At 61.0% G+C, this 55,735-nt stretch carries 56 protein-coding genes and 1 pseudogene (1 of these 57 cut by a window edge); 28 read left to right on the plus strand and 29 right to left on the minus strand.

The features are described 5' to 3' along the window. A pseudogene (locus ACR0K1_RS20160) lies at positions 1-456 on the plus strand (bifunctional methylenetetrahydrofolate dehydrogenase/methenyltetrahydrofolate cyclohydrolase); the annotation flags it as partial. A gap of 206 nt (positions 457-662) precedes the next feature. Further along, positions 663-1,400: a LytTR family DNA-binding domain-containing protein gene (locus ACR0K1_RS20165; protein ID WP_480851743.1), complete on the plus strand. Its 738-nt coding sequence runs from the start codon at positions 663-665 to the stop codon at positions 1,398-1,400. A gap of 2 nt (positions 1,401-1,402) precedes the next feature. Here the strand turns inward: ACR0K1_RS20165 and pdeM are convergent, their stop codons facing one another. From pdeM to ACR0K1_RS20245, 16 genes are all read right to left on the minus strand, one after another. Further along, positions 1,403-2,065 (minus strand): ligase-associated DNA damage response endonuclease PdeM, encoded by a 663-nt coding sequence (gene pdeM, locus ACR0K1_RS20170; RefSeq protein ID WP_480851744.1) that lies wholly within the window; start codon positions 2,063-2,065, stop codon positions 1,403-1,405. A 41-nt stretch (positions 2,066-2,106) separates the two neighbouring features. Next, on the minus strand, positions 2,107-4,518 hold the full coding sequence (locus ACR0K1_RS20175; protein ID WP_480616325.1) for a ligase-associated DNA damage response DEXH box helicase: 2,412 nt from the start codon (positions 4,516-4,518) through the stop codon (positions 2,107-2,109). A 40-nt stretch (positions 4,519-4,558) separates the two neighbouring features. After that, positions 4,559-5,866, minus strand: coding sequence for an ATPase (locus ACR0K1_RS20180; RefSeq protein WP_480616323.1), 1,308 nt, complete (start codon positions 5,864-5,866; stop codon positions 4,559-4,561). Positions 5,867-5,981: 115 nt separating this feature from the next. Beyond that, a complete protein-coding gene (locus tag ACR0K1_RS20185; RefSeq protein WP_480616321.1) occupies positions 5,982-6,527 on the minus strand; it encodes a prepilin peptidase in 546 nt (181 codons plus the stop codon). 3 nt (positions 6,528-6,530) lie between these two features. Next, complete coding sequence (locus tag ACR0K1_RS20190) at positions 6,531-7,382, minus strand: tetratricopeptide repeat protein (protein ID WP_480616319.1); 852 nt, start codon at positions 7,380-7,382, stop codon at positions 6,531-6,533. Between the two features lie 29 nt (positions 7,383-7,411). Continuing rightward, on the minus strand, positions 7,412-7,936 hold the full coding sequence (locus ACR0K1_RS20195) for a tetratricopeptide repeat protein (RefSeq protein WP_480851771.1): 525 nt from the start codon (positions 7,934-7,936) through the stop codon (positions 7,412-7,414). A 69-nt stretch (positions 7,937-8,005) separates the two neighbouring features. Beyond that, the gene (locus ACR0K1_RS20200) at positions 8,006-8,980 is read right to left on the minus strand and encodes a type II secretion system F family protein (RefSeq protein WP_480616317.1); all 975 of its coding nucleotides are present in this window, start codon (positions 8,978-8,980) and stop codon (positions 8,006-8,008) included. A gap of 10 nt (positions 8,981-8,990) precedes the next feature. After that, entirely contained in the window at positions 8,991-9,959 is a 969-nt protein-coding gene (locus ACR0K1_RS20205; protein ID WP_480616315.1) for a type II secretion system F family protein, read from the minus strand. An 11-nt stretch (positions 9,960-9,970) separates the two neighbouring features. Beyond that, positions 9,971-11,410, minus strand: coding sequence for a TadA family conjugal transfer-associated ATPase (locus ACR0K1_RS20210; RefSeq protein ID WP_480851745.1), 1,440 nt, complete (start codon positions 11,408-11,410; stop codon positions 9,971-9,973). A 24-nt stretch (positions 11,411-11,434) separates the two neighbouring features. Next, the gene (locus ACR0K1_RS20215) at positions 11,435-12,670 is read right to left on the minus strand and encodes a CpaE/TadZ family protein (protein ID WP_480851746.1); all 1,236 of its coding nucleotides are present in this window, start codon (positions 12,668-12,670) and stop codon (positions 11,435-11,437) included. A 200-nt stretch (positions 12,671-12,870) separates the two neighbouring features. After that, positions 12,871-13,503: an OmpA family protein gene (locus ACR0K1_RS20220; RefSeq protein ID WP_480616309.1), complete on the minus strand. Its 633-nt coding sequence runs from the start codon at positions 13,501-13,503 to the stop codon at positions 12,871-12,873. A 17-nt stretch (positions 13,504-13,520) separates the two neighbouring features. Beyond that, positions 13,521-14,927, minus strand: coding sequence for a type II and III secretion system protein family protein (locus tag ACR0K1_RS20225; protein ID WP_480616307.1), 1,407 nt, complete (start codon positions 14,925-14,927; stop codon positions 13,521-13,523). 194 nt (positions 14,928-15,121) lie between these two features. Further along, a complete protein-coding gene (gene cpaB, locus ACR0K1_RS20230; protein ID WP_480616306.1) occupies positions 15,122-16,018 on the minus strand; it encodes a Flp pilus assembly protein CpaB in 897 nt (298 codons plus the stop codon). Between the two features lie 249 nt (positions 16,019-16,267). Beyond that, positions 16,268-16,501, minus strand: coding sequence for a hypothetical protein (locus ACR0K1_RS20235; protein ID WP_480616304.1), 234 nt, complete (start codon positions 16,499-16,501; stop codon positions 16,268-16,270). Between the two features lie 345 nt (positions 16,502-16,846). Next, complete coding sequence (locus ACR0K1_RS20240) at positions 16,847-17,080, minus strand: Flp family type IVb pilin (RefSeq protein ID WP_480616302.1); 234 nt, start codon at positions 17,078-17,080, stop codon at positions 16,847-16,849. Between the two features lie 31 nt (positions 17,081-17,111). Beyond that, positions 17,112-17,495: a hypothetical protein gene (locus tag ACR0K1_RS20245; protein WP_480616337.1), complete on the minus strand. Its 384-nt coding sequence runs from the start codon at positions 17,493-17,495 to the stop codon at positions 17,112-17,114. Here ACR0K1_RS20245 and ACR0K1_RS20250 point away from each other — a divergent pair. Continuing rightward, complete coding sequence (locus ACR0K1_RS20250) at positions 17,437-18,303, plus strand: lytic transglycosylase domain-containing protein (RefSeq protein WP_480616300.1); 867 nt, start codon at positions 17,437-17,439, stop codon at positions 18,301-18,303. The two genes, ACR0K1_RS20245 and ACR0K1_RS20250, sit on opposite strands and share 59 nt — an antisense overlap. A gap of 34 nt (positions 18,304-18,337) precedes the next feature. On the opposite strand, the gene ACR0K1_RS20255 is transcribed toward ACR0K1_RS20250, so the two are convergent. The 5 genes from ACR0K1_RS20255 to tldD form a co-directional block, all read right to left on the minus strand. Further along, complete coding sequence (locus ACR0K1_RS20255) at positions 18,338-18,964, minus strand: CoA transferase subunit B (protein WP_480616298.1); 627 nt, start codon at positions 18,962-18,964, stop codon at positions 18,338-18,340. Continuing rightward, positions 18,964-19,668 (minus strand): CoA transferase subunit A, encoded by a 705-nt coding sequence (locus tag ACR0K1_RS20260; protein WP_480851747.1) that lies wholly within the window; start codon positions 19,666-19,668, stop codon positions 18,964-18,966. Before ACR0K1_RS20260 ends, ACR0K1_RS20255 begins: the two co-directional genes overlap by 1 nt. Before the next feature lie 99 nt (positions 19,669-19,767). After that, a complete protein-coding gene (gene topA, locus ACR0K1_RS20265) occupies positions 19,768-22,398 on the minus strand; it encodes a type I DNA topoisomerase (RefSeq protein WP_480851748.1) in 2,631 nt (876 codons plus the stop codon). Between the two features lie 126 nt (positions 22,399-22,524). Continuing rightward, on the minus strand, positions 22,525-23,661 hold the full coding sequence (dprA, locus tag ACR0K1_RS20270) for a DNA-processing protein DprA (protein WP_480851749.1): 1,137 nt from the start codon (positions 23,659-23,661) through the stop codon (positions 22,525-22,527). A gap of 224 nt (positions 23,662-23,885) precedes the next feature. Beyond that, entirely contained in the window at positions 23,886-25,307 is a 1,422-nt protein-coding gene (tldD, locus tag ACR0K1_RS20275) for a metalloprotease TldD (protein ID WP_480851750.1), read from the minus strand. A gap of 176 nt (positions 25,308-25,483) precedes the next feature. On the opposite strand from tldD, the gene coxB reads away from it, so the two are divergent. From coxB to ACR0K1_RS20330, 11 genes are all read left to right on the plus strand, one after another. Beyond that, positions 25,484-26,395: a cytochrome c oxidase subunit II gene (coxB, locus tag ACR0K1_RS20280; RefSeq protein WP_480616288.1), complete on the plus strand. Its 912-nt coding sequence runs from the start codon at positions 25,484-25,486 to the stop codon at positions 26,393-26,395. A gap of 71 nt (positions 26,396-26,466) precedes the next feature. Next, positions 26,467-27,423, plus strand: a complete 957-nt coding sequence (cyoE, locus tag ACR0K1_RS20285; protein WP_480616286.1) for a heme o synthase — start codon at positions 26,467-26,469, stop codon at positions 27,421-27,423. After that, positions 27,420-27,581: a hypothetical protein gene (locus ACR0K1_RS20290; protein ID WP_480616284.1), complete on the plus strand. Its 162-nt coding sequence runs from the start codon at positions 27,420-27,422 to the stop codon at positions 27,579-27,581. The genes cyoE and ACR0K1_RS20290 overlap by 4 nt, the downstream gene beginning before the upstream one ends. Continuing rightward, complete coding sequence (locus ACR0K1_RS20295) at positions 27,581-28,156, plus strand: cytochrome c oxidase assembly protein (RefSeq protein WP_480851751.1); 576 nt, start codon at positions 27,581-27,583, stop codon at positions 28,154-28,156. The genes ACR0K1_RS20290 and ACR0K1_RS20295 overlap by 1 nt, the downstream gene beginning before the upstream one ends. Positions 28,157-28,178: 22 nt before the next feature. Then, positions 28,179-28,994 carry a cytochrome c oxidase subunit 3 gene (locus ACR0K1_RS20300; protein WP_480616281.1) on the plus strand — a complete coding sequence of 272 codons (816 nt, stop codon included), beginning with the start codon at positions 28,179-28,181 and terminating at the stop codon, positions 28,992-28,994. Positions 28,995-29,150: 156 nt separating this feature from the next. Next, positions 29,151-29,828 (plus strand): SURF1 family protein, encoded by a 678-nt coding sequence (locus ACR0K1_RS20305; RefSeq protein WP_480616279.1) that lies wholly within the window; start codon positions 29,151-29,153, stop codon positions 29,826-29,828. Further along, on the plus strand, positions 29,825-31,213 hold the full coding sequence (gene thrC / locus ACR0K1_RS20310; protein ID WP_480616277.1) for a threonine synthase: 1,389 nt from the start codon (positions 29,825-29,827) through the stop codon (positions 31,211-31,213). The genes ACR0K1_RS20305 and thrC overlap by 4 nt, the downstream gene beginning before the upstream one ends. Continuing rightward, complete coding sequence (locus tag ACR0K1_RS20315; protein WP_480616275.1) at positions 31,210-32,472, plus strand: M16 family metallopeptidase; 1,263 nt, start codon at positions 31,210-31,212, stop codon at positions 32,470-32,472. The genes thrC and ACR0K1_RS20315 overlap by 4 nt, the downstream gene beginning before the upstream one ends. Then, the gene (locus tag ACR0K1_RS20320; RefSeq protein ID WP_480616273.1) at positions 32,472-33,056 is read left to right on the plus strand and encodes a GNAT family N-acetyltransferase; all 585 of its coding nucleotides are present in this window, start codon (positions 32,472-32,474) and stop codon (positions 33,054-33,056) included. The genes ACR0K1_RS20315 and ACR0K1_RS20320 overlap by 1 nt, the downstream gene beginning before the upstream one ends. A gap of 102 nt (positions 33,057-33,158) precedes the next feature. Then, complete coding sequence (locus ACR0K1_RS20325; RefSeq protein WP_480851772.1) at positions 33,159-33,977, plus strand: MBL fold metallo-hydrolase; 819 nt, start codon at positions 33,159-33,161, stop codon at positions 33,975-33,977. A gap of 38 nt (positions 33,978-34,015) precedes the next feature. Further along, a complete protein-coding gene (locus tag ACR0K1_RS20330; protein ID WP_480851752.1) occupies positions 34,016-35,431 on the plus strand; it encodes an FAD-binding oxidoreductase in 1,416 nt (471 codons plus the stop codon). A 34-nt stretch (positions 35,432-35,465) separates the two neighbouring features. On the opposite strand, the gene ACR0K1_RS20335 is transcribed toward ACR0K1_RS20330, so the two are convergent. Together ACR0K1_RS20335 and ACR0K1_RS20340 are read right to left on the minus strand one after the other, a co-directional pair. Beyond that, positions 35,466-35,948 carry a fasciclin domain-containing protein gene (locus ACR0K1_RS20335; RefSeq protein WP_480616269.1) on the minus strand — a complete coding sequence of 161 codons (483 nt, stop codon included), beginning with the start codon at positions 35,946-35,948 and terminating at the stop codon, positions 35,466-35,468. Between the two features lie 170 nt (positions 35,949-36,118). Then, positions 36,119-36,658, minus strand: coding sequence for an adenine phosphoribosyltransferase (locus ACR0K1_RS20340; protein WP_480616267.1), 540 nt, complete (start codon positions 36,656-36,658; stop codon positions 36,119-36,121). 239 nt (positions 36,659-36,897) lie between these two features. Between ACR0K1_RS20340 and ACR0K1_RS20345 the strand changes: the two genes are divergently transcribed. After that, a complete protein-coding gene (locus ACR0K1_RS20345; protein WP_480616265.1) occupies positions 36,898-37,152 on the plus strand; it encodes a single stranded DNA-binding domain-containing protein in 255 nt (84 codons plus the stop codon). A gap of 1 nt (position 37,153) precedes the next feature. On the opposite strand, the gene ACR0K1_RS20350 is transcribed toward ACR0K1_RS20345, so the two are convergent. Continuing rightward, positions 37,154-37,783, minus strand: a complete 630-nt coding sequence (locus ACR0K1_RS20350; RefSeq protein ID WP_480616263.1) for a LysE family translocator — start codon at positions 37,781-37,783, stop codon at positions 37,154-37,156. 169 nt (positions 37,784-37,952) lie between these two features. On the opposite strand from ACR0K1_RS20350, the gene ACR0K1_RS20355 reads away from it, so the two are divergent. Continuing rightward, on the plus strand, positions 37,953-38,819 hold the full coding sequence (locus ACR0K1_RS20355) for an alpha/beta hydrolase (protein ID WP_480851753.1): 867 nt from the start codon (positions 37,953-37,955) through the stop codon (positions 38,817-38,819). Positions 38,820-38,825: 6 nt separating this feature from the next. Here the strand turns inward: ACR0K1_RS20355 and ACR0K1_RS20360 are convergent, their stop codons facing one another. Together ACR0K1_RS20360 and ACR0K1_RS20365 are read right to left on the minus strand one after the other, a co-directional pair. Beyond that, the gene (locus tag ACR0K1_RS20360; RefSeq protein ID WP_480851754.1) at positions 38,826-39,698 is read right to left on the minus strand and encodes an S-methyl-5'-thioadenosine phosphorylase; all 873 of its coding nucleotides are present in this window, start codon (positions 39,696-39,698) and stop codon (positions 38,826-38,828) included. Positions 39,699-39,765: 67 nt separating this feature from the next. Beyond that, complete coding sequence (locus tag ACR0K1_RS20365) at positions 39,766-40,326, minus strand: invasion associated locus B family protein (protein WP_480851755.1); 561 nt, start codon at positions 40,324-40,326, stop codon at positions 39,766-39,768. 164 nt (positions 40,327-40,490) lie between these two features. On the opposite strand from ACR0K1_RS20365, the gene ACR0K1_RS20370 reads away from it, so the two are divergent. Next, complete coding sequence (locus tag ACR0K1_RS20370; protein ID WP_480616255.1) at positions 40,491-42,155, plus strand: SulP family inorganic anion transporter; 1,665 nt, start codon at positions 40,491-40,493, stop codon at positions 42,153-42,155. Between the two features lie 142 nt (positions 42,156-42,297). On the opposite strand, the gene ACR0K1_RS20375 is transcribed toward ACR0K1_RS20370, so the two are convergent. Then, entirely contained in the window at positions 42,298-42,903 is a 606-nt protein-coding gene (locus ACR0K1_RS20375; protein WP_480616253.1) for a flavin reductase family protein, read from the minus strand. 72 nt (positions 42,904-42,975) lie between these two features. Between ACR0K1_RS20375 and ACR0K1_RS20380 the strand changes: the two genes are divergently transcribed. The 5 genes from ACR0K1_RS20380 to ACR0K1_RS20400 all read left to right on the plus strand — a co-directional run bounded on the left by ACR0K1_RS20380 (position 42,976) and on the right by ACR0K1_RS20400 (position 46,039). Beyond that, positions 42,976-43,470, plus strand: coding sequence for a GNAT family N-acetyltransferase (locus ACR0K1_RS20380; protein WP_480616251.1), 495 nt, complete (start codon positions 42,976-42,978; stop codon positions 43,468-43,470). Positions 43,471-43,523: 53 nt separating this feature from the next. After that, a complete protein-coding gene (locus tag ACR0K1_RS20385) occupies positions 43,524-44,267 on the plus strand; it encodes an EcsC family protein (RefSeq protein WP_480616249.1) in 744 nt (247 codons plus the stop codon). A 140-nt stretch (positions 44,268-44,407) separates the two neighbouring features. Next, the gene (locus ACR0K1_RS20390) at positions 44,408-44,869 is read left to right on the plus strand and encodes an NUDIX hydrolase (RefSeq protein ID WP_480616247.1); all 462 of its coding nucleotides are present in this window, start codon (positions 44,408-44,410) and stop codon (positions 44,867-44,869) included. 72 nt (positions 44,870-44,941) lie between these two features. Then, positions 44,942-45,397, plus strand: a complete 456-nt coding sequence (locus ACR0K1_RS20395; RefSeq protein ID WP_480616245.1) for a DUF1178 family protein — start codon at positions 44,942-44,944, stop codon at positions 45,395-45,397. A 3-nt stretch (positions 45,398-45,400) separates the two neighbouring features. Next, positions 45,401-46,039, plus strand: coding sequence for an SDR family NAD(P)-dependent oxidoreductase (locus ACR0K1_RS20400; RefSeq protein ID WP_480851756.1), 639 nt, complete (start codon positions 45,401-45,403; stop codon positions 46,037-46,039). On the opposite strand, the gene ACR0K1_RS20405 is transcribed toward ACR0K1_RS20400, so the two are convergent. After that, the gene (locus ACR0K1_RS20405; protein WP_480616242.1) at positions 46,033-46,389 is read right to left on the minus strand and encodes a hypothetical protein; all 357 of its coding nucleotides are present in this window, start codon (positions 46,387-46,389) and stop codon (positions 46,033-46,035) included. The genes ACR0K1_RS20400 and ACR0K1_RS20405 overlap by 7 nt on opposite strands. A gap of 163 nt (positions 46,390-46,552) precedes the next feature. On the opposite strand from ACR0K1_RS20405, the gene ACR0K1_RS20410 reads away from it, so the two are divergent. From ACR0K1_RS20410 to ACR0K1_RS20435, 6 genes are all read left to right on the plus strand, one after another. Beyond that, on the plus strand, positions 46,553-47,791 hold the full coding sequence (locus ACR0K1_RS20410; RefSeq protein ID WP_480616240.1) for an aspartate kinase: 1,239 nt from the start codon (positions 46,553-46,555) through the stop codon (positions 47,789-47,791). A 47-nt stretch (positions 47,792-47,838) separates the two neighbouring features. Then, on the plus strand, positions 47,839-50,082 hold the full coding sequence (gene ptsP, locus ACR0K1_RS20415; protein ID WP_480616238.1) for a phosphoenolpyruvate--protein phosphotransferase: 2,244 nt from the start codon (positions 47,839-47,841) through the stop codon (positions 50,080-50,082). A gap of 224 nt (positions 50,083-50,306) precedes the next feature. Next, entirely contained in the window at positions 50,307-51,752 is a 1,446-nt protein-coding gene (zwf, locus tag ACR0K1_RS20420) for a glucose-6-phosphate dehydrogenase (protein WP_480851757.1), read from the plus strand. 2 nt (positions 51,753-51,754) lie between these two features. Beyond that, entirely contained in the window at positions 51,755-53,560 is a 1,806-nt protein-coding gene (edd, locus tag ACR0K1_RS20425; RefSeq protein ID WP_480851758.1) for a phosphogluconate dehydratase, read from the plus strand. 4 nt (positions 53,561-53,564) lie between these two features. Then, the gene (locus ACR0K1_RS20430; RefSeq protein WP_480616232.1) at positions 53,565-54,197 is read left to right on the plus strand and encodes a bifunctional 4-hydroxy-2-oxoglutarate aldolase/2-dehydro-3-deoxy-phosphogluconate aldolase; all 633 of its coding nucleotides are present in this window, start codon (positions 53,565-53,567) and stop codon (positions 54,195-54,197) included. Positions 54,198-54,248: 51 nt separating this feature from the next. Next, a complete protein-coding gene (locus tag ACR0K1_RS20435) occupies positions 54,249-55,460 on the plus strand; it encodes a pyridoxal-phosphate-dependent aminotransferase family protein (RefSeq protein ID WP_480616230.1) in 1,212 nt (403 codons plus the stop codon). Positions 55,461-55,519: 59 nt separating this feature from the next. Here the strand turns inward: ACR0K1_RS20435 and ACR0K1_RS20440 are convergent, their stop codons facing one another. Then, a protein-coding gene (locus tag ACR0K1_RS20440; protein ID WP_480616228.1) for a pyridoxal phosphate-dependent aminotransferase crosses the window boundary here: on the minus strand, positions 55,520-55,735 show its 3' end. Its footprint extends 894 nt past the window's final position; only the last 216 of its 1,110 coding nucleotides appear in the window; its start codon lies beyond the right edge, outside the window — the gene reads right to left on this strand; it ends in the stop codon at positions 55,520-55,522.

The following is a 55,735-nucleotide window of genomic DNA, read 5'->3' on the forward strand; positions in this document are numbered from 1 at the left end:
TGCCTGATGATGCTGCGCGACCACCATGGCTCGCTTTCGGGCATGGATGCGGTGGTGATTGGCCGGTCGAACATCGTGGGCAAGCCGATGGCGCAATTGCTGCTGGGCGATAGTTGCACCGTGACCATCGCCCATTCGCGCACCAGGGACCTGCCGGATGTGGTGCGGCGCGCCGATATTGTCGTGGCCGCTGTCGGACGGCCCGAGATGGTGCCGGGTGACTGGATCAAGGAAGGCGCGACCGTCATCGACGTAGGCATCAACCGGATTGAGCGCGACGGCAAGAACAAGCTGGTTGGCGATGTCGATTATGCCAGCGCCGCCGAACGCGCGGGCGCGATCACCCCGGTTCCGGGCGGCGTGGGTCCGATGACCATCGCTTGCCTTCTGGCTAACACCCTGACAGCCTGCTGCCGCGCCAATGACCTGCCCGAGCCCGAAGGGCTGACGGCCTGATCTCGAACGGTCGGACCGTTTGCTGCGGTCCGACCGGTATTTCCTGCGGCGGTCAAACTGACGCGCGCGCCGAAAAATTCCCAGTGAATTAACTTTGAATGCACCCAAAATCGTGATATTCCTGCTTTCCCAGACAGTTACGGGCTAGCGGCGAATGCCGGCCCCGCGCTGGCGTATCGGGATTGGAAGTGGATCGTTTAATAAGTATGACGTCGAAGTTGGTTCTGGTTCGCAACCTGTGCACGCCTCAGCGGGTGGTTGCCGCGGCAATATTCCTTCCAGTGTTGGCCTATGCTTTCCCGCCATTCCTGGTGGCCGATCTGCCGTTCATTTTGCGCCTGCTGTTCTGGACCGGGGTGATGGGGCTGGCCCTGTCAGCGACCTGGGTGGCGCGGAAACTGGTGCAGGACAAGCTGGCAAAGGCAAATCTTCATCTGCGTGATCTGGCATATGCAGCATTGGTGCTAGCCTTGTTGACCCCGTCGCTGTGGCTTTTGGCCTGGGTTCTGTTCACCTTTGGCGGCCACATGACCCCCGCGCTGACGACAGTCGCAAATTACGGGATTCTGTTTTCCGCCGGATTGTTTCTGGTGCGCCGGAATGAACGGGAAGGGGATGAGCCTCAGCCCGTCGCGCCGCGCCTGATGCGGCGGCTTCCCCCCTCGTTCAAGGGCCAGATTTTTCATCTCACCGTGCGCGACCATTATGTCGACGTTGTCACCTCTGAGGGCACATATACCATCCGGTCCCGCCTGACCGATGCCATCGCCGAGATGGAGCCCGTGCCCGGGCATTGCGCGCACCGGTCCCATTGGGTCGCGGACGACGCAATAAACGGCATCGAGAAGGCGGACGGAAAAATCTGGCTGCGGCTGGTCAATGACGATCTGGTTCCGGTCAGCCGGAAGTACCGACCGGGGCTGGAGCAGGATGGTCTGATCTGAACCTATCGCGGCATCGGGATCATCTGTGGGTTGGGCCCGGTCAGGATCGCCCGCGCATTCGCGCCCATAAGGCCCGACAATGCCTGATCCGAGCTGCGCAACCCGCCGGTATAGGCCCCGTAGGCGGGCAGGATCAGGCGATTGCTGTCCAGCAAAAAGGCCGGGCGGGTGATTGCCCGCCCCCGCGCCCGCAACGTTGCCTTGGGGTGATAGTGCCCGGATACCTCACCCTGCGCGCCGGGTTCGGCAATATGGCGAAAGAGCAGCGATTGGCAGGCCCAGTCGGCCCGGTGTGTGCCGCCCAACTCGATGGGGCCGGGGTCATGGTTGCCTTCGATCCAGATCCAGTCCCGGCCCGCCTGCATCGCGGCAATCCGAAGCGTCTCGGACGCGGCCAGCGACGTCGAGGCGAGCAGATCGTCGAAACTGTCGCCAAGGCACAGGACCGTTTCGGCCCCGGTCCTGTCCAGATCCGCGGCCAGCCGATCCAGCGTGTCGCGGCTGTCATAAGGCGGCAACGCGGGGCCGCCGATCCGGGCCAGCCGCTCGGACTTGCCCAGATGCAGATCGGAGACGCACAGCAAGCGCTGGTCCGGCCACCACAGAGCGCCTGAGGCAAGGGCAGTCAGGCGCTGACCGGCAAATGAAAACTCTTTTCCGTTCATGATACGTTCTTTGCCGGTTTCACCCCGCAACGCAAGGTGAATCACGAGGGCTCCAACCCGGCCTTCTGCAACAATCGCGCGCTTTCCTCGGCCAACAGCCGTTCCTCGGCAGTGCCTTTGACCGGAACCTTGCCGACCTCCAGAAACAGCGGCGCGGCCAGGGGTGACACGCGGTCCAGCCGCAACAGATCGATCCGGTCGCCGATGCGGGCGACCATGGCTTCGATCCGCCCGAAATCGACCAGGCCGCGCATGGCCTCTTCACGGGTGATCTGCATCAGCAGGTGATCGGGATCGTATTTCAGCAGCGTGTCATACAGGATGTCCGAGGAAAACGTCGCCTGCCGCCCGCTTTTGCGCAGACCGCCGGTGTTGCGTTCGATCAGCCCGGCAATGGTGGCCGAGGCGCGAAAGGTGCGCTTCATCACCGCGTTTCCGGCCAGCCATGTGTCCAGCCCCTCTCGCAGTGCATCCAGTTGGAACAGGGGGCGCGGGTCGGTTACGGCGTCCAGCCCCCAGATCAGAGTTGCATAATCCGTTGCGACAAACCCCAGCGGCGCCAGCCCGGTTTCCTCCATCCTCTTGGTCAGCAGCAACCCCAGCGTTTGCTGCGCATTGCGTCCGGCGAAGCCGTAAACGCACAGGTTTTCCCGCCCGTCATTGGGAAAGCTCTCGATCAGCAGGCGGTCGCGTTGGGGCAGGCGGGATATGTCGCGCTGCAAGGCTAGCCAGTCGGCGGTGTGGGTCGGCAGTTGCGGCCAGTTGTCCTGCGAAAACATGCGCAGGATGCGGTCGCTCAGCTGTGTTGAGGTCGCGAATTTGGTGCCCGAGAACACGGCGACCTTGGGCTTTTTGTCGGCGCGGCGGCTGACCTCGACCACCATTTCGCGCAGGCCTTCGTAGCGCACGATCTGACCGCCGATCAGGAAGGTGTCACCGGAGGTGAGCGAGGCTGCGAAGCCTTCCTCGACCTCACCCAGGGGTTTGCCGCCCCGGTTCCGCCTCAGCCGCACTTTCAACGTGTCTGTGTCCTGAATTGTCCCCAGATTCATACGGATACGCTGCGCCGCGCGGGGGTCGCGCAGCTGCCACAGGCCGTCGGGGCGCTGCTGCAGCCGTTGCCAGCGATCATAGGCACGCAGGGCGTAGCCCCCGGTCGCGCAGAAATCGAGACAGGCATTGAATTCGGCCCGCGTCAGCCGCGCATATGGCCCGGCCGAGGTCATTTCGTGATACAACGCACCCGCCTCAAAAGCCCCGGCAGCGGCGGCGATCAGGATGTGCTGGCACAACACGTCGCGCGGGCCGGGGCCGCGTGGCTCGCCATCAAGCTCATGCGCCTTGGCGGCTTCGAGCGCGGCGACGCATTCCACCACTTCGAACCGGTTTGCGGGCACCAGCAGGGCTTTGGACGGCGCGTTGTAGCGATGGTTCGCACGCCCGATCCGCTGGACCAGACGTTTGACATTCTTGGGCGCCCCGATCTGGATCACCAGATCCACATCCCCCCAGTCGATGCCCAGATCCAGAGAGCCGGTGCAGACGATGGCGCGCAGATCCCCGCGCACCATTGCGGCCTCGACCCGTTCGCGTTGTTGCCGATCGAGGCTACCGTGGTGGATGCCGATGGGCAAGCCTTCGTCATTAGCAAGCCACAGATTGTGAAAGAAAATCTCGGCCTGCGCGCGGGTGTTGTGGAAGATCAGCGTGGTTTTGTGCTGCCGGATCTGGTCCAGCACGGCCGGGATGGAATAGGCCGCGCCGCCGCCGGACCAGGGGGGCATTTCCCGGGTTTCCAGCATCCGGATATCCGGGTCGGGGCCGGGGTCGGCTTGTATGATCCGGCAGGGGTCCGGGTGGCGGGCCAGAAAGCGGGCGATGGCATCAGGGTCTTCCACCGTGGCCGACAGGCCGACGCGGCGCATGTCGGGGCAAAGGCGCTGCAGACGGGCCAGCGCCAGCATCAACTGGTCCCCACGCTTGCTTTCGGCCAGAGCGTGGATTTCATCCACAACAACGCGTTGCACCCCCTGGAACATATGCGGCGCGTCCTCATAAGAGGTCAGCAAAGCCAGACTTTCCGGTGTGGTCAGCAGGATATGCGGCGGGTCCACCCGCTGGCGTTTCTTCTGCGTGGCCGAGGTGTCGCCGGTGCGGTCCTCGATGCGAATTGGCAGGCCGATCTCATCCACGGGTGCGCGCAGGTTGCGCTTGATATCCGCCGCCAGCGCCTTGAGCGGTGAGACATAGATTGTGTGCAACCCCGCATGCGCGCCGTCGGAAAGCTCGGCAAGCGACGGCAGAAACCCCGCCATCGTCTTGCCGCCGCCGGTCGGGGCAATCAGCAGGTTGGCCGGTTCCTTGGCCCGGTCAAACATCTGTTGCTGATGGGGATGGATGGACCAGCCCTTGGCTGTGAACCAGGCCTCAATCCGTGCGGGAATCTGCGTCATGGACGCAGACTACCCGCCTCGGAGTGGTAATGGCACGGCGTTATTTGACGATTGTTTCGTCTTTCACAAACATGTTCGCCCAGGCGCGATCGATCAAGTCGGGGCTCATCTGATAGGGGATGCCCTCGAACTCGCAGATCGAGATCATCTGGTCGATCAGGAAGATCGGCTGGTAGTTCGCATAGATATTGTTGATGGTCGGGTATTTGACCTTCAGCAGATGCACCAGCGCGGCCTCATCCAGCGGCATGCCGCGTTTGCGGGCGACCATGGCGAAGATTTTCAGGAAGTTTTCCTGATTTGGGCCGTCGATCTTGATCTTGAAGAAGATCCGGCGCAGGGCGGCCTGGTCGAAGATTTCGTTCGGGTGGAAGTTGGTCGAGAAGATGACCAGCGTGTCAAACGGCACCTCGAACTTCTCACCCGATTGTAGGCCAAGGATATCCTTGCTTTCCTCCAGCGGAACGATCCAGCGGTTGATCAGGGCCTGAGGGGGTTCGGCCTGACGTCCAAGGTCGTCCACGATGAAGATGCCGCCGGTGGATTTCAATTGCAGCGGCGCCTGATAAGTGCGCGCGGTGGGATTATAGACCAGATCCAGCATGCTCAGCGACAGTTCACCCCCCGTCACAACGGTCGGGCGTTCGCATTGCACATAGCGCGTGTCGAACCGCTTGCGGCGGCGCAGGCTGTTGGGGTCGTCTTCTTCCTGTTCAATCGCGGTGTGCACGATCGGGTCGTAAACGGTGATCACCTGACCAGCATATTCGATGGCGCGCGGAACATAGACATTGTCGCCCAGCGCATCCCTGATCCCGTTCGAGATCGAGGATTTACCGTTACCCGGAGGGCCATACATCAGAACCGAACGACCGGCGCTGACCGCCGGGCCAAGCTGGTCCAGCAGCATGTCGGGCAGAACCAGATGGCCCATGGCGCCCGTCAATTGTTCGCGCGTGACCTGAATGTTGCGGATCGATTGCCGTTTGACCTGCTCGCGGTACACATCCAGCGGCACCGGCATCGCGCCGAAATATTCCGACTGGCTCAGCGCGTCCAACGCGCGGGCCTTGCCGGCGTCGGTCAACTGGTATCCCATCTCGTTTCCGCTGTTGGCGTTCAGCGTCCCGGTCGCCTCGAGCAGTTTCTGCTCGCGCGCGATGTCGATCAGTTCCTGCGTGACCGATCCGGGCAGGCAGATGGCGGCGGCCACTTCTGATACCGTGTCGACGTTTTTGCGGAAAACGGTTTTCAGCATGATGTCCCGCATCATCACCAGCGGAAGCTGCATTTCACCCAACCCCTTGGGGGCAGGGGGGGCCATAACGGATGTGGTCTGCATATTCATGAGCGTTGCCCGTTTATCCAAATGTCACGCAAAAGCCCTTAACGGGCGACTTTGGTGAAATCTGGCCCAGCTTTGTGGCGGGACCAAGGCAGCGAAAAGGCGCGCTGATGATAGTTCACGATCCGAGAACAGTGCCCAATATCAAATACATGGCAAGCCCGCCCGCAAGCGCCAGACCCATCGGGAATTTCTTGCCGGTGTCCCAGCTGTCCCAATGCGGCGCGATGGTGCGCAACCGGCTGTGTTTCGCAATGCGATGGGTTGTAACCGCCGCAAGCAGGCACGCGATCATGACGGGCAGAAAGATGAGGATGTCTCCGGTCCAAACGAACGGTGAGGCCGCGGCCAGGAATTTTGCGTCCCCCGCGCCCATAGTGCCGGCAGCATTCAGGACAATACCGATAATGAGGACAATGACGATGTGCAGAAGCTGCCAGAAATAGATTGGCAGCGTAAGGGAAAGCGGCCCGATATCGCCACTGACTGCCCCGGTGGACCAGGGCGGAAGGGCAATCAATCCGACGACCACATACACCACGGCCAGAGTCACAACCGCGTGGTTCTTGATCCGCATCTCACGCATATCGGTGAAGGCGACGTAAAAGCAGATCGGCAGCACGAAAGGCAGGAACCAGAGCGCAGCAACCGCCGGGATTTGCATGACTCAGCTTGCCTCCAGCGCGCGAAGCGAGCGGACCGCTTCGTCAAAATGCTGCGGGTGGGTGGCAATCGCTTCGCGGAACAGGTTTTTGGCCGTGTTCACATCCCCTTGTTTTACCGCCGAAATTCCCATTGTGTTCAGCAATCTGGCGCGTTCGACCTGAGACATGGGAACAACCGGCATGCTGTAGTTGCCCTGCGCTGCACGCGCCAGAACCAGGTTGTTCTTGGCGGTGAACAGCGAATTGTCCTGACGTATTGCATCGGTAAACAGGCGCTCGGCTTCGTCATACTGGCCTCGGGTCAGTTTGGAATAGCCCCAGTTGTTCATGACACTGCCGGGGCGGGTCGTCAGCCCGACGGCGGTTTCATAGAAATGATCCGCGCGCTTCCAGTCTTTCTGGGAATCCGCCACCAGCGCCTCAAGTCGGTACCGCTTGAACGTTTCATATGTGGGCGGGATCGAATCCAGAACGGTTTCGGCTTTGTCCCAGTCTCCGTTGCGCACCAGCGCATCGGCATATTCAACCTTGTCGGCACTGTTTGTGCCTTTCATGGTCGTCACCCGTTTCCATGCGGCAGCGGCTTCGGTGGTGCGCTTGGCCCGGGCCAGCGATATGGCCAGTCCGCGCTGTAGATCGATCCGGTCGGGATTCTTGCTGGCAGCGCCGTGGAAATAGGTCACGGCCTCGTTCGGGTCCGCTGCGCTGAGAAGAACGTCGTTCAGGTTGGTTTCGTCGATGACGTTCACTTCCTGAAACGTGCGTTCGACCTTTTCCTCTTCGGTTTCTTTCGCGCAGCCAGCCAGAACCAGCCCGCCAAGAATGATGGATGGAATCAAGAATTGTTGGCGCATTTTTGCGTCCTTTACTGCTCTGGCCTCGGTTACTGGATTTTGCGCAGCGAAAATTGCCCGTCGCCAAGCTGTTCCAGCGTATATTCTTGTTCTTGTAGAGTATTATTAACAGGATTTTCCATTTTTGCGAGTGCTAAGCGCAGATTGTCGCGGATTGCGTCACTTTCGCCATTGTCCAACGCATAGGCGCGGCGAAAGACCTGTGCGGCCTCGGGATATTCCTCAATCTCCATGAGCAGAACGCCCAGATTGTTCCACGCTACTGGCCAATCTGTGTCGTCTTCGACCGCGCGGCGCAGCAGGGTTTCGGCCTGTCCCAACCGGCGAAGGCCTAGGTTCGCGGTGCCCATCGATGTCAGTATCTGGGGTGTCAGCCCTTCTTCCAAGGCGGCGCGCGTAAATGTTTCAAGCGCCAGTTCATATTCCCCTGCTGCCATCAGGCGGTTTCCGACGGTGATGCTGTCCGCAGCCTGCCCCGTGGGGTCCACCCCCGGCGCATCCAGATCGCTGGACTGCCCGCTTTCAGTGCAAGAGGCCATCACGGTAAACACCATGATGGCCTTGAGCACTTGGCGAAACCCTGAAAGGTCACACCGGCGGAGTGGTCTCATTTGGTAGCAACCTCAGCGTCCGAAGGTCGAGATGACGTTGAAAGATGGTCCGACCAGAATAACGAGAAGCGGCGGAACGGTCAGGCCCATTGTTACCAGTGTCATCTTTGTGGGCAACTTGTTTGCGGCCTCTTCCGCGCGCATAACCCGCTTGTCCCGCATCTCCGAGGCGTAAACCCGCAGAGCTTCGGCAATAGATGTACCGAATGTTGCCGACTGGATCATGACGGTCACAAAAGCGTTGACGTCCTGAACGCCGCATCTGGTGCCAAAGTCCCGCAGAACGGTGTCTTTGTCTTTACCGGCCTTCATCTCATACGCGACGACTTCGAATTCCTGCGCGATTTCGGGGTACGAGCTTTTCATCTCGGACGCCACGCGGACGATGGCCTGATCCAGCGATTGTCCGGCTTCAACGCAGACAAGCATCAGGTCCAGCGTGTCTGGGAAAGCGGCGATGATCGCCTCTTTGCGTTCTTCCACGCGGCGGGTGATCCAGTATCTGGGAAGCATATAGCCGATACCGCCGGGCACCAGAACGCGGATCAGGATTTGCTGGCCGGTATATTCCTCATCCCCGGCAAAGACCGTGACCAGCAGAACGCCGATGACGATGCCGATGATCCCCAGAGCAAACTGGGCGAAATGGTAAAAGCGGACCGAGTCCTTGGACTGATATCCGGCCTGCCGCATCTTGAGCTGAATGGCCGACAGCTCTTCTTCGTTCTTCGGCTCAAGAAAGGTCGCGAACTTTTCAAGCTGCTCGTTGCGGCTGGAGTTGCGAAGCTGTTCTTTCTTGTTTTTCTTGCTCTTTTTTGGCTGCGAGTTTGAGCGTTGCAGTTTCTTCAGGGGGTCTTCGGGCTGATTCATCATCAGCGAGACGGCCACAAGGACCATGACCATCCCCAGAACGCCGACAACGATCAGGGGGCCGAACTCTCCCAGGTGCTGGGTCAACAGGTCGTTGATGCTGGTCAGGAATTCCATCGTACTGCCCTCAGACCTTGATGTTGGTGATGATCTTCATGACGATCAGGTTCAGCGTCAGCATGATGCCGACAAAGAAGCACATCGGAATGAAGTAGGCGTGGTCCAGAACCTCGTCATAATAGCCGGGGTCCTTCACCAGAATGAACGCAAGACAGGCCAGCGGGAAGGCAGACAGGAACTTGCCGGACCACTGCGCTTCGGCGGTAATCGCTTTCACGCGGCGGAACAGGCGGAAGCGGGCACGGATGACCTGCGCCAGACCGGCCAGAATCTCGGCCAGGTTACCACCGGACTGCTGCTGGATACCCACGGCCACGGCCAGAAAGCGCATATCCTGCATATCGAGCCGTTCCGCCATGTCTTTCAGCGCCTCGCCCACGTCGCGGCCATAGGCGCATTCGTCGGCGATGACGCCAAATTCGGTTGCCAGCGGGTCCTGAACCTCATTCGCGACAATCTGGACCGAAGACACGAACGGGTTGCCCACACGCAGCGACCGGACCATCAGTTCAACCGCATCAGGCAGTTGTTCCTCAATCATCGACATGCGCTTTTTGGCTTTGTGATTGACCCAAGCATAGACAGCGCCCACGCCAATCGCGACCGAAATCGCAATCCGCAGCGGCAGGTCGGTCGGGGTGCCGATGCTGAGCCCCATAAAGGCCACTGCGGACACAAGACCCATGATCATGATCAACTGGCGCGGCGTAAACGCAATCGCCGCCTTCTGCGCCTTGTCAGCCAACAATGAATACAGAGGGATGCTCTGCGTTTTCATATGCTGCTGCATTTCCTTGCGCAGCTGCTCCAGCACCTGTTCGCGACCAACGCCCTTGTCGAGCATGTCCAGACGGCGGTTGACCCGGCTGTTCAGGCTGATGGATTTGCCGAATGCGACCAGATAGATACCTTCGACCAGGGCCAGGACCCCCACGAAGATGGCGACATAGATAAGTGCCTCCATAGGCAGTTGCATGTCCTGATCTCCTACATTGTGGTTGGGTCGTAGATCGACGCGGGCAGGTCAAAGCCCCACAGGCGGAAGCGTTCCGAATAGTGGCTGCGCACGCCCGTTGCGGTGAAGTGACCGATGATCTTGTTGTCGGGGGTCAGACCAACACGTTGAAAACGAAAGATTTCCTGCATCGAGATCACATCGCCTTCCATCCCCGTGATCTCGGTGATCGAGGTCATCCGGCGCGAGCCGTCCTGCAAGCGGCTGGCCTGAACCAGCAGGTTCACAGCAGATGAAATCTGGCTGCGGACCGCCTTGATCGGCATCTCGATCCCGGCCATCGCGATCATGTTTTCCAGACGCGAGATACCATCGCGGGCCGAGTTGGCATGGATCGTGGTCATCGATCCATCGTGGCCGGTGTTCATGGCCTGCAACATGTCGATCACCTCGGCGCCACGCGTTTCCCCCACGATGATGCGGTCGGGGCGCATACGCAGGGCGTTTTTCAGACAGTCGCGCGGGCTGACCTCACCTTTTCCTTCCACGTTGGGGGGGCGGCTTTCCATCCGGCCCACATGGGTCTGCTGCAGCTGAAGTTCCGCCGTGTCCTCAATGGTCAGGATGCGCTCGGCGTCGTCGATGAAGCCGGACAGGGCGTTCAGCGTGGTCGTTTTACCGGAACCGGTACCGCCCGAGACGATGATGTTCAGTCGGGTCGACACAGCGGCCTGCAGATAAGCGGCCATTTCTTCGGTAAAGGCCCCGAAATTGACCAAATCGTCGATGCCCAGCTTGTCTTTCTTGAACTTACGAATCGAAACCAGCGATCCGTCCACCGCAATCGGCGGTACCATGGCGTTGAAACGCGAACCATCGGCCAGACGGGCGTCAACGTAAGGGTTTGATTCATCGACACGACGGCCCACGGCGGACACGATCTTGTCGATGATCCGCATCAGGTGCTTTTCGTCCTTGAACGTGATGTCGCTGAGTTCCAGCTTACCGGCGCGTTCCACGAAAATCTGCTGCGGGCCGTTTACCAGAATATCGTTGACTGATTCGTCCTGCAGAAGGGTTTCCAGTGGGCCAAGGCCAGTGACTTCGTCATAAAGTTCCTTGTTGAGCTGTGACCGGTCGTCCCGGTTCAGAACGATATTCTTGGCCTCAAGCACCTCGCTGGCGATGGCACTGATCTCCGAGCGCAACTCTGCCTCGCCTGCGTTTTCCAACGCGGCAAGGTTCAGGTTTTCAAGCAGTTCCCGGTGCAGTTCGATCTTGATCTCGCCCAACCGCTCTTTGCGCTTGCGCTCTCGGTCGGATCCGACGACTTCGGCCGTTTTTTTCTGGATGGGCTTGCGCACAATCGCGGTTGCGGCAGAGGTCGCCGCCGGGGCTGATGCGGCCTCGGGGGCTTTGTCGGGTGTCTGTACCGGCTGCGCAGCAGGTTGTTTCTTGTATCTTGAAAACACGGCGGATCCCCCCTTGGGATGATGTTACGCGGCTTCTGCGTCGTTGCTGCCCAGGCTGTGCAGCGATTTCGCCAGCTTCGCGATTTCCCGGCGCAGCGGGTTTTTCGCGGCCGAATTGGCAAGCGGCAGGCCATGATCGCCACTTTGCATGACGGGTTTGCCGCCATCTGGCAGTTGCAGGTCAATCGAAATGCCAAGGCTTTCACCCATGCGTTTCACGCGGCTTTTACCGTTCAGGTCCGTGAACTTGGGCGCACGGTTCAGGGCAAAGCGCAGCTTGTTGAAGGGCAGTTCTTCGGCTTGCAGCGCGCGTTTCAGGCGCAACGCGTTCTGCGCCGACCGCATATCCAGTTCGATCACGGCGAAATACACATGCGCGGCCTGCAGAATCGTTTCCGACCACAGAACCAGCGTTTTGGGCATGTCCACGATCACATAGTCGAAATGCTTCCGCGCCAGATCGATCACCCGCTGGATGTCTTCCGGCGTGATCAGGTCCAGTGGCACCATGTCTGACGGCGCGGTCAGAACCTGCAGCTTTTCTTCATAGGTTTGAAGGGCTTGCGAGAAAACCTCATCATCCATCGAATCGGTGTCCGACAGCATTTCGAACACCGTCTCGCGCCGCGGCAGGTCGAGGTAAGTCGAAACCGTGCCATATTGCAGGTCCAGATCGATCAGACAGACCGAGGGGGCCTCTTTGTCCGACACGCTGGCAAGCTCCCACGCAAGGTTGACGGCCAGCGTGGTCGATCCAACGCCTCCGGCAAGCCCGTGGGTCACGAACAGCGCGCCTTCCTTGGACGCGCCGTCGGTCAGGGTGGCTGCTGCTGTGGGGGCAACGGCAACCGGGTCAGGCTGGTTCATCCGCTCGATGGCTTCCGCCAATTCCCCTTCGGGAAGAGGGTAGGGGACAAATTCGTCGGCGCCCTTGCGCAGCAACTGATGCAACGAGGCGGGGGTCACGTCCTCGGCAATCAGCACAACTTTGATTTTCTTGTCTTTGGCCTGAGCGATGATTTCACCCATCAGCGTCAGGTTATCTTCGTCTTCGCCATCGATGGCCAACGCGACGAATTGCAGCGAATCGGCTTCGGGCTGGGTGAAGAACGCGAGGGCCTCGGCAAAACCAAGATCTCCCCAACGCTCGCCCAGAGCCGCCTCCATATCTTCGATCAGCAGGTCGAAATTCTGCACGTCCCTGCTGATCGTGCAGGCCAGAATGGCGGTACTTTCATCTTGCGGCGTAGCGCTGGTCATAAACACAATCCTCGTCGTGAGGGCCCAGCATCTCGTGCGAACGTCGGTCGTTCAGGTTGATTTGCTGTCGCCCCGATGCGGTCAATTCAAGCCGCAGGTCACCCTATTGTTCACAATGTCGCTTTGAAGTTGGGCGAGAATTTGGCGCAAAAGAACCAATTGTAGGGAAATGGGCGACGATGTCGCCCATTCCAAGCGTATTATCCACCGCCGTCGCCGCCATCGGTGGCTTCGACTTCTTGAATCGCGCTTTCGGTCGTCGCGCTTTCGATATACTCGCGATAGATGACCTGGGCATACTTGCCGTCCAGCGTCTGCGACCGGCTGTCAACAAAGCCTGCGACCTCGGTCACGGTGCGGCGGTTCCGGCGGTCCCGATTCGGGGTCGCCACCAGCGGCTGTGTTTTGCCAAACGAGACCACCGCCTCGAGCCGCGAGCGCGAGATGCCCTGCTGCGAGAAGAAATTCACGACAGCTTGTGCGCGTCTCAGGCCCAGGCTTTGGTTGTAACCGTCCGAGCCGACCGCATCCGTATGCCCGTAAACGCGGAACCTTGCTTCGGGGAACTGTTTGATCCAGTCCGCCTGCTGCAAAAGTATCCGCTGGGCGGAGGCGTCCAGCTGAGAGCTGTTGAAGGCGAAGTTCACCTGGCTCGGCACCTCAGAAGCAAACCGCCGTCCCAGAATTTGCGCATAGGTCAGTTCTCCGGTCATGACCTGCGTGTTGTTCAGGGCGGCATTTCCGAATGTGCCCTGGTCGATCTCGTATCCTGCCTCGCGCGTACATGCGGCGACAGCGACCGTCAGACCCAGTGTAATGATCCACTTCTGCATTGGTCCGATCCTCCTGATCAATCTAGGACGTAGCCGTAAGAGTTGCCGAAGTCCTGTCTGGCGACTTCCGATGCACCACCCGCGCCGGAACGCACCGTGCGAGAGACCCGGCCATTCACGAACAGATCAAATTCGCTGGGCGGTTTGACGCGATCGGTCGGCAGGGCCAGAGTTTCGCCGCGGACAGGGGATACTAGGTGCGCCGTGACGATGATGATCAGTTCGCTTTGTTCGCGCTGATATTCCGCGCTACGGAAGAGCGAGCCCAGAACCGGCACATCGCCCAGCCAGGGCACTTGGCTGCTCAGGTCCGCGAAATCGTCCTGAAGCAATCCGGCGATGGCAAAGCTTTCCCCGTCACGAAGTTCGACAGTTGTCTTGGCGCGGCGGGTGATGAAGCTGGGAACCGTGTCACCGTTGATGGTGAAGTCCGAGCTGGAGTCGATCGCCGACACCGCCGTCCCCATTTCAAGGTTGATCAGGTCGCCGTCTACCACACGCGGAACAAAGAGCATCTCGACACCGAAGGCCTTGTATTCGATGGCCACAACGCCGTCATCCTGCGGAACCGGGATCGGAACTTCGCCACCTGCAAGGAAGCTTGCTTCCTGCCCGGACAGGGCCGACAGGTTAGGCTCGGCCAGGTTGCGCGCCAGCCCCTTTGTTTCAAGGGCTTCCAGCAACAGACGAATCTGGGTTGAACCTGCGCCGAACCCGAACAGGATGGCGCCGTTGTTTTCCTGAACAAACGGAATGCCGCCGTTCAGCGCGTTGGTCAGAGCGCCCTGGTTGTTCAGGGTGTTGAAACCTGCGGTCAGGTCGTTGCCCGCAAAGCCCAGGGACGCGGATAGGCTTTTGGCCACGGACCGGTTCATCTCGGCAAAGCGGACTTTCAGCATCACCTGCTGAACGCCGCCAACCGACATCAGGTTCGATACACGCTCGGGCGCGTAGCGTTCCGCCAGTTCAAGCGCACGGGCCAGCTTGGCCGCGCTTGAAATTGTGCCCGACAGAACGATGCCGTCATTTGCCGTGCGAACCTCGACCGGTTCGTTGGGCAGGATCTGACGCAGACGCTCTTTGAATTCGGTCACATCCGGTGCAACGCGCACGCGCACGTTGGCGATCAGGTTGCCGACGCCATCAAACAGGGTCAGTGTGGTCAGGCCGGGGGCCTTACCCAGAATGTAGATGGTGCGATCAGACAGCGATGAAATGTCGGCGATGCCGGCATTTGCGATGCTGAGTTCCGCGAACGGTTCTTCGCTTTCCACGACGATCGCGCGATTCATGGGCACGTCCAGTGTTTCCACCGTGCCCTTCTTTACCACGCGAAGGGTTTCAGCCCAGGCGGCATCGCCGACCGGGCCCATAACAAGCGACAACCCCAGCAGGGTTGCGCTGATCCAGGAACGTAATGTCATGTGACCTGCCTCTCCGATCACGCCTCGTTTTTTGGGTCTTTTGCCCTATGGTGAGAAAGACTGCGCGAAAACCAAATTTATTGCAATAATCAATGGTTTCCGGAATTTTCCTTATGTGGACAATGGGCAACAATCCCATCAAAAAGGGCCGCGCTGTTCGCGCGGCCCTGTGCGTGTAACGGTTTGAATTCCCGTCAGTTTGTGCACGGAATCGGGGCTTCGATGATATCGGCTCCCCGTCTGATCCGAGTGGTGCAGATTTGCTTGGGCGCGGCCTGCGGCGCAGGTGCGACCTCTTCGATGCCCAGCAGGGTTCGCTGGTCCACCTCGATAACCTCGATTGCTGTCGCAATTTCCTCGTCTTGCTGGATGCCGACCAATGCAAGCGACAGCCGACCGGTGTTTTGCGCCTGCGCCAAAGCGGCAACCTGTTCCGGGGTTGCAGCAACGGTCACGGTCCGGGCGATAGTCGCGCCGGTCACGTCGGAACCGGTGGTCTGATCGACGGCAATCAGTTCGATGCTTGTCTGAATCAAGCGCGTGATACCGCCATTTGCGCCTTCGGCAATGCCGCTGGTGCCTGTCCAGTAGATATCGACATTGTCACCCGGCCGCAGAAAGCCCGAAACGCCCGAAGCGACATCGACGCTGATTGCAAAGGCCCGCATCCCCTTTTCCAGGCGCGAGGTCAGGCCGGCCTTCCCGCCCGGTTCGGTGACCTTCACGACCATCAGCGCCTCGTCTTTTTCCATCGCCCGCAGAACGAAACGGTCCGGGTTGCCGGTTTCGGGGAACAGAACGGCCATCTCGGTAAAGGTCCCCTCGGGGATCGCTGTCTCGGGCCATTCGACGATGCGAACATCTTCCGCGACAAGCTTTTCACCGTATTTCAGCGTCCGGTTCGATACGATCACGCCCACGGTGGGCACAACCTCGACCTGTTTGTTGGCATTTGCCAAGGCTTCCGCCGCCGCCTGTTTTTGGCGGGCAAGCTCTTGCTGGTAAGCCGAGATGTAGTTGCGCGCCATATAGACAGCACCCCCGGCCAGAGCCACCCCGACAATCAGGACAAGTCCGAATACCGCTCGCATGCATGCACCTCTTATTTGGTTTGATCGATGGCTTCGCAGCCAACCGACCACTCTGAAACAGCCTATTTTCTAAATCGGAATTGTGTCGAAATGTGGGACAAATGGATTTTTTGTAAAGATTTGTTGGGGTCTATTGCGCCTGTGCACAGACATTACCGGGGTCCGGAAACGCAAACTCGCCGCGACCCGAAGGCGGCGGCGAGTGCAATCTCGTTGTGTATCCGATAGTCCGGTCGTCCGAGGCAGCAGTCAGTTCACTTGTCCGGCGCTTACGATACCGCCAGGCGAGCCGGTTGTTGTCCCGGTACTTACGGTTGAAGTGCTGAGCGTCGTATTGACATTGCCGCCAACGGTGTCGGTTGCCGATTGAATGGCCGCCACCAGAGCCGCGCCCAAGGCAAGGATCAAAGCGACCAGGACAACCCAGTCGACGGTGATCGCCCCGTCTTCCCTTTGTTTTAAGTCCCTAAAGAACCTGATCATTCGTCACCCCTTCGAACACAATTTTTGGCGGGTCGATTTTGTTTGCCGAGTTTCCGCGCCTAATATCCGTTGCAATAAACTTGACCTGATTGCGTGGCGGAATTTGGGCCAAACATGGGTTTTCGCGTCAAATTCGCTAATTTCTGGCCGTTTATTAAGGTTCTACATCCCCGCGGCGCTTCAGATCCTTGATGGGAAAGCGCGACCAGGCAGGCAATCGAGCCGGCAACGGGTCCTGGGAAAAGACCGGCCCAGTTCAATGGGCGATCTGGTTGCATCATCCCGCGACAGCAAAAAAAGCCGCGCCAAGATGGCGCGGCTTTAATTCTGGCTTGGCGAGAAGGCTTAGTTGGTGCCTGCGCCAGTGATACCACCTGCAACCGAACCGTCGCTGGTGCCGGTGCTCAGAGTTGCCGAGGACAGAGCGGTGTTCACGTCTGCCGCCAGGCCCGATGCGCCGTCTGCGATCTGCTGGTATGCTACGGTGCCCAGACCGATGACTGCTGCGGTCAGAACAACCCAGTCAACTGTTACGGCGCCGTCTTCGTCTTTGCGGAAGTTCTTGATGAACTTGATCATGTTACGTCCCTCCTAAAGGATCTAATAAAGTCTAATAAACCTTGGCGTCTTCCAGAGCTTTCTCTCTCAGTCCGCTCCCGACCGTCTCGGTATGACCTAATGTTTGACGGTTACGCGTGGCAGGAATTGGGCCAAACGCAGATTTTTTTCCGGATCGCTTAACTTTTTGGTGACGTTTTCCGTAACCCATGGAAAATAAACAAAAAGAAAATCCATCAATGTGTTTGCTTTGATCCGGGGCGATGTAAAATTGCGGCAAATGAGGCGAAATTGCCCCATTTCGCTTTGTTTTTCTGGCTTTGCGGGAAGGTTTGGGGTTCAAATCACCTAAAACGAAAGCATGAGGCAGGCAAAAAATGAATCTCCGGGACGCACTTAAATGCGCCGGTGTGTTGGCATTTCTGACGTCAGGCATCGCGCCCGCCGTCGCCACCGAGGTAGAGCCAGGCGGCGTTTCCAAAAGAATCAAAGCCCCCAAGCCGGGTGAACGCCCGCGTGTCACCATTCGGATCACGCCCGAAGAACACGCGGCGCGCCGCTCAGCGCCCAGTACCGGTACGAAGATTGTTGTGCCGGAAATCATCGCCCGCACCAAAGTTGCCCCGCCGGACGCGCCTGATGCCGGTGCCAAGCATAAGCCCAAAGGGGCCTACAAAGCCTTTTGGGAAAAGGTATCGCCCGAGCTTGCGCAAGCCGGGGCGTGGCGGTTGGATGATGCGATCAAAGCACTGGCGGCAACCAGCGTAAGGTCGCCGCGACTGCAAACGCTGCAGAATATCGCACAGGAACAGGGGGTCGAGATTTTGCGCTCGACGGTCGGCACCAATGTGTCGCCTGCGCTGGTTCTGGCGGTGATTTCCGTGGAGTCGGCCGGCCGCGCAGATGCGGTCAGTTCTGCTGGGGCGCAGGGATTGATGCAGTTGATGCCCGCCACGGCCGCCCGGTTCGGGGTTCAGGACAGTTTCAAACCGTCGCAGAACATTGCGGGCGGTGTGAAATACCTGGACTGGCTGATGGAAGAGTTTGGTAACGACCCGATTCTGGTTCTGGCCGGATACAATGCGGGCGAGGGGTCCGTGCGCAAACATAGCGGCGTACCGCCCTATGCCGAGACCCGCGACTATGTTCCCAAAGTGCTGGCGGCCTTTCAGGTGGCGCGTGCGCTTTGCACCACGCCACCCGATCGTGTGTCGGATGGCTGTGTCTTCCACGCCCTGAACTGAAAAAGCCCGCCGGTCTGGCGGGCTTTTCGTTGGATCAGTTGACGATTTTGGCCTCGGTCGCGCTGCGGATTTCATCCTCGGTCACGCCTTCGGCCAGTTCGATGATCTTCAGACCGCCCTCGACCACGTCCAGTACGCCCAGATTGGTGATGATGCGGTTCACCACCTTCTTGCCGGTCAGCGGCAGGGTGCATTTCTTCAGCAGCTTGGACTTGCCATGCTTGTTGGTGTGATCCATCACCACGATCACGCGGCCAACACCGGCCACCAGATCCATCGCGCCGCCCATGCCTTTGACCAGCACGCCGGGGATCATCCAGTTGGCCAGATCGCCCTCTTCATCCACTTCCATCGCGCCCAGCACGGCGGCGGCGATCTTGCCGCCCCGGATCATGGCGAACGAGGTCGCACTGTCGAAGTAAGACGTGCGCGACAACTCGGTGATTGTCTGCTTGCCGGCGTTGATCAGGTCGGGATCTTCTTCGCCCTCAAAAGGGAAGGGTCCCATGCCCAGCATGCCGTTCTCGGATTGCAGGGTGATGTCCTTGTCGCCCACATAGTTCGCCACCAGCGTCGGAATGCCGATGCCCAGGTTCACATACATGCCGTCTTCAAGCTCCTGCGCCGCGCGGGCGGCCATCTGATTGCGGTCCCAGGGCATTATGCGGTCTCCTTCTGGCGGGTGGTGCGCTGTTCGATACGCTTTTCGTGGTCGCCCTGAATGATGCGATGCACATAAATGCCGGGCAGGTGGATGGCGTCCGGGTCCAGCGAGCCGCGTGGGACGATCTCTTCGACCTCGGCGATGCAGATCTTGCCGCACGTGGCCGCAGGCACGTTGAAGTTGCGCGCGGTCTTGCGGAAAATCAGGTTGCCGGTGTCATCGGCCTTCCAGGCTTTGACGATCGAGAGATCGGCAAAGATGCCTTCCTCCATGATGTATGTCTCGCCGTTGAAGTCCTTATGCTCTTTGCCTTCTGCGATCACAGTTCCCACGCCGGTTTTGGTATAAAAGCCGGGGATGCCCGCGCCACCGGCGCGCATCCGCTCGGCCAGAGTTCCTTGTGGGTTGAATTCCAGTTCCAACTCGCCGCTCAGATACTGGCGCATGAATTCGGCGTTTTCGCCGACATACGAGCTGATCATCTTTTTGACCTGCTTGGTCTGCAACAGGATACCGATGCCGAAATCATCAACGCCCGCGTTGTTCGAGGCGAATGTAAGGTCCTGCGCGCCAGCCTCTCTGATCGCTTCCAGCAGCAGTTCGGGAATGCCGCACAGGCCGAACCCGCCGGCAGCAATCAGCATGCCATCCGTCAGCACTCCATCAAGTGCTTCGGTGGCATTGGCATAGATTTTCTTCATGGAAAACTCTCCCAATGACGTGGTGACAGGCAGGTTGTGCCGCCACGTCATTGGGAAGTCAATGAAACCGGGGGTCAGGTAGTATTTCTACCTAGCGCTTCATGAAGTCGCCGCCTTGTTGGCGGTTTTCTTGGGGGCTGACTTTTTTTTCGGCGCGGCCTTCTTTTTGGTGCCTTTCTTGGCGGCTTTCTCGTTGGCCAGTTCGACCGCCATGTCCAGCGTCACATCCTCGGGCTTGATATCCTTGGGCAGGGTCGCGTTGACCTTTTCCCACTTCACATAGGGCCCATAACGCCCGTCCAGAATCTGGATCGCGCCGCCATCGGGGTGTTCACCCAGTTCTTTCAGCGGCTTGGCCGCCGCCCGACGCCCGCGCCCCGGGTTGGCGCGCTTTTCGGCCAGCAGTTCGACCGCGCGGTTCATACCGATCTCAAAGACATCGTTGGGGTCCTTGAGGTTGGCATAGACCGGCTTGGCCTCATCAGCCAGCTGATGCATCAGATAGGGACCAAAGCGCCCGAAATTCGAGGTGATCATGCCACCTTCGGGATGCTCACCGATCTTGCGGGGCAGGGACAGCAGGGTCAGGGCCTTGTCCAGATCCATGTCATCCTTGCTCCACCCGCGGGGCAGGGATGCGCGCGGGGGCTTCTTGTTCTCGGGCGTCGGCTCGCCGCGCTGAACATAAGGACCAAAGCGGCCGGATTTCAGCCAGATCTGATCACCTGCGTCTTCGCCCAGCAGACGTTCATCCCCTTCGGCCCCTTCACCGGCGATGGGGCGCGTATAGGTGCATTCGGGATAGTTGCCGCAGCCCACGAACCCGCCGGTGCGTGAGGTTTTCAGATGCAACTGACCCGTCCCGCATTTCGGACAGATACGCGGGTCGGATCCGTCTTCGCGCGGCGGATAAAGCTGTGGGGCTAGCGCTTCGTCCAGCTTGTCCAGCACTTCCGAGATGCGCAGTTCCGAGGTCTCGCCAATCGCCGCCGAGAAATCGCGCCAGAACTTGCCCAGCAGGTCCTTATAGTCGCGGTCGCCGGCGCTGACGTCGTCCAGTTCTTCCTCCAGATTGGCAGTGAACTCATAACCCACATATTGCCGGAAGAAATTCAGCAGGAAGATCGTGACGATCCGGCCCTTTTCCTCGGGGATCAGCCGGTTCTTGTCCTTGCGCACATATTCGCGGTCCTGAATCGTAGTCACGATCGAGGCATAGGTGGATGGCCGCCCGATCCCCAGCTCTTCCATCCGCTTGACCAGCGTGGCCTCGGTATAGCGCGGGGGCGGCTGGGTGTGGTGCTGCAGGGCCAATACGGCTTGGTTGTCGGACAGGATCGCGGCCTTGTCCGAGTCGCTTGTCGCCTTGGAGAACTGATCACGCAGCGAGGTCTTGGCAAACCGCGCCGGGTCCCCCTGCATGATCTGAGGCAGGCGCTTTTCGTCATCATCGGCCACGTCATCGCGGCCTTCTTCATAGACCCGCATGAACCCGTCGAACAGAACCACCTGACCGGTGGCGCGCAGGCCGACCTGACCGTCATCGCTGGTGATTTCGACCGTTGTACGCTCCAGCCGGGCGGCGGCCATCTGGCAGGCGATGGTGCGTTTCCAGATCAGGTCATAGAGCTTGCGCTGATCCTCATCCGTGACCTTCAGCGCCTTGGCGTCGCGCGACATGTCGGTCGGGCGGATACACTCGTGTGCCTCCTGCGCGTTCTTGGCCTTGTTCTTGTACATGCGCGGGCTGTCGGGCACGTATTCGGCGCCATACCGGTCGGCGATGGCATCGCGCGCGGCGGTAACCGCCTCGGGCGCCATGTCGATGCCGTCGGTCCGCATATAAGTAATGTACCCGGCCTCATAAAGCCGCTGCGCCACCTGCATCGCGTGGCGTGCGCCCATGCCGAACTTGCGGCTGGCCTCTTGCTGCAGGGTCGAGGTCATGAAGGGCGCGCTAGGGTTGCGGGCGGCGGGTTTGGCCTCGACCGAGGTTACGCTCAGTGCCCGGCTGGTGATCGCCTGAACCGCCAGTTCGGCCTGCGTGGCATTGGCCAGATCGTGCTTGTCCAGCTTTCTACCGGCCAAAGTGACCAGACGCGCCTCATACGTCTGACCGCGCGGCGTCTCGAACAGCGCGCGCACCGACCAGTATTCGACGGGCTTGAACGCTTCGATCTCCATCTCGCGCTCGACGATCAGGCGCAGGCAGACCGATTGCACCCGGCCCGCCGATTTCGCGCCCGGCAGTTTGCGCCACAGCACCGGCGACAGGTTGAAGCCCACCAGATAGTCCAGCGCGCGGCGGGCCAGATAGGCCTCGACCAGCGGCATGTCGACCTGGCGCGGGTTCTGCATCGCCTCGGTCACCGCGTCCTTGGTGATGGCGTTGAAGGTCACGCGGCTGACCGGCGTGTCCTTCTTGATCGAGCGGCGTTTGGTCAGCGCTTCCTGCAAGTGCCAGCTGATCGCCTCACCCTCGCGGTCGGGGTCGGTGGCGAGGATCAGGGCGTTGTCCTCTTTCAGCGCGTCGGCAATGGCTTTGACATGCTTGCGGCTGTCATTTCCGACCTCCCATTTCATGGAAAATTCATGGTCCGGATCCACCGATCCGTCCTTGGGCGGCAGGTCCCGCACATGGCCGTACGAGGCCAAAACGGTGTAGTCGGGGCCGAGATACTTATTGATCGTTTTTGCTTTGGCCGGAGATTCTACAACAACTACGGGCATTTAAGAGGAATCCTCGCTCGACAGGCTTTGCGCTTTGTATGGCCGTGCAAAATGTGTGCGGCAAGATCGAATTGTCAATGCGTTCCTTTTGACCCTGAAAATATGGCGTCATCATGAACCGCCGGGCTAGCTGGCCAGCGACAGCAAACCGCCCGGTTGGCGCTGAATCCGCCCGCCAAGTTCCAGATCCACCAGCGCCGGGCCAACTACACCCGCCGGGGCGGCGATGTCACGGATCAGTTGATCCTCGGCAATCGGAGAGGGGCCAAGCCGCGTCAGGATTTCCATGTGCAACGATTCGCCTGTCGCCGCGTGGCTGCCCTTGGGGCTGGTTGTGACGGTGTCGCCAGACGAAAAAAGGTCCGATTGCTGTGGCGGCAGTGCATCGATCACGTCCTCGGCGCTGCGCACCAGCGTCGCGCCATCGCGGATCAGCAAGTTGCACCCGGCGGCGCGGGCGTCGAATGGGTGGCCGGGCACGGCCAGAACCTCTCGCCCCTGATCAAGCGCGTCACGGGCTGTGATCAGACTGCCGGATTTGCCTGCCGCTTCGACAACGACCACGGCCTGCGACAGGCCCGAGATGATCCGGTTGCGGCGCGGAAAGTGCCGGGCCTGCGGCGTCACGCCCATCGGTTGTTCCGACAAGCGCAGGCCCCTGTCGGCGATGTTCCGGGCGAGGTCCGTGTTTTCTGCCGGGTAGATCACATCAACCCCACCGGCCATCACAGCAATTGTCCCGGTCTCCAGCGCGGTCAAATGGGCCGAGGTGTCGATCCCCCGTGCCAGACCCGACACGATGACAAACCCTTTCTGTCCCAGTTCTTTCGCCAGCCCCCGCGCCATCCGGGCCCCGAGGGATGAGCAATTCCGCGCCCCGACCATGGCAATCGCCGGAGGTTGCAAAAGCGAGGTGTCGCCAACCGCCCACAAAAGCGGGGGCGCATCGGCGATGTCATTCAAAGCGGCAGGGAAATCGGCAGACCCAAGGCACAAAAGCCGCGCCTTGGCGGCTTTTGCGGCCTTGAGTTCTGCCTCGATCACGCCGAGGGGGCAGGTTTTATATCCGTCGATCCCGGCAGCGCGTGCCATTTCAGGCAGCGCGGCCAGCGCGTTCTGCGCCGTGCCATGTTCGCGCAGCAGTCGCCGGAACGTCGCCGGACCAACCTTGCGCGAGCGCAACAGACGGAGCCAGGAAAACCGATCCTCTTCCGTGGTGGGTGGGAGTGTGGGGTGATTGGAAGAAAGCTGCTCTTTGGTCATCCGATGCTCCGCCTGATTGCAGAACTGGTTTACGGCTGGTGGGGTTAACAGCTTGTGAATCGAAGAAAATTAGATGCGTTTTTTCCGAAGGCGTTTCTGGGTTGTTGTTTATGCCGTTGAAAAGGCGTAAAAATTTTTGCGAGTTTTCCCAGCCATGAAAGGGTGGGAACGCTGTAAAAGGCGCGCAGCGTTAACCGAGCGCCTCTCTTTACTGTGATTCCGACTCAGGCAGCCGAACCGCCCACCGTCAGCCCATCCATCAGAACCGTCGGCTGGCCGACACCCACAGGCACCCATTGGCCATCCTTACCGCAGGTGCCCATGCCCGGATCCAGCGCCATGTCGTTGCCTAGACCGCGGATGCGTTTCAGCGCCGACGGCCCGTCGCCGATCAGGGTTGCCCCTTTCACCGGCGCCCCGATCTTGCCGTTTTCGACCCGATACGCCTCGGTGCAGGAAAACACGAACTTGCCGTTGGTGATATCGACCTGTCCGCCGCCGAAGCCGACGGCCCATATACCGTCTTTGATGTCGGCCACCAGGGCAGCCGGGTCAGCGTCACCGCCCAGCATCACCGTATTCGTCATGCGCGGCATGGGTTTGTGGGCATAACTCTGCCGCCGCCCGTTGCCGGTTGGCGCAACCCCCATCAGACGGGCGTTTTGCCGGTCCTGCATATAGCCGGTCAGGATGCCATCCTCGATCAGCACGGTCCGCGAACTGGGCGTGCCCTCGTCATCCACAGTGATCGATCCGCGCCGATCCGCGATGGTTCCGTCATCCACCACCGTCACGCCTTTCGACGCAATCTGCTGACCCATCAGCCCGGCAAAGGCCGAGCTTCCTTTGCGGTTGAAGTCGCCCTCAAGCCCGTGCCCAATGGCCTCGTGCAGCAGAATTCCGGGCCAGCCGGGGCCAAGCGCGACCTCCATGACACCCGCCGGGGCAGGGACCGCGTCGAGGTTGACCAGAGCGATCCGCAACGCCTCGCGCGCTTTGGCCTGCCAGTCTGCCGGGTCGATCAGACCGCTGAGAACAACGCGTCCGCCACCCCCGGCCGAGCCGCTTTCGCGGCGGCCGTTCTGTTCGACAATGACCGAGACATTCACGCGCGTCATCGGGCGTACGTCGCGGACCAGCACGCCGTCGGGGCGCAGGATTTCGACCTCTTGCACCGCTGCTGCAATCATCGCGCTGACCTGCACGACGCGCGGGTCCAGATCGCGGGCGAAAGCGTCGATCTCGCGCAGGGTTTCGACCTTGACCGGGAAGCTGGCCGTTTCGATCGGATCTTCGTCGGTATAAAGCCGCTTGTTGGTGGCTTGCGGCGCATCGGCCAGCGTGCCGCCGCCTTCGCCAACCGCCAGCCGCGTGGTTTCCGAGGCGCGTTTCAGCGCCGGGATCGACACGTCGGTTGAATGGGCATATCCCGCGACCTCGCCCTGAACCGCGCGCAGGCCGAACCCTTCGGATGCGTCATATGATGCGGTGCGCAGACGCCCATCGTCAAAGACCAGCGACTCGGATTTCCGCCGTTCGACAAACAACTCCCCATCCTCGGCACCGGCAGTGGCCGAACGCAAAATGGCCAAAGCCTCATCCTGCGGTAAAGCGCTGTCAAAGGGGCGAAACGGGGCCTGAGTCATCGGTTGCGACCTTTCGGGTTTGATCCAGATCAAAAATAGCGTCTGTTTGACGCAAGCATTTTGCTTTATCTACCCGCTGGAATATGGTTTTTAACGCGTCCAAAGACAACGGGAGAGGTGCGACTGATTCACACCTTTTCGCCAGGGACGTAAAGATCAAACGATCAGGACAGAATATGAAGAATGCTTTGATGCTTTCGGGGTTGATGACAGCCCTCTCCAGCCTCCCCGCCATGGCTCAGGAGCTTGAGATTATTGGCAAACCGGTCGCTGGAGGCCTGGGCTTCCAGCCCGCAGTCACCGAACTGGCGGATGGGATTCACAGACTGGACAACATGATTCTGGTGATCATCACCGCGATCTGCCTGCTGGTTGCCGGGCTGCTGGTCTACTGCATCCTGCGCTACAACAGCCGTGTTAACCCGAACCCGGCGCGGTTCTCGCACTATACTCCGGTGGAAATCGCCTGGACCCTGGGCCCGATCCTGATTCTGGTCTTTATCGGTGCCTTCTCGCTGCCGGTTCTGTTCAAGCAGCAGGAAATTCCCGAAGGCGACGTGGTGATCAAGGTTGTGGGCAACCAGTGGTACTGGACCTACGAATATGTCGATCACGATTTTGCCTTTGACAGCTATCTGCTGGGCCATCCGGCCACACTGGACGAGGGTGCTCGCCCCGCTGACGCGGACGTAACCCCGTTTGTTCTGGATGACGCGATGCGCGCCAAGCTGGCGGATTCCGGTTACAGCGATGATGAGTGGCTGCTGGCCACCGACACCGCCGTTGTTGTGCCGGTTGGCAAGATCATCGTCATGCAGGTCACAGCGTCGGACGTGATCCATTCGTGGACCATCCCGTCCTTTGGCGTAAAGCAGGACGGCGTACCGGGGCGTCTGGCTGAACTGTGGTTCCAGGCCGACAAGGAAGGCGTCTATTTCGGCCAGTGCTCGGAACTGTGCGGCAAGGACCACGCATATATGCCGATCACCGTCAAAGTGGTCAGCGAAGAGGCGTACGAGGAATGGCTGCAGGGTGCTCTGGAAGAGTATGCGGGCCAGCCTGCTGCTTATCAGGTTGCCTCGAACTGAGCCGATTGCGGCCTAGGTAAGACTGCAGGCTGCGCGGGGATCGCGCAGCTTTTGCCCCAGAAGGACCGGACATGAGCGACGCAAGCATCAATGCCAGCCAAGTGACCGCCAAGGCGCACGCGGATGAGGCCAGCTTTGGCGATTATTTCGCCCTGCTGAAGCCGCGCGTGATGTCCCTGGTCGTGTTTACGGCCTTGGTCGGGCTGCTGGCGGCCCCCGTTCCGGTGCATCCCTTCGTAGGCTTCTGCGCGATTCTGTTCATCGCCATTGGTGGCGGCGCGTCCGGTGCGCTGAACATGTGGTGGGATGCGGATATCGACCGGGTGATGAAACGCACCAAGGGCCGCCCGATCCCCTCGGGCAAGGTCCAAGAGGGCGAGGCGCTGGCGCTGGGTCTGGCTCTGTCGGGCCTGTCGGTGATCATGCTGGGGCTGGCGACCAACTGGTTCGCCGGGGCGTTTCTGGCCTTCACCATCTTTTTCTACGTTGTCGTCTACACGATGTGGCTGAAACGCTCGACGCCGCAGAACATAGTGATCGGTGGCGCGGCTGGGGCCTTCCCGCCGGTGATCGGCTGGGTGGCGGCGACCGGGTCCATGTCTGTCGAGCCGTGGCTGATGTTCGCCCTGACCTTCATGTGGACACCGCCGCATTTCTGGGCGCTGGCGCTGTTCATGCGCTCGGATTATGACGACGCGGGCGTGCCGATGCTGACCGTGACACACGGTCGCCGCGCGACGCGCTGGCATATTCTGGTCTATACCGCGCTGCTGGCCACGCTGGCCGTGGGCACGGCGTTTTCGGGCATTGGCGGCCCGGTCTACCTGACCGTCGCCGTTGTGATGAACGCCCTGTTCCTGCGCGGCGCGTGGCAAATCTCGCGCCGGACCGAGGATGACTCGGAAGCGGACAATTTCAAGGTGGAACGCAGCTTCTTCAAACTGTCGCTGCTGTATCTCTTCCTGCATTTCGGAGCGATTCTGGTTGAGGCGCTGCTGAAACCCTATGGCCTGGGAGGCTGGTCATGACCCTGCGCAAAAGCCACGAATTGCATCAGCGCCGGTTCAGCCGCAATCTGGGCGTGGGCCTGACGCTGGCGGCGTTCATCGTGATTATCTTTGGCCTGACGGTCGTGAAGGTCTCGGGCACGGATTTCAACATGGCGACGCAAGAGGTGCAGAACTGATGGCGCTGTCGGGTCCGCAGAAAACGGTTGCACAGACCGTAGGGGTGGTTGTCCTGATGGGCAGCCTCGCCTGGGCGGCGGTGCCGTTTTACGACTGGTTCTGCCGGGTCACCGGGTTTGGCGGCACCACCGGGGTGGCCGAAGCCGCGCCCGAAGATATTCTGGACCGCACCGTTACCGTCCGCTTTGACGCATCCAAAGCCAAGGACATGGCGTGGGAGTTCAAGCCGGTCGAGCGCGAGATGGAAGTGCGCATCGGCGAGACCGGTCTGGCCTTCTACGAGGCCTACAACCCTACCGACCGGCCAATCGCCGGTCAGGCATCCTATAATGTCGCGCCGTATTCGGCGGGCGTGTATTTCCAGAAAATTGCCTGTTTCTGCTTTGAAGAACAGGTGCTGGAGCCCGGCGAGCGGGTTCAGATGCCGGTCACATTCTTCGTCGATCCTGAAATGGTTGACGATCTTGAAGCCAGGTATGTGCATACGATCACTCTGTCGTATACATTCTACGAAATTGACCTGCCCGAGGGATATGCCGCCCTTGACGTGCAGGCAGATACAAACACGAACTAACGCCTTTAGGTGAGGGACTTTGATGGCACACGCTAAAAATCACGACTACCACATTCTGAACCCCTCGATCTGGCCGCTGATCGGCGCGATTGGCGGCTTCGTGATGCTGTTCGGAGCCGTCCTCTGGATGCATGGCATCACCCCGTGGATGTTCTGGGCAGGCCTGATTGCCGTTCTGTACACCATGTTCGCCTGGTGGTCCGAGGTGGTAGTCGAAAGCCGTCAGGGCGATCACACGCCGGTCGTGCGCATCGGCCTGCGCTATGGTTTCATCCTGTTCGTGATGTCCGAGGTGATGTTCTTCTTCGCCTGGTTCTGGTCGTTCTTCAAACATCGCATGTACCCGATGTACGACTATGCCGGCACCGAATACATCCAGCCGGATATCCACGCGGTTGACCCGTTCCACCTGCCGCTGATCAACACGCTGGTCCTGCTGCTGTCGGGCTGTGCGATCACCTGGGCGCACCACGCGCTGGTGCATGACAATGACCGCAAGGCGCTGATCAACGGTCTGGCCATCGGTATCGTTCTGGGCATCGCCTTTACCGCGCTTCAGGCGTTTGAATATTACGAGCTGCTGGCCCACGAAGGCTGGAAATTCGGTGATGACCAGTTCTATTCGAACTTCTTTATGGCAACCGGTTTCCACGGCTTCCACGTGATCATCGGGACCATCTTCCTGAGCGTCTGCCTGATCCGGGCACTGCGCGGGGATTTCACGCCCGAGAAACACGTGGGCTTCGAGGCCGCAGCCTGGTACTGGCACTTCGTTGACGTGGTCTGGCTGTTCCTGTTCTTCGCTGTTTACATCTGGGGCCAAGCGCCGCTGATGTGAGGCCGCTCAGGTGACCCAATTGCAAAAGCCGCCCTTTGGGGCGGCTTTTTCTCTGTTTCGGGCGCAAAATTGCGCCCCATACAATTGGACGGTTGCAAACCCGGCAACCTGCCCCTTAACAAGACGCCGGTTTCTGCAACAAGGTTTCGCCCCGCAATGCGCCGCACTCTGTTCCTGCTGATATTTGGCCTCGCCGGTTTGGGCGTGCTGCTGTCGCTGGGCATCTGGCAGGTGCAGCGGCTGGCCTGGAAGCAAGGCGTTCTGGCCGAGATCGAAGGCCGGATTTCTGCGGACCCGATTGCCTTGCCGCCGCAGGTGTCCGAAGCAGCGGACAAGTATCTGCCCGTGACCGTGTCGGGCGAGATGGAGCCGGGGGAAATCCACGTGCTTGTCTCGGTCAAACAGGTCGGAGCAGGGTATCGGATCATCCAATCCTTCAGCACCAAGGACCGGACTTTTCTGGTGGATCGCGGCTTTATCCCGACCACCGCGAAAAAAGCCGAGCGCCTGACAGGTCCGATGGAGGTCACAGGCAACCTGCACTGGCCGGATGAGATCGATAGTTACACGCCCGAGCCGGACATCGACGCCAATATCTGGTTCGCCCGCGACCTGCCCAATCTGGCGGCGGCCCTGGGGGCCGAGCCCATATTGCTGATCGCCCGATCCGAAACCGATCCGGGCGTGACACCTTTGCCCGTAGACACGGCGGGCATCCCGAACGATCACCTGCAATACGCAATCACATGGTTTGGACTGGCCCTCGTCTGGGCGGCCATGACCGGTTATTTCCTGTGGCGCAGCCGCGCCCCTTCTGAGAGTGAAGCGACATGAAATACATCTCGACCCGCGGGCAGGCGCCCGAACTGACCTTTGAAGAGGCGATGCTGACCGGGCTGGCCCGCGACGGCGGTTTGTACCTGCCTGCCGAGATCCCGGTGATGAGCCACGACGAGATTGCCGCGCTGGCGGGGCTTCCCTATGAGGAGATCGCGTTCCGCGTGATGTGGCCTTTTGTTAGCGGGTCCTTTGCCGAGCATGAGTTCAAAGACATCATCGCACGCGCCTATGAAGGGTTCGGCCACGACGCCCGCGCGCCGTTGAAGCAACTGAACGAGAACCACTTCCTGCTGGAGCTGTTCCACGGGCCGACACTGGCCTTCAAGGATTTCGCCATGCAACTGATCGGCCAGCTGTTTCAGGTGGCCCTGAAACGGCGCAATGACCGGGTCACCATCGTGGGGGCGACCAGTGGCGATACCGGCTCGGCCGCGATTGAAGCGTTCCGGGGACTGGACGCGGTGGATGTGTTCATCCTGTTCCCCCAGGGCCGTGTGTCAGAGGTGCAGCGCCGGCAGATGACCACGCCTGCGGACAGCAACGTGCACGCGTTGGCCGTCGACGGCGATTTCGACGATTGTCAGGCCGCGCTCAAGGATATGTTCAACGATTTCGACTTCCGCGACGGGGTGAAGCTGGCGGGCGTGAACTCGATCAACTTTGCCCGGGTGCTGGCGCAGATCGTCTATTATTTCTCGGCTGCCGTCAGCCTTGGCGCGCCGCACCGCAAGGTCAGCTTCACCGTGCCGACCGGCAATTTCGGCGACATCTTCGCGGGCTATCTGGCCAAGCGCATGGGGCTGCCCATCGACCGCTTGGTTGTGGCGACCAACCAGAACGACATCCTGCACCGCTGCCTGTCGGGTGAGGGGTATTTCAAGGGCGACACCATTCCCTCGATCAGCCCGTCGATGGATATCCAGGTCAGCTCGAACTTTGAGCGGGCGCTGTATTATGCCTATGGCGAGGATGGTGCGGCAGTCGCGCAGTTGATGGATGAACTGAAGACCGGCGGTTTCAATGTCAGTCAGGGTGCGATGGAGGCGCTGCGGGAGAGCTTTGACTCAGACCGCGTGTCCGAAGAGGAGACGCTGGAAACGATCAAACACACGCTGGCCAACAGCGCCGAACTGGTCTGCCCGCACACCGCCGTTGGTATCCGGGTCGCCGAAGAACACCGCGCGGCGGAGGTGCCGATGATCACGCTGGCCACCGCGCATCCGGCGAAATTCCCGGCGGCGGTCGAGAAGGCGAGCGGTGAACATGCCCCCCTTCCATCCCGCATGTCTGATCTGTATGAACGTCCGGAACGGGTGACCCGCATTGCCAATGACCTGGGCGCCCTTGAGGATCATATCAGAAGGCATATTGCTGAGTGACTGTCAGACAGGACCAACTGAAGAACGGATTTCGGATCGTCAGTGAACATATGCCGGGGCTGCAATCGGCGGCCATCGGCATCTGGGTGACCGCCGGCGGGCGGCATGAGCGGATCGAGCAGAACGGCATTGCTCATTTTCTTGAACATATGGCGTTCAAGGGAACCGAGCGGCGTTCGGCCCTGCAAATCGCCGAGGCGATCGAGGATGTGGGCGGCTATATCAACGCCTATACCTCGCGCGAGGTCACGGCCTACTATGCGCGTGTTCTGAAAGACGATGTGGCGCTGGCGATGGATGTGATCGGCGACATCGTTCTGAACCCTGTCTTCGACCCGCGCGAGATTGAGGTCGAGCGCGGCGTGATCCTGCAAGAGATTGGGCAGGCTTATGACACGCCCGACGACGTGATTTTCGACTGGCTGCAGGAGCAGAGCTATCACGACCAGCCCCTGGGCCGCACCATCCTTGGCCCGTCCGAGCGGGTCAGCGCGTTCTCGCGCGAGGATCTGTCGGGTTTTGTGGCCGAGCACTATGGCCCCGAACAGATGATCCTGTCGGCGGCGGGGGCCGTGGATCACGATGCACTGATGAAAATGGCCGAAGAGATGTTCGGCCATCTGCAGCCGCGCAAAGGTCTGATCCCCGACGCGGCGCAGTTTACCGGCGGTGAGGCGCGGCAGGAGAAAGAGCTGGAACAGGCCCATTTCGCGCTGGCGCTGGAAAGCCCGGGTTATCGCGACGATGCGATCTATACGGCGCAGATTTATTCCACTGCCTTGGGCGGCGGCATGTCCTCGCGCCTGTTTCAGGAAGTGCGTGAGACTCGTGGTCTTTGCTATACGATTTTCGCGCAGACCGGGGCCTATGCCGATACCGGCACGACCACCATTTATGCCGGAACCTCGGCGGATCAGGTGGGTGAACTGGCGACGATCACCATCGACGAGATGAAGCGGGCCGCCGAGGACATGAGCGCCGAAGAGGTCGCCCGGGCCCGCGCGCAGATGAAAGCGGGTATGTTGATGGGGCTGGAAAGCCCGTCGAACCGGGCCGAGCGTCTGGCGCGGCTGGTGCAGATCTGGGGCCGGGTGCCGTCGCTTGAGGATACTGTCGCCAAGATCGACGCGGTCAGCACCAGTGATGTTCTGGCCTTTGCCGAAAACATGGCGGTGCAGGCCCCGGCGGCGCTGGCGCTTTACGGTCCGGTGTCGAGCGCGCCGTCGCTGGCGGAACTGCAGGAGAGGCGCGCGGCGTGATGCTTCTGGGCCGACGCAAGCTGAAACTCGAAACCGAGCGCCTCAGCCTGCGCCCGCCCATCCATTCCGATTTCAACGAATGGACGGCGCTGCGGCGGGCGTCCAAAGATTACCTCACCCCGTGGGAGCCGATCTGGGCCAAGGATCACCTGAGCCGGAAGTCGTTCACCAACCGGGTCTACTGGGCGCAACGCTCGGTCGCCGGGGGCACGGCAATCCCGCTGTTCCTGTTCCGCCGCTCGGATGATGTTCTGGTGGGTGCGATCACGCTGGACAACATCCGGCGCGGACCGGCGCAGGCAGGGACGCTGGGGTACTGGACCGGTCAGGCCTTTGCCCGTCAAGGGTATATGCGCGAGGCCATCGGGGCCGTGGTTCACCACGCCTTTACCCGTCTGGACCTGAGCCGGATCGAGGCCGCCTGCCTGCCGGAAAACGCGGCGTCGCGCGGGTTGCTGGAAAGCTCGGGGTTCAAGTACGAAGGCGTGGCGCAGTCTTATCTGCAGATCAACGGGCGGTGGCGGACGCATGTTCTGTATGCCAGCCTGCGGTCGGATAGGCGGGGCAAGACCGACGCGGGTTAGGGGGCTCTGCCCCCGTCGCGGCAGGCCGCGCCTCCCCCGGGATATTTTTGGCCTGATGAACAAGGGGCATGACTTGGCGGCGGGATGCGCTACACTCTGGTCATGCGCTGGTTGGTTGCGGCATTGATGGTGATCTCGGGCGGGGCTGCGGCGCAGGAGCGGCGGTCGAGCCATTGTATCGCCATCGCGGATGCCGCGCCGGGGATCGAGTATCTGCACAAGGCGGCCTGGCAGGATCCGGTGCCCGAGTTTTCGGTGCGGATCAGTTATATCGCGCATGCCTCTTTCATGATCCAGACACAGGGCGGGCTGAATGCCGTCACCGATTTCACCGGGTTCATAGGCAGCGCTGATCTGATCCCGGATGTGGTGACCATGAACCATGCCCATTCCACCCATTGGACGGCTCATCCCGATCCGGCCATCCCGCATGTGTTGCCGGGCTGGGGCGAGTTCGGGCAGGGGATCGACCATTACCTCGATCTGGGTGAGATGCTGGTGCGCAATGTCTCGACCGATATCCGCTCGATCTATGGCGGGGTCGAAGAGCGCGGGAATTCGATCTTCGTGTTCGAGGTCGAGGGGCTGTGCATCGGCCATCTGGGCCATCTGCATCACGTTCCCTCGGACGAACAATTCGCGGCGCTGGGGCGGCTGGATGTGGTGATGGCGGCGGTGGATGGCGGTACGACCATGCCTTTGCCGGAGATGATCTCGGTCCTCAGGCGGCTGAAAAGCTCGGTTATCATCCCGATGCACTGGTTTTCCGGTTTTTCGCTGGACCGGTTTCTGGTCGATATCCGCGACGATTTTCCGGTGGAACGAGAGGGCGTGTCGGAAATCACCGTCTCGTTGCGCACGTTGCCCGACCGACCCACAGTGGTGGTGCTGGAGCCGCGCTATCTGATTGATCTGGAATAGGGCTTGTCGGCGCCCGTCGCCTTGGGCCATGAAGGGGTATGAGCCTGAACCCCGCAGATGACAGCTTTGCCGAATTGATCCGATCGACGCTGGGGGGCGATGTATTGCGCCCGGTGGCTGAGCGATACCTGGTCGAGCCGCGCAACCGGTTTGCGGGCCATGCGGGCGTGCTGGCCTTGCCCCGCACGGCCGAGGAGGTGGCGGCGCTTGTCCGGTTAGCTTTGGGTGCGCGGGTGCCGGTTGTGCCTTACGGCGGTGGTACGGGTCTGGTGGGCGGGCAGGTGATGCCCAATGGCCCTGCACCGCTGCTGATCTCGCTGGAGCGGATGACGGCCATTCGCGCCGTTTACCCGACCGAGAATGTTCTGGTGGCCGAGGCCGGCGCGATTCTGGCCGATGTTCAGGTTGCGGCTGAGGCGTCGAACCGTCTGTTCCCCCTGTCGCTGGCGGCGCAGGGGTCCTGCCGGATCGGCGGCAACCTCGCGACCAATGCCGGCGGGGTCAACGTTTTGCGCTATGGCAACACGCGGGATTTGTGTCTGGGGCTCGAAGCGGTGCTGCCGAATGGCGAAATCTGGCATGGGCTGAGCCGTTTGCGAAAGGACAACACGGGCTACGATCTGCGCAATCTGCTGATCGGGTCCGAAGGGACGTTGGGGATCATCACCGCAGCCGCGCTGAAACTGTACCCGCGCCCGGCGGCAGTTGGGACGGCGATGTTTCAGGTGGCCTCGGCTGAGGCGGCTATCGACCTGCTGGCTCTTGCCCGTGACCTTGCGGGCGAGACCGTCAGTTCGTTCGAACTGATCCACCGGCAGGGGCTGGAATTTCTGACCGAGGTTCTGCCGACCGTTCGGCAGCCGTTCGTTGTGCAGCCCGAGTGGTGTGTTCTGGTCGAACTTGGCATGTCATCCGGTCAGTCGCCTGCCGATGCTCTGGAAGCCATGTATGTCGCTGCCGATGCGAAGGGCCTGATCAGCGACGGTGTCATTGCACAGAGCGAGGCGCAGCGCGCCGACCTGTGGGCGGTGCGCGAGCGTATCCCCGAGGCGAACCGCCTGATTGGATCAGTTTCAAGCCACGATATCTCGGTCCCGATCTCGGCAATCCCTGAATTTATTCGGCGCGGGGTGGACGCCATCCAAGCAATCGGTCCGTTTCGGATCAACTGCTTCGGGCATGTTGGCGATGGCAACCTGCACTACAACGTGTTCCCGCCGCGCGGACATGACAGGGCGGAATTCGATGACCAGCGCGCTGCAGTCCAGCACGCCGTTTATGATCTGGTGCATCAGTTCAGGGGGTCTGTCAGCGCCGAGCATGGGGTGGGGCGTCTGAAAACCGATGATCTGGTCCGCTACGGCGATCCGGCCAAGCTGAACGCCATGCGGGCGATAAAGGCCGCGCTCGATCCCAAGGGGATCATGAATCCCGGAGCGGTATTGAAGGGGTGAACACGGCCCGGACAGGCCGTGTTCCGGTAGCAAATCACGACTCGGGCAGGATCACCTTGTCGATCACATGGATCACGCCGTTCTTGGTTTCGATATCGGCCTGCACCACGTTGGCGTCGTTGATCATGACGCCCGAATCCAGATCGACAGTGATGTCACCGCCCTGAACCGTAGCCGCAGTCATATCGTCCGACAGGTCGCCGGACATCACTTTGCCCGGAACCACGTGATAGGTCAGGATCGCAACCAGTTGGTCCTTGTTTTCAGGCTTCAGCAGGTTTTCAACCGTGCCCTCGGGCAGCGCCGCAAAGGCTGCGTCGGTTGGGGCAAACACGGTGAACGGGCCTTCGCCCTTCAGCGTATCGACCAGTTCAGCCGCCTGAACGGCTGCGACGAGGGTTTCGAAATCTCCGGCCGCGACGGCCGTATCCACGATGTCCTTGCCGTGACCGTCGGCCATGACAGAGGTGCTGAGAAGAAGGGTCGCGACACTGGCGGCGGCGAATTTGCGGAACATATCGTATCTCCCATAAGTTGAAATGCTTGAAGCAGCATCACTTGGGGTACGGGGGGTTATCGCGAAAAGATCACTGGTCGTGTTGGACAATTCCGGTTGAAAGCGGACCGTTCCGCGCTAAGCCGCCGGGGCGGCAGATTTCCAATCACGGTTTTGTGAACGCGGTGGGGTCAAAGGCCTTCGAATTCGCACAGGACGTGGACATCCATGCCCATTTCTTCCAGCACTTTGCGGCCGCCAAGCTCGGGCAGATCGATGATGAAGGCGCACGAGATGATCTGGCCCCCCAACCGTTCGATCAGCTTGATCCCTGCGGCGGCGGTGCCTCCGGTGGCGAGCAGATCATCGACCACAAGGATTTTCTCGCCCGGCAGAATGGCGTCATCGTGGATCTCCACGATGGCCTCGCCATATTCCAGCTTGTAATCCTGGCTGATTGTGGTGCCGGGCAGCTTGCCTTTCTTGCGGATCGGCACAAAGCCCACGCTCAGTTGATGCGCAATCGCGCCGCCCAGAATGAAGCCTCGGGCCTCAAGGCCGACCACCTTGTCGATCCGCTCGCCCGCGTAAGGATGCAGCATCTGATCGATGGCGATGCGAAACCCGCGCGGGTCCGAGAACAGGGTGGTGACATCCCGGAACATGATCCCCTCATGCGGGAAATCAACGATGGTGCGGATGTAATCCTTGACCGTTTTGTTTCTGGACATGGCCGACCCCTTTGGCGTGACAACACGCAGGGTTATTTGGCCCATCGGGGTCAGTCATGCAAGGATTGATTGCCGGCGATTACTTGCGACGTTCTGCAACAGCGTTGGGCAGGCTGTAATATCGATACAGCGCTGCGGGCAGCCACGACAGGTGCGGTTTGCGCCAATTGCGCTGGTCTCGCAAAAGAAATGCCTGAGCGACATGAAGATTCATTGCCTTAGTCCTTTATTTTTGTTAGTTGCCCGATAACTACAACCTCTATGCTATGTATATACAAAGCATAGGTGTAAGAATCAAGGGCTGGACGGAGTCAAAGCGCGTGGCAAAGAAAGTCGGCAAGGGGTCTACCAAGAAAAACAGTCAGTTAGTCTTGCGGTTGGATAAGGACGAACGCGATGCGTTTGTCGATTTGTGCAAAGAGCTGGACACTTCGGCCGCGCGCGAAATCCGCCGCTTTATCCGCGGTTTCATGAAAGAAAACGCGGACGATTAAGTCAGGCCGGGCGGCGCAGAACAGCCGTGGCCACACCCATTCCAATCAGGGTCAAACCGCCAAAACGGGTTATCGCGGTGATCACGCCTGCACGTCCGATCATGCGGCGCAGGCGGTCCGCCAGCAGCGCATAGGCCAAAGCGTTCAGCCAGGCCAGGCCGACAAATGTTGCGATCAGGATGGCGAATTGCGGGCCCAAAGGGTCTGCCGGACGCAGGAATTGCGGCACGAAGGCGATGAAAAAGGCGATGGATTTCGGGTTCAGCGCCGTCACCGCCGCTGCGTGGCCGAAAACGCTGCGGGCCGACACGTCGCTGCCCGTGTCCACCGTGCTCAGCCCGCCCGCGGGGGCGCTGCGCAGCAGTTTGATCCCCAGCCAGACCAGATACGCGGCACCGACCCATTTCAACGCGGAAAACAATGTGGCCGAGGCCAGAACAAGCGCGCCCAACCCCAGCAGCGACGCGGTCATCGCCACCAGATCGCCCACCGCGACACCGGTGGCCGAGGCCACAGCGACGCTGCGGCCCTTGGACAGCGCATAGCTGAGAACAAGCAACACTGTGGGTCCCGGGATCAGCAGCAATGCGGTCGATGCGGCCACAAAGGCCAGCCAGAGTTCAAAAGACATGGGTCATCCTTGGTTGCGCGCCCTGCAGGAAGCACCGAAGTTATCGGTGCGTCAAGCCCGTAACGCGTAGCCCGGAAATCCTGAAGGGAAGATTAAGCTTGCTGCACACTCCTTGAATCTGCGCCGATGGTCCCCAGACTGATAGTACCCACCTGCTGCGGAGGATCCGATGACACAGACACGAGACGTTTATCCAAACGCGCTTTCGCGGCCCGGCGCGTCCGGTGCGCGGCGCTTTCTGCGGATCATCTACACCCTGACCGCCCTGATCGTGTTGGCTTACGTTGCCGCCGTTGGGTACATGTACATCAACCAGCGCGACTTGCTGTTCAAAGCATCCGGTGAACTGCCCGAGCCCGGCGCAGTGGGGCTGTCGGATGTCGACGTGATCTCTCTGCCCATGTCAGATGGTGTGGTGCTGACCGCATGGTCCGCGCCCGCCGTGTCCGAGGGTGCGCCCACCGTTCTGTTCTTTCACGGCCAGAGCGGAAATCTGGGCGACCGCGCAGATCGGATGCGGGAAATCCTCAACAGCGGTTACGGGCTACTTGCCCCGAGCTATCGCGGGTTTCCTGGAAGTGAGGGCCAGCCGTCCGAGGTGGCGTTTGTGTCGGACGGTCTGGAACTGTTCGACCGGTTGACCGAGCAAGGCAAGCCGGTTGTCCTGCACGGCCAGAGCCTTGGAACCGGCGTGGCCGCTGCCGTTGCCGCGCAGCGCGCCTCGGCGGAACTTTTGGTGCTCGAGGCTCCGTTCACCGCAACCGTCGATGTTGCGGGCGAACGCTACCCCTGGCTGCCGGTGAACAAGCTGATGCAGGACAAGTTTGCCACGCGTGACGTCATCAACCAGATTGAGGTGCCTACGCTGATCTTCCACGGCACCGAGGATGTCGTGGTCCCGGTTCACCATAGCGAGGCTTTAGCTGCGATGGCCGATGACAACGTGCAGCTTTTTCTGATCCCGGATGGCTCCCATAACGACCTGTGGTCGCACGGGTTGTGGCAGCAGGTTCAGGCCAGCCTGCCGCCCCTTTGACGCGGATCAGAGAATGCGCCCGGCCACCGCGTCCAGTTTGGCCAGCACCGCCGGGTCCCGCTTTTCGGGCGCAGTTAGGATTGCGTATTCCAAAGCCCGGTCGCAGCCATGGGGGCAGGGTGCCCGGTCCGTGCCCAAAAGAGCGGGCAGGCCCTTGACCAAAGCCCGGGCTTTCTCGGCATTCCCTGTGAGCGTGGCGATGATTGTGGTCACGTCCACCTCTCCGTGATCGGGGTGCCAACTGTCGTAATCCGTGACCATCGCGACCGAGGCGTAACACAGCTCGGCTTCGCGGGCGAGTTTCGCCTCGGGCATATTGGTCATGCCGATCACGTCGCAGCCCCAGTGTTCGCGGTACATCTTCGACTCGGCCAGGGATGAGAATTGCGGCCCTTCCATCGCCAGATAAGTGCCGCCGCGATGGATGGTGATCCCCGCATCCTTTCCAGCGGCTTCACAGGCATCGCTCAGGCGCGGACAGGTGGGGTGCGCCACGCTGACATGCGCCACGCATCCTGTTCCAAAGAAGCTTTTTTCCCGCGCAAAGGTCCGGTCGATGAACTGGTCAACGATCACGAAATCCCCCGGAGCCATTTGCTCGCGGAACGATCCGCAGGCCGAAACCGAGATCACATCGGTCACGCCCAGCCGTTTCAGCGCATCAATGTTGGCACGATAGGGCACCTCGGTCGGCGAATGCACATGCCCGCGCCCGTGACGGGGCAGGAACGCCATTTCAACGCCTTCCAGCGATCCGGTCAGTATCTGGTCCGAGGGCGCCCCCCAAGGCGTTTCGACCGTAACCCATTCCGCATTTTCCAACCCGTCGATGTCGTAGACGCCCGAGCCGCCGATGACGGCAATTTTGGTCTGAGTCACTGTTTCGCCTCCGCGTGGATATCTGATGACAGATTTGTGTGGTCTGGCCCGCGCTTTGGCAAGGGGTCTATTCGGTCCGGCCCGGCAGATTGCGCACCTGCGACTGCGTGTTGAAGTCCGCCCAGGCTTTGTCAAACCCGTCCAGCGGCCAGGTCAGGTCTCGTGGCTGCCCGTGGCGATCCCGAAACACAAAGCGATAGGCATCACCGGTCAGCATCGCATCAACGATTTCTTCCGCTCGGTCACCTTCGAACACGCAACTCAAACCGGTCAGACACCCCGGTCGCCGGGTGCGCCAGACGACCTCATCACCGCGATCAATGCGAAAGCCCGAGGGTGAGAAAAGCGTGCCCGGCTCCATCCCGAATTCAATCCTTGTGCCCTCGGGTTCGGGCGTGATGAACATGAACTGTGCCGCAAATTTCGGCCGCCCCGAAAAAACATCGACCCGCCGGATGTAGCAGCGCTGCCTCAATGCGCCGCCTTCTTCGCGCTCATCGCAGATCGAGGTCCAGATGCCGAAAACCTCGTGATGGGTCACGCGCCAGTTTCCCGGCGTGTCATTGCCTTGTAAATCCTGCGCAAATGCAGGCAGGGCACCTAACAAAAGCAGGGAGATCCAGCGCATGCGCCACAATTGCCCCCCGTGCGGCGGCAGACAATTCACGATGTTGCGAGGCTACGCTATGCGGCATGCGCATGGCTGCATCCCGCTTGCTGCAGTAGCTCAGGTAAGTCTTGCCCGCTAAGTAAGCCCATTCGCGCGAACATACCGACCTATAGGACTGTCCAATGCCCCGAGCCTTGCTGGCAAGCTTTGCCAATCGTCTTGCTATTCCCGATCTGCGCTGGTCGCCGGACGAGGGGCTGACCCTGTCCCGCCTGCGGATCGAGCTTCTGTCGGGGCTGACCGTCGCGCTTGCGCTGGTGCCCGAGGCCGTGGCCTTTGCCTTTGTAGCTGGTGTGCATCCGCTGGTTGGCCTCTATGCGGCCTTTCTGGTCGGCCTGATCACGGCGCTGATCGGGGGCCGTCCGGGCATGATTTCAGGCGCAACCGGGGCGCTGGCGGTCGTGATGGTGGCGCTGGTGGCGCAGCACGGCGTCGAGTACCTGTTCGCGACCGTTGTTCTGATGGGCATTCTGCAGGTGATCGCAGGCGCGATGCACTGGGGCCGGTTCATCCGGCTGGTGCCGCATCCGGTGATGCTGGGCTTTGTGAACGGTCTGGCCATCGTGATCTTTCTGGCCCAGATGGGCCAGTTCAAAGTCCCTGGAACAATGGAAAACACCGGCCACGGCATGGGCGGCGGAGAGTGGCTGTCGGGCATGCAGCTTTATACCATGCTGGGTCTTGTCGCCCTGACCATGGCCGTGATCTGGGTCATGCCGCGCATCACGCGCGTTGTGCCCGCGCCTCTGGCCGGTATCGTCGTTGTGGCAGCGCTGGTGATCGGGTTCGGGCTGGACGTGCCGCGCGTTGGTGATCTGGCCTCGATCGAAGGTGGTCTGCCTGCGTTCCACGTCCCGATGGTGCCGCTGAACTGGGAAACCTTCGAAATCATCCTGCCCTACGCCGTCATTCTGGCCGCCATCGGTCTGATTGAATCGCTGCTGACCCTGAACCTTGTGGGCGAAATGACCGGCAAGCGGGGCGGGGCGTCTCAGGAATGCATTGCGCAAGGCACAGCCAATGTCGTCACGGGTTTCTTCGGGGGCATGGGCGGCTGCGCCATGATCGGTCAGTCGATGATCAACGTGAAATCCGGCGGGCGTACCCGGATTGCTGGTGTGTCTGCGGCTCTCTTCCTGCTGGTTTTCATTGTTCTCGACTTTGACACACCTCTTGGAATTGTGTCGATTCCTGCGCTGATCGAGCAAATCCCGCTGGCCGCGCTGGTCGGCGTGATGTTCATGGTGGTGATCGGAACCTTCGCCTGGAACTCGTTCAAGATCATGCGCAAAGTGCCCCTGACCGACGCTTTCGTCATCGTTCTGGTGACGGTCGTGACCGTGATGGAAGACCTGGCAGTCGCCGTGGTTGTGGGCGTCATCGTCTCGGCGCTGGCCTATGCCTGGAACAACGCCAAGCGCATCCATGCGATCACACGCGAGTCCGAGACCGAAAAAGGCGCCAAAGTGTATGAAATCCAGGGACCACTGTTCTTCGGCTCGTCCGAAGGGTTTGTCGAGCTGTTCGATGTGGCCGACGACCCGGAAACGGTCATTGTCGACTTTGCGGACAGCCGCGTGGTGGACCAATCGGCCTTGCAGGCCATCGAAAACATCGCCGCGAAATACGAGGCTGCAGGCAAGCGGGTGATGCTCCGCCATCTCAGCCGGGATTGTCACAAGCTGCTGAACAAGGCCGGACACCTGATGGTCGACAGCGATGATGACCCGGATTACGAGCTCGCCGTGGATTACTCGGTCCGCACCGGCATTCTGGGTGGCCACTGAGGCTTTTTGCGAGGCTCCGCCTCGCGCTCCGGGATATTTTTAGCCAGATGAAGTGCGGATCCCCTGCTTCATCTGGCCAATAAAAATCCCGGGGGAGTCGCGGCTTGCCGCGGCGGGGGCAGAGCCCCCGATTGCAGCGCATTCAATCGTCTGGGCGGCTGAGGCTGAACAGATCGTTCACCACCGAATAGTCCCTATAGCCCAGCCGCGCCAACGGTCGGAATGAGGTGACGTCGAACTTCCCGTCGCGCATATGGTCATCGTGCAGGTGAATGCCTGTCACTTCGCCAAAGGCGACCCTGTTGTGCTCACCGGGCAGTGTCACGATCCGGGTCAGTTTGCATTCCAGCGACGCGGGTGCCCCCTTGATCCGGGCGCAGGGGATGGTTTCGCATTCCACCGGGATCAGGCCGGCATGGGCGAACTCGTCGATATGTTTGGGCAGGCCCTCTGAACTGGCGTTCATCGCGTCGCGATGGGCGTGGGCCACGACGTTGACGCAGAACACACCCGTCGCCTCGATATTGGCGAGGCTGTCCTTGCCGCCATCCTGATCGTGCTTCGTCCCGGTTGAGGCGAACATGACCTGGGGCGGCGTGTAGGCGACCCCATTGAAAAACGAATAGGGCGCCAGATTGTTGACCCCGTCCGCGTCGCGGGTCGAGATCCACCCGATCGGGCGGGGTGTGATGATGGCATTGAACGGGTTATGCGGCAGGCCGTGACCGTCTTCGGGGCGATAGAACATCTGATCTCCAAGCGTTTGCCCAAGGCGTATCGAAGTGCTAGGGCGATTGCCAGCAAGGAAAAGAGGGCCAGGGTGCAGCAGTTCGGGATCAGGCCGGAAGAGCCGGATGATTGGTGGGAGGTCGAAGCCCTGTACGACCTGTGCTTTGCGCCCGGGCGCGAGGCGCTGTCGTCCTACCGACTGCGCGATGATGTGCCGCCGGTTGCAGATCTGTCTCTGGTGGCGCGTGACGGGCAGGGCATCCTGGCGGGCGCGATCCGATTTTGGCCGGTCCATGTCGGTGCGCATGATGCGCTTCTTCTGGGTCCGGTCGCGGTTCACCCCACGCATCAGGGCGAAGGGCTTGGCGGATATCTGATCCATGCCGGTGTCGAAACCGGTCGCGAGCTGGGCTGGCAGCGGGTCATGCTGGTCGGAGATGCCCCTTATTATCAACGCTTTGGCTTTTCGCCCCTGCGGGGGGTCGAGATGCCGCCGCCGACGAACCCGGACCGTGTTCTGGGATTGGAACTGATGCCCGGTGTCTGGTCCGGAATTCAGGGCCCCGTCACACGCTGGACCCGCTGACCTATTGAAACCGCCGCGCAAAGCGCCGATGTCTAAAGGACAGGAGGGCGCATATGCAGGACATTGTTCTTGTCGACAAAGTGGATGCCGACGCCGAATTGGATCGTCTGGCCGAACACTATCGATCCGCTGGCGGGGCAGGGATAAAACTGCTGAACCGGCTGGGCGGATCGGCTGAATCCTTGCTGGAGCAATTGCCGGAACCGGTGCGAAACGGCCTGACCGGCGCGACAGAACAGGCGCTGTGGTTTGCTGTTCACGCCGCGCAGGGCTCGCGCCGGGCTGTTCCCGACCAGCAGCCGTGGGTGAACACCGCCGTCACGACCGCCATGGGCGCGGCCGGGGGGCTTGGAGGTGTCTCGACCGCATTGATGGAGCTTCCTGCGACCACCACGATGCTGTTGCGATCCATTCAAGGCGCCGCTGCGCGGGAAGGCTTTGATCCGGCTGAGGAAAATGTGAAATTCGACTGTGTTCAGGTGCTGTCTGCGGCTGGCCCGCTGTCCTATGATGACGGGGCCGATCTGGGGTTCTATTCTGTACGCCTCACGCTGACCGGACCGGCGATGCAGCGCCTGATCGCTGCCGTCGCGCCGCGCCTGTCGATCGTTCTGGGGCAAAAACTTGCAGCGCAGTCGGTGCCCGTTTTAGGGGCGCTTGCCGGTGGCGGCACGAATTACGTCTACACGCGGTACTATCAACAGATCGCGCGGGTGCATTTCGGTCTGCGGCGCTTGGCGATGGATGCCGATATTCCGCATGACGATCTGGTGAAAAAGTTGGCGACCCGTATGTGAAACGGCACTGCCCGCCCAATCGTCAGTCTTGGCCCAGTCCGCATCATGTGGTATGCATTGTATAGCCGACCGCAAAATAACTCCATAAACAGCGGTTCGGTGGACAGGCATTGTTACCATTCGAAAGGCGTCTCGGCGGCATGAACGCAAGGCTTTCGCCCAACCAGTTGCTCAAATCCGGGGGTGTTCCGGTTTTGCCGCAATCGGGCGCTTTGTGTTACCGCCTGAAACGGGGACGGCCCGAGGTTCTTTTGGTCACCACACGACGCTCGGGGCACTGGATTATTCCCAAAGGCTGGCTGATTGACGGGCTGAGCCCGGCCCAGACCGCCACGCAAGAGGCGTGGGAAGAAGCGGGTGTCGTGGGTCAGTGCGGCTTGGGCGCTGTGGGCCAGTTTGCCTATCTTAAACAGCGCTGTAATCCGGGTGCGGCGCTGTGTCTTGTGGATGTATTTCCGTTATACGTGCAATCTCTTGTCATTAATTTTCCGGAACGGGGCGAACGAAAACGCAAGTGGTATTCGCCTAAAAAGGCTGCGCAAAAGGTCAGATCGTCGGAACTTGCTGAAATTTTGCGCGGTTTTCGGCCATATACGAACTAGGCTGCCGCCAGACAGGCTTGATATTAGTGACCCGGTCGGTATCTATTCGGCAACCGACATTTTGGACGGAACATGATTCAATACGCGTTGAAATGCAGCGAGGGCCATACTTTCGACAGTTGGTTCCAATCGGCTGAAGCCTACGACAAACTGGCTGCTGCGCGCATGGTGACATGCGCGGTCTGCGGCTGTTCGCAGGTGGAAAAGGCGATCATGACACCACGCGTTCGTCCTGCGCGCAAAGGCAAGGCGCAGCCCGAGGTGGCGCAGACCGAGCCGCAGGATATCTGCGTGGCGACGCCGTCATCCCAGGTTGAACAGGTGCTGGCCGAATTGCGGCGCAAGGTGGAAGAAAACTCGGACTACGTCGGCAAGGACTTTGCCAGCGAAGCGCGCAGGATTCATCTGGGCGAAGCACCGGACCGTTTGATTCACGGCGAAGCAAAGCCTGATGAGGCCAAGGCCCTGATTGAGGACGGTGTGCCTGTCGCGCCATTGCCCTTCATCCCCAGCCGGAAGACGAACTGATCCATGCATATCGTGATCACCGGTGCCAATCGCGGAATAGGGCGGGCTTTGGCGGATCAATACCGTGCGCAGGTTCATGACGTCACCGGAACCGCCCGCGATGACAGCGCGCAGGTCAGGCTTGATGTGTCCGACCCGGACCAACAGGTCGCGATGGCCGAGCAGCTACAGGCCCGGCCCGTGGATCTGCTGATTTGCAATGCAGGTGTGTACCTGGACAGACATCAAAGCATTGAAGGTTATCCCGCCGACATGTGGGCGCAAAGCTTTGCGACCAACGTGACCGGCGTGTTTCTGACAATTCAGGCCTTGCTGCCCAATCTGCGGGCGGCGCATGGCAGGATCGCGATCCTGTCGTCGCTGATGGCATCGCATACCCGCGCGCCCGGCGGCAGCTACATGTACCGCGCCTCAAAGGCGGCGGCGCTCAATCTGGGGCGCAATCTGGCGACTGACTTGCGGGCTGACCGGATTGCGGTTGGCATCTACCACCCCGGATGGGTGCAAACCGATATGGGCGGATCAGGGGCGGATATACATGTGGATCAGGCTGTTGCCGGTCTGGTCGACAGGTTCGCGGCCCTGTCGCTGGAAAACACGGGCTGTTTCGAAAACTACGATGGCCAGCCCCACCCCTACTGAGTGTTCAGCGCGGCTTTGGGCAGCTCATACACTTCACCGGGTTCGATGAAGATGACAATCAGATCGCCGCGGGTTTCGTGGAGGAGTTTCGAGGTCGAACTGCTGGATTCCGGCACGCCATCTTTGAAATAGATATTGCGGACATTCCCGGCGCCGATCGCCACGGCCAGAGTTGCGGTTCCATCGTCGTGACGGCGCAGTTCGGCGTGGCAGCTTTGCAGCGGATCGCCCGCATTCGCGGCGCAGGGAATGGTGCCCAGCGCGTTCTGGCCATCGGTTGCTGTCAGGCTTGCGACCTGCGCCAGGGCGGGGGACGACATCAGGGCAAAAGCGGCGGCAATACGGAGCATGAACAACCTCTTGGATGAATTCTGCCGATAAGCTGGCATTCCACCCGCGCATTGTAAAGCCGCGCCTTGGCTCAGGCAGGGTTTCATTGCGCCTTGCTCTTGCGGCCCCCCTCGCATAAGAGGCTCAGGACTTCAAATCCAAGGCGCGGAGACACTTGCCCCCATGCCCGTACTCGTGATGAAATTCGGTGGCACATCGGTTGCCAATCTTGACCGCATCCGCCGCGCGGCGAAACGCGTGGGTGTCGAGGTGGCCAAGGGATACGACGTGATCGTCATCGTGTCGGCAATGTCGGGGAAGACCAATGAACTGGTCGGCTGGGTCGACGAAACCTCGCCTTTATATGACGCGCGTGAATATGATGCGGTTGTGTCCTCGGGCGAAAACGTCACCGCTGGTCTGATGGCGCTGACGCTGCAGGAAATGGACGTGCCGGCGCGCAGCTGGCAGGGCTGGCAGGTGCCCCTGATGACCACCAGCGCCCATTCTCAGGCCCGGATCGAAGAAATCCCGACCAACAACATAAGCCAGAAGTTCGACGAAGGCATGAAGGTTGCCGTGGTCGCAGGCTTTCAGGGGATCAGCCCCGAGGGCCGTATCACCACGCTGGGCCGGGGCGGGTCGGATACGACAGCCGTGGCCTTTGCCGCCGCGTTCGGGGCCGAGCGCTGCGACATCTATACCGACGTGGACGGGGTCTATACCACCGATCCGCGCGTCTGTGGCAAGGCGCGCAAACTGGACCGTATCTCGTTTGAAGAGATGCTTGAACTGGCCTCGCTGGGGGCCAAGGTGCTGCAAACCCGCTCGGTCGAGCTGGCGATGCGGTACAAGGTGAAACTGCGCGTTCTGTCGAGTTTCGAAGAACAATCCGACAAGGCCGGTACGCTGGTCGTCGATGAGGAGGATATCATGGAATCCAATGTTGTGGCCGGTGTGGCCTATTCCCGCGACGAAGCCAAGATGACTGTTGTATCGGTGGCCGACCGCCCCGGCATCGCCTCGACCATCTTTACCGCGCTCAGCGATGAAGGCGTGAATGTCGACATGATCGTCCAGAACATCTCGGACGAAGGGCGCACCGACATGACCTTTTCCTGCCCGACCAATCAGGTGGCCCGTGCCGAAAAGGCGCTGCTGGCGATCAAGGACAAGGGCGAGTTGAACTATGCCGAACTGGTTGCCGACGAAGACGTCTGCAAGGTGTCCGTCGTAGGGATCGGCATGCGCTCGCAATCCGGTGTGGCGGCCAAGATGTTCAAGATTCTCTCGGATGAGGGGATCAACATCAAGGTCATTACAACCTCCGAGATAAAAATTTCCGTTCTTGTTGATCGGAAATACATGGAACTTGCGGTTCAGGCGCTGCATGATGCCTTTGAACTGGACAAGGCGGCCTGAGCAATTTCTGCCAAAGGTCTCGCCTGACGCACTAATTTGGGTGGGCCATGGCGGACGGCACCGAAACTGAATCCCGCAAGCTGCTGGGGCGGCTGCGCGAAGAGATGGCGAGCGAGGCCGCCGGTCAGGAGCGTCTTGACCGGATCACGCATCTGATTGCCGACAGCATCCGGGCCGAGGTCTGCTCGATCTACCTGTTCCGCGACGAAGACACGCTGGAGCTTTGCGCAACCGAAGGCCTGTCGCCCGAGGCGGTGCACAAGACGCGGATGCGGTTGGGCGAGGGGCTGGTGGGCCGCGTCGCCCAATCCGGTAAAGTGGTGAACACCGCCGACGCGCCCTCGGCAAAGGGGTTCCGCTATATGCCCGAAACCGGGGAAGAGCGGTTTTCCTCGTTCCTTGGCGTGCCGGTTCAGCGTCTGGGCGAAAAACTGGGCGTTCTGGTGGTGCAATCCCGCGAGGCGCGCCAGTTCTCGGCCGATGAGATTTATGCGCTGGAGGTTGTCGCCATGGTTCTGGCCGAAATGGCCGAACTGGGGGCTTTTGTCGGCGAAGGCGCCGCTCTGTCGCCCCTTCACCAGCAGTCGGTCCAGTTCAGCGGCGGTCCGGCGCAGGAAGGCTCGGCAGAAGGCCATGTCTGGCTGCATGAACCCCGCGTCGTTGTCACCAACCCGATTGCCGAAGATCCGCACCGCGAACGCGAACGCCTGACCGAAGCGGTCGAGGAGTTGCGCGTGGGCGTGGACAAGATGCTGGAAATCTCGCAGGGCGGCGACAAGGAACAGCTTCAGGTTCTGGAAGCCTATCGGATGTTCGCCAACTCCAAAGGCTGGATGCGCCGGATGGAAGAGGACATCGCGCTGGGCCTGAGCGCCGAGGCGGCGGTGGAAAAGGAACAGTCCCAGGCCCGCGCCCGCATGGAGCAGGTGACGGACCCGTATCTGCGGGAGCGGCTGGCCGATCTGGATGACCTCAGCAACCGGCTTTTGCGCATCCTGACCGGGCAGGGCAATACCAATGGGGCCGATCTGCCGCCGGACCCGATCCTGATCGCCCGCAATATCGGCCCCGGCGATTTGCTGGAATATGGCCGGTCGCTGAAAGGCATCGTGCTTGAGGAAGGCTCGGTCGGCAGCCACGCGACCATCGTGGCCCGAGCGCTGGCGATTCCTCTGGTGGTTCATGTGGGTCGGATCACGACCGAAGCGCTGAATGGTGACCACATTCTGGTCGATGGCGATCAGGGTGTTGTCCACCTGCGCCCCGAAGACACCGTGGTCAACGCGTTCCGCGATAAGATCGCGATGCAGGCCAAGGCGCAGGAACGCTATGCCTCGATCCGGGAAACGCCCTGCGTGACGCGGGACGGGGCGCGGATCAATCTGGTGATGAATGCGGGTCTGATGGCCGATCTGCCCTCGCTGGGCCATTCCGGGGCCGAAGGGGTCGGCCTGTTCCGGACCGAGTTGCAGTTCCTCATCCGCAACCAGATGCCCAAACGGTCCGAGCTTGTGACGCAATATCAGCGCGTGCTGGACGCGGCAGGCGACAAGCGTGTGGTGTTTCGCACGCTCGACATTGGTTCGGACAAGGTGCTGCCCTATATGAAGCATGTGGCCGAACCGAACCCGGCGCTGGGATGGCGTGCCATCCGCGTCGGTCTGGACAAGCGCGGCGTCATGCGGATGCAGCTACAGGCGCTGATCCGCGCCGCCAATGGCCGCCCGCTGACCGTGATGTTTCCCTTCGTTGCGCAGGCCGATGAGTTCCGCGAAGCCCGGTGGGAGGTCAAGAAGACTATCGAACGCGAGCGTCGTCTGGGCCACGTCCTGCCCGAAACGCTCGAGGTCGGGGCGATGCTGGAAACCCCGTCGCTGGCTTTCGCGCCGCAGAAATTCTTTGACGAGGTCGGCTTTATATCGATCGGTGGCAACGATCTGAAACAGTTCTTCTTCGCTGCCGACCGGGAAAACGAGCTGGTACGTCGCCGGTATGATACGCTGAATGTCAGTTTCCTCAGTTTCATCGAACGGATCGTGGAACGCTGCGATATCTCGGAAACGCCGCTCAGCTTCTGCGGCGAAGACGCAGGCCGCCCGGTCGAGGCGTTGTGCCTTGCCGCGATGGGCATTCGGACGTTGTCGATGCGTCCGGCCTCAATCGGGCCGGTCAAAAGCCTGTTGCTGCGGTCGAACCTGCAGGATGTGCGCAAGATCATCGCCGATGCCCGCCATCGCGGCGAGCAATCCGTGCGCCCGGCGGTGATGGACTGGCTGCGCACGCAAACCTGACCTGCGATGCCTGAAACTTTCAAAGTTTCAGGCCCGGTTTCTTTTCAAGAAACCGCCAGTGCCAGGGATCAAAGGATCGCGCAGCGAAATCCAGGCTTGATTTTTACCTCCGGGTTTCATATCCACACGATGAATGTTAGCGATAACATATACGCAACGCCTCAACCTTACACATTCGGGCTGCCCGCTGCTAAACAGGGCAAACCCCGAAAAGGAGCCTCGCCATGGTTTCACGCGTCATTCCGGTAAATCCGTTCGACCTCGTGCTGTTTGGCGCGACCGGCGATCTGGCGCAGCGGAAAATTCTGCCGGGGCTGTATCACCGGTTCGAAGGGGGCCAGATGCCCGAGGCGGCCCGGATCATCGGCACCGCGCGTTCGGACATGGACAGCGAGGCCTTTCGCGAACAGGTGCGGACCTCGATGAAGGAATTCGCACCTAGTTTTAAACAAGAAACGCTCGACCGGTTTCTAGGCTGCGTCGAATACGTCCCCGTCGACGCGATCGGAGATGCGGGGTGGGATACGCTGAGAACCACGCTGCGCGACGATACGGTCCGGGCCTTTTATCTTTCGGTCGGGCCGAGCCTGTTCTCGGGCATTGCCCAGCGTCTGCATGACCACGGGATGGCCACGCCCGACAGCCGCATTGTGGTCGAAAAACCTTTCGGTCACGATCTTGCTTCGGCCAAGGCCCTGAACGAAGGGTTGCGCGCCTGTTTCGAAGAACATCAGATTTACCGGATCGACCATTACCTGGGCAAGGAGACCGTGCAGAACCTGATGGCCCTGCGCTTTGCCAATTCGCTGTTCGAACCGCTCTGGAACGCGACCCATATCGACCATGTTCAGATCACTGTGGCCGAGACCGTTGGTGTCGAAGGGCGCGGTGCCTATTACGATCAGTCGGGCGCAATGCGGGATATGATCCAGAACCATCTGGTGCAGCTGCTGTGTTTGACGGCGATGGAGCCGCCCTCGAAATTCTCGCCCAATTCGGTGCGCGACGAAAAGGTCAAGGTGATCGAAGCGCTGGAACCGGTGGAGCCCAAGGATATCGCGCGCGGGCAGTATCGCACCGGCAAGGGCGGGGACGGGTATCTCGACCATGTCGACAACCCCGCCAGCCGCACCGAAAGTTTCATCGCACTGAAGGTCCATCTGGGCAACTGGCGCTGGGCCGGGGTGCCGTTCTACCTGCGCACTGGCAAGCGCCTGCGGGCCCGCGAATCCGAGATTGCGGTGTTCTTCCGCGACCCGCCGCACACGATCTTTCCCAATGTTGGTCCCTTGCGCGGCAACGTGCTGGTGATCCGCCTGCAACCGGACGAGGGCATCACCCTTCGCACCACGATTAAGGAACCGGGGCAGGGCGGTTTCCGCCTGTCCGATGTGGCGCTGGACATGAGTTTTGCCGACGCGCTGGGCGACGACTCGCAATCGCCTGACGCCTATGAAAGGCTGATCATGGACGTGATCCGCGGCGATCAGACCCTGTTCATGCGCGGGGATGAGGCCGAGGCCGCCTGGGCCTGGGTCGATCCCATCATCCACGGCTGGGAAGAACGCGGTGACAAGCCCGCGAAATATGATCAGGGCAGCTCGGGCCCCGAAGAAGCATTGATGCTGATGCATCGGGATGGACGCCGCTGGCGTCAGATCGGAGGATAATCATGGTTCACAACGTTATCGCCGACGTCACTCAACGTATCATTGACCGCAGCGCGGACTTGCGCGGCCCGCATCTTGAGCGGATGGAGCAGGCCAAATCCAAAGGCCCGGCGCGCGCGCATCTGTCCTGCAGCGGTCAGGCTCATGCCTATGCCGGGGCGGGCGAAGACCAGCAGTCCATGGCAACCGGCACAGCAGGTAATCTAGGCATCGTCACGGCCTATAACGACATGCTCTCGGCCCACCAGCCGTTCGAACGCTACCCCGCCCTTATCCGCGATGCGATCCGCGCGGCGGGCGGCACCGCGCAGGTTGCGGGCGGCGTGCCTGCCATGTGCGACGGGGTCACCCAAGGCGAAGCGGGCATGGAACTGTCGCTGTTTTCGCGCGACGTGATTGCCCTGGCGACAGGCGTGGCGCTTAGCCACAACACCTATGACGCCGCAGTGTTCCTTGGCGTCTGTGACAAGATCGTCCCCGGCCTGATCATGGGGGCGCAGGCCTTTGGTCATCTGCCCGCCGTCTTCCTGCCCGCCGGTCCGATGACCAGCGGTTTGCCGAATGACGAAAAGGCCAAGGTCCGCCAGAAATTCGCCGCCGGTGAAGTGGGCCGCGAGGAACTCATGGCCGCCGAGATGGCCGCCTATCACGGCCCCGGCACCTGCACCTTCTACGGCACCGCCAACACCAACCAGATGCTGATGGAGTTCATGGGCCTGCACCTGCCGGGCTCCAGCTTCATCAACCCCAACACACCCCTGCGCGATGCCCTGACCGAGGAAGGCGCCCGCCGCGCCCTGTCGCTGAGCGCGCTGGGCAACCACTATACGCCGGTTTGCCAGATTCTCGACGAACGCGCCTTTGTGAACGGTATCGTGGGGCTGATGGCGACCGGAGGTTCCACCAACCTGCTGATCCACCTGATCGCCATGGCGCGCGCCGGTGGTATCGTGCTGGATTGGGAAGATTTCTCGGACATCTCCGCCGTGGTGCCGCTGGTCGCGCGGGTCTATCCCAACGGTTTGGCCGATGTGAACCATTTCCACGCGGCCGGGGGGCTGGGCTTTGCCATTGGTACCTTGCTCGAGGACGGGCTGCTGCACCCCGACACGCTCACCGTCGCGGGACAGGGCCTGCACAACTACACCAGGGAACCCAAGCTTAAAGACGGCGAACTGGTCTGGGAAGAGGGCGCAGGCCACAGCCTGAACGACAAGATCGTTCGCCCCGCCAAAGATCCGTTCCAGCCTACCGGAGGCCTGTCGCGCTTGACCGGCAATCTGGGCACAGGCGTTATGAAAGTCTCGGCTGTCGCGCCCGAGCATCAGGTGGTCGAAGCGCCGGTGCGCGTCTTCCACGATCAGGAAGATGTGAAAGCCGCCTTCAAGGCCGGAGAGTTCACGGGCGACGTCATTGTTGTCGTCCGCTTCCAGGGCCCCAAGGCAAACGGAATGCCCGAGCTTCACTCGCTGACGCCCATCCTATCGATCCTGCAGGGCCGGGGCCAGAAAGTGGCGCTGGTCACCGATGGCCGCATGTCCGGCGCGTCCGGCAAGGTGCCCGCTGCCATCCATGTCTGCCCCGAGGCGCTGGATGGCGGTGCCATCGCCTGTCTGCAAGACGGTGACATCCTGCGCGTCGATGCGGTGAAGGGGGAGTTGGAAATCCTGACCCCCGGCGTGCTGGACCGTGCCCCGGCCACCGCCGACCTGACGGCCAACCAGCACGGCGTCGGCCGCGACCTATTCGGAGCCTTCCGGCAGAATGTCGGTTCCGCCGACACCGGTGCCAGCATTTTCGGAGTGTAACCCTATGTCCAAAACCCAACGCACCCGCGAGATTTGCGCGCTGGCCCCGATCGTTCCGGTCCTGGTGGTCGATGACGTAACCCACGCCCGCCCGCTGGCCGAAGCCTTGGTTGCCGGTGGCCTGCCTGCGCTCGAGGTTACCCTGCGCACCCCCGCCGCGCTGGATGTGATCCGCGCCATGGCCGATGTGCCGGGCGGTGTTGTCGGTGCAGGCACGCTGGTCACAGCCGAAGACGTCCGCGCGGCCAAGGAAGCGGGCGCACAGTTCGGGGTCTCACCCGGCGCAACCGATGCCCTGATCGCGGCCTGTGAGGCCGAAGGCCTGCCGCTGCTGCCCGGTGCAGCGACGGCCACCGAGGCGATGGCCCTGCTGGAAAAGGGCTATGACATGCTGAAATTCTTCCCCGCCGAGGCCTCGGGCGGCGCGCCCGCCCTGAAAGCCATCGGCGCGCCGCTGCCGCAAATCACCTTCTGCCCGACGGGTGGCGTGTCTCCGTCGAACGCGCGCGACTACCTGTCGCTCTCCAACGTGATCTGCGCTGGCGGCAGCTGGGTTGCGCCCAAACAGATGGTGCAAAGCGGCGACTGGTCCGGGATCGAAACGCTCGCGCGCGAGGCCGCCAGCCTGATGGATTGACGCCAAAGGCCGACGCGCTAGGGTAGGCCTCAAGTCAAACAGGTTGCCCTCATGACAAATCAAATCTCCCTCGCGCAGGGGCGCGAGTATCTGGCCATCCCGGGCCCTTCGATCATGCCCGATGCGGTGCTGCAGGCGATGCATCGCCCGTCGCCCAATATCTATGACGGCGAGCTGATCGAGATGATGCCCGCCCTGCTGCAGGACCTGCGCCGCGTCGCCCGCACCGAACACAACGTTGCCATCTACATCGCCAACGGCCACGGCACGTGGGAGGCCGCGCTGTCCAACGTCATCGCCCCCGGCGAAACCGTGCTGGCCCCGGCGTCGGGCCGGTTCACCCATGGCTGGGCCGACATAGCGCAAGGCATCGGAGCGCAGGCCCAACGGATTGATTTTGGCCTGTCCTCACCATGGGATTTCAACCAGATCGAGGAGGCGTTACGCGCTGACACGGAACATAAGATCAAGGCGGTCCTCGCCGTTCATGTCGATACCTCCAGTTCAATACGCAACGACATCCCCGCCTTGCGCGCCTTGCTGGATGACCTGAACCACCCGGCGCTGCTCATGGCGGACTGCATCGCCTCACTGGGCTGCGACCGGTTCGAGATGGATGCCTGGGGCGTCGACGTCACCGTCACCGCCTGCCAGAAGGGCCTGATGACGCCGGCGGGCATGGGTTTCGTCTTCTTCAACCAAAAAGCTCAGGCCAAACGCGCGGCAATGCCCCGCGTCTCGCAATACTGGGACTGGCAACCCCGCGCCAATCCCGAGCTGTTCTACCAATACTTCAACGGCACCGCGCCGACCCACCACCTCTACGGCCTGCGGGCCGCGCTCGACCTGATTCATGCCGAAGGGATCGAGCATGTCTGGGCGCGCCACGAACGCCTCGCCCGCGCGATCTGGACCGCCTGCGAGATTTGGTCCGAAGGCGGCGCGCTGTACCTCAACGTGACCGATCCCGCCCACCGCAGCCACGCCGTCACCGCCTTGCGCCTGACCCAAGGCCGCGGCACCCCGCTGCGCAGCTACACCGAGCGTCAGCTTGGCCTGACGCTGGGCATCGGTCTGGGGATGGAGGACTGGGACGGCTGCTTCCGCCTCGGCCATATGGGCCACGTGAACGCCCAGATGGTGATGGCGATGCTGGGTGGCATGGAAACCGCCATGGCCGCCCTGAACATCCCTCGCGGCACCGGCGCGCTCGAGGCCGCCGCCGCAACCCTGGCCAGCGGATCTCCTGCTTCATCGGGCTAAAAATATCCTCGGGGGAATCGCGCCACAGGCGCGATGGGGGCAGACAGCCCCCGCACCGGTCAGCCAGCCCGCGCTGCGCGCAGGGCTTTGGGCAAGGCCATAGCAAACGCGTCCAAATCGGTTTTGGTCCCACAACTCACCCGAATACACCGGTTCTGAGGGGCTGCAAACGGCATGCGCACAAACACGCCCTGTGCCACAAGCGAATCCAGTACCGCTTTGGCAAATGCCCCGTCTTTCCCGCAGTCAATCGCCACGAAGTTGGTGGCGGACGG

It is taken from the genome of Ruegeria sp. F5 (genome assembly GCF_056533845.1).

What these genes read in the sequence shown, in the direction of transcription:
- ACR0K1_RS20190 (WP_480616319.1), bottom strand. Translation starts at nt 7,382, where the DNA reads ATGCGCCAACAATTCTTGATTCCATCCATCATTCTTGGCGGGCTGGTT.
- ACR0K1_RS20180 (WP_480616323.1), bottom strand. Translation starts at nt 5,866, where the DNA reads ATGAATATGCAGACCACATCCGTTATGGCCCCCCCTGCCCCCAAGGGG.
- ACR0K1_RS20220 (WP_480616309.1), bottom strand. Translation starts at nt 13,503, where the DNA reads ATGCAGAAGTGGATCATTACACTGGGTCTGACGGTCGCTGTCGCCGCA.
- ACR0K1_RS20240 (WP_480616302.1), bottom strand. Translation starts at nt 17,080, where the DNA reads ATGATCAAGTTCATCAAGAACTTCCGCAAAGACGAAGACGGCGCCGTA.
- ACR0K1_RS20185 (WP_480616321.1), bottom strand. Translation starts at nt 6,527, where the DNA reads ATGCAAATCCCGGCGGTTGCTGCGCTCTGGTTCCTGCCTTTCGTGCTG.
- ACR0K1_RS20305 (WP_480616279.1), top strand. Translation starts at nt 29,151, where the DNA reads ATGCGCCGCACTCTGTTCCTGCTGATATTTGGCCTCGCCGGTTTGGGC.
- ACR0K1_RS20250 (WP_480616300.1), top strand. Translation starts at nt 17,437, where the DNA reads ATGAATCTCCGGGACGCACTTAAATGCGCCGGTGTGTTGGCATTTCTG.
- edd (WP_480851758.1), top strand. Translation starts at nt 51,755, where the DNA reads ATGGTTCACAACGTTATCGCCGACGTCACTCAACGTATCATTGACCGC.
- ACR0K1_RS20295 (WP_480851751.1), top strand. Translation starts at nt 27,581, where the DNA reads ATGGCGCTGTCGGGTCCGCAGAAAACGGTTGCACAGACCGTAGGGGTG.
- ACR0K1_RS20260 (WP_480851747.1), bottom strand. Translation starts at nt 19,668, where the DNA reads ATGAAGAAAATCTATGCCAATGCCACCGAAGCACTTGATGGAGTGCTG.
- tldD (WP_480851750.1), bottom strand. Translation starts at nt 25,307, where the DNA reads ATGACTCAGGCCCCGTTTCGCCCCTTTGACAGCGCTTTACCGCAGGAT.
- ACR0K1_RS20300 (WP_480616281.1), top strand. Translation starts at nt 28,179, where the DNA reads ATGGCACACGCTAAAAATCACGACTACCACATTCTGAACCCCTCGATC.
- ACR0K1_RS20340 (WP_480616267.1), bottom strand. Translation starts at nt 36,658, where the DNA reads ATGTCCAGAAACAAAACGGTCAAGGATTACATCCGCACCATCGTTGAT.
- ACR0K1_RS20205 (WP_480616315.1), bottom strand. Translation starts at nt 9,959, where the DNA reads ATGCAACTGCCTATGGAGGCACTTATCTATGTCGCCATCTTCGTGGGG.
- ACR0K1_RS20165 (WP_480851743.1), top strand. Translation starts at nt 663, where the DNA reads ATGACGTCGAAGTTGGTTCTGGTTCGCAACCTGTGCACGCCTCAGCGG.
- ACR0K1_RS20245 (WP_480616337.1), bottom strand. Translation starts at nt 17,495, where the DNA reads ATGCCTGACGTCAGAAATGCCAACACACCGGCGCATTTAAGTGCGTCC.
- ACR0K1_RS20390 (WP_480616247.1), top strand. Translation starts at nt 44,408, where the DNA reads ATGAACGCAAGGCTTTCGCCCAACCAGTTGCTCAAATCCGGGGGTGTT.
- ACR0K1_RS20405 (WP_480616242.1), bottom strand. Translation starts at nt 46,389, where the DNA reads ATGCTCCGTATTGCCGCCGCTTTTGCCCTGATGTCGTCCCCCGCCCTG.
- ACR0K1_RS20290 (WP_480616284.1), top strand. Translation starts at nt 27,420, where the DNA reads ATGACCCTGCGCAAAAGCCACGAATTGCATCAGCGCCGGTTCAGCCGC.
- dprA (WP_480851749.1), bottom strand. Translation starts at nt 23,661, where the DNA reads ATGACCAAAGAGCAGCTTTCTTCCAATCACCCCACACTCCCACCCACC.
- ACR0K1_RS20225 (WP_480616307.1), bottom strand. Translation starts at nt 14,927, where the DNA reads ATGACATTACGTTCCTGGATCAGCGCAACCCTGCTGGGGTTGTCGCTT.
- ACR0K1_RS20175 (WP_480616325.1), bottom strand. Translation starts at nt 4,518, where the DNA reads ATGACGCAGATTCCCGCACGGATTGAGGCCTGGTTCACAGCCAAGGGC.
- coxB (WP_480616288.1), top strand. Translation starts at nt 25,484, where the DNA reads ATGAAGAATGCTTTGATGCTTTCGGGGTTGATGACAGCCCTCTCCAGC.
- ACR0K1_RS20385 (WP_480616249.1), top strand. Translation starts at nt 43,524, where the DNA reads ATGCAGGACATTGTTCTTGTCGACAAAGTGGATGCCGACGCCGAATTG.
- ACR0K1_RS20335 (WP_480616269.1), bottom strand. Translation starts at nt 35,948, where the DNA reads ATGTTCCGCAAATTCGCCGCCGCCAGTGTCGCGACCCTTCTTCTCAGC.
- zwf (WP_480851757.1), top strand. Translation starts at nt 50,307, where the DNA reads ATGGTTTCACGCGTCATTCCGGTAAATCCGTTCGACCTCGTGCTGTTT.
- ACR0K1_RS20430 (WP_480616232.1), top strand. Translation starts at nt 53,565, where the DNA reads ATGTCCAAAACCCAACGCACCCGCGAGATTTGCGCGCTGGCCCCGATC.
- ACR0K1_RS20410 (WP_480616240.1), top strand. Translation starts at nt 46,553, where the DNA reads ATGCCCGTACTCGTGATGAAATTCGGTGGCACATCGGTTGCCAATCTT.
- ACR0K1_RS20330 (WP_480851752.1), top strand. Translation starts at nt 34,016, where the DNA reads ATGAGCCTGAACCCCGCAGATGACAGCTTTGCCGAATTGATCCGATCG.
- thrC (WP_480616277.1), top strand. Translation starts at nt 29,825, where the DNA reads ATGAAATACATCTCGACCCGCGGGCAGGCGCCCGAACTGACCTTTGAA.
- ACR0K1_RS20400 (WP_480851756.1), top strand. Translation starts at nt 45,401, where the DNA reads ATGCATATCGTGATCACCGGTGCCAATCGCGGAATAGGGCGGGCTTTG.
- pdeM (WP_480851744.1), bottom strand. Translation starts at nt 2,065, where the DNA reads ATGAACGGAAAAGAGTTTTCATTTGCCGGTCAGCGCCTGACTGCCCTT.
- ACR0K1_RS20375 (WP_480616253.1), bottom strand. Translation starts at nt 42,903, where the DNA reads ATGTTCTATCGCCCCGAAGACGGTCACGGCCTGCCGCATAACCCGTTC.
- ACR0K1_RS20195 (WP_480851771.1), bottom strand. Translation starts at nt 7,936, where the DNA reads ATGGTGTTTACCGTGATGGCCTCTTGCACTGAAAGCGGGCAGTCCAGC.
- ACR0K1_RS20325 (WP_480851772.1), top strand. Translation starts at nt 33,159, where the DNA reads ATGCGCTGGTTGGTTGCGGCATTGATGGTGATCTCGGGCGGGGCTGCG.
- ACR0K1_RS20255 (WP_480616298.1), bottom strand. Translation starts at nt 18,964, where the DNA reads ATGCCCTGGGACCGCAATCAGATGGCCGCCCGCGCGGCGCAGGAGCTT.
- ACR0K1_RS20215 (WP_480851746.1), bottom strand. Translation starts at nt 12,670, where the DNA reads ATGACCAGCGCTACGCCGCAAGATGAAAGTACCGCCATTCTGGCCTGC.
- ACR0K1_RS20370 (WP_480616255.1), top strand. Translation starts at nt 40,491, where the DNA reads ATGCCCCGAGCCTTGCTGGCAAGCTTTGCCAATCGTCTTGCTATTCCC.
- cpaB (WP_480616306.1), bottom strand. Translation starts at nt 16,018, where the DNA reads ATGCGAGCGGTATTCGGACTTGTCCTGATTGTCGGGGTGGCTCTGGCC.
- topA (WP_480851748.1), bottom strand. Translation starts at nt 22,398, where the DNA reads ATGCCCGTAGTTGTTGTAGAATCTCCGGCCAAAGCAAAAACGATCAAT.
- ACR0K1_RS20365 (WP_480851755.1), bottom strand. Translation starts at nt 40,326, where the DNA reads ATGCGCTGGATCTCCCTGCTTTTGTTAGGTGCCCTGCCTGCATTTGCG.
- ACR0K1_RS20435 (WP_480616230.1), top strand. Translation starts at nt 54,249, where the DNA reads ATGACAAATCAAATCTCCCTCGCGCAGGGGCGCGAGTATCTGGCCATC.
- ACR0K1_RS20235 (WP_480616304.1), bottom strand. Translation starts at nt 16,501, where the DNA reads ATGATCAGGTTCTTTAGGGACTTAAAACAAAGGGAAGACGGGGCGATC.
- ACR0K1_RS20320 (WP_480616273.1), top strand. Translation starts at nt 32,472, where the DNA reads ATGCTTCTGGGCCGACGCAAGCTGAAACTCGAAACCGAGCGCCTCAGC.
- cyoE (WP_480616286.1), top strand. Translation starts at nt 26,467, where the DNA reads ATGAGCGACGCAAGCATCAATGCCAGCCAAGTGACCGCCAAGGCGCAC.
- ACR0K1_RS20355 (WP_480851753.1), top strand. Translation starts at nt 37,953, where the DNA reads ATGACACAGACACGAGACGTTTATCCAAACGCGCTTTCGCGGCCCGGC.
- ACR0K1_RS20200 (WP_480616317.1), bottom strand. Translation starts at nt 8,980, where the DNA reads ATGGAATTCCTGACCAGCATCAACGACCTGTTGACCCAGCACCTGGGA.
- ACR0K1_RS20350 (WP_480616263.1), bottom strand. Translation starts at nt 37,783, where the DNA reads ATGTCTTTTGAACTCTGGCTGGCCTTTGTGGCCGCATCGACCGCATTG.
- ptsP (WP_480616238.1), top strand. Translation starts at nt 47,839, where the DNA reads ATGGCGGACGGCACCGAAACTGAATCCCGCAAGCTGCTGGGGCGGCTG.
- ACR0K1_RS20395 (WP_480616245.1), top strand. Translation starts at nt 44,942, where the DNA reads ATGATTCAATACGCGTTGAAATGCAGCGAGGGCCATACTTTCGACAGT.